The 54,413-nt window shown below is 65.6% G+C and carries 58 protein-coding genes and 2 tRNA genes (2 of these 60 running past the window's edge); 34 read left to right on the top strand and 26 right to left on the bottom strand.

Annotated features, from left to right (window positions below):
- On the top strand, window positions 1–277 hold the 3' portion of the coding sequence (locus A7Q26_RS24155; RefSeq protein WP_066865987.1) for a YggS family pyridoxal phosphate-dependent enzyme. Its footprint begins 470 nt before the window's first position; the window shows 277 of its 747 coding nt (coding positions 471–747); the start codon falls outside the window, past its left edge; its stop codon occupies window positions 275–277.
- On the opposite strand, the gene A7Q26_RS24150 is transcribed toward A7Q26_RS24155, so the two are convergent.
- Together A7Q26_RS24150 and pdeM are read right to left on the bottom strand one after the other, a co-directional pair.
- Window positions 255–3,053 (bottom strand): TonB-dependent receptor, encoded by a 2,799-nt coding sequence (locus A7Q26_RS24150; RefSeq protein WP_066865845.1) that lies wholly within the window; start codon window positions 3,051–3,053, stop codon window positions 255–257. The genes A7Q26_RS24155 and A7Q26_RS24150 overlap by 23 nt on opposite strands.
- Before the next feature lie 188 nt (window positions 3,054–3,241).
- On the bottom strand, window positions 3,242–3,901 hold the full coding sequence (pdeM, locus tag A7Q26_RS24145) for a ligase-associated DNA damage response endonuclease PdeM (protein ID WP_066865842.1): 660 nt from the start codon (window positions 3,899–3,901) through the stop codon (window positions 3,242–3,244).
- A 64-nt stretch (window positions 3,902–3,965) separates the two neighbouring features.
- Between pdeM and trhO the strand changes: the two genes are divergently transcribed.
- On the top strand, window positions 3,966–4,790 hold the full coding sequence (gene trhO / locus A7Q26_RS24140; protein WP_066865840.1) for an oxygen-dependent tRNA uridine(34) hydroxylase TrhO: 825 nt from the start codon (window positions 3,966–3,968) through the stop codon (window positions 4,788–4,790).
- Here trhO and A7Q26_RS24135 read toward each other — a convergent pair.
- From A7Q26_RS24135 to A7Q26_RS24120, 4 genes are read right to left on the bottom strand one after another with little or no spacing between them, the layout of a single operon-like run.
- Window positions 4,787–5,047 carry a hypothetical protein gene (locus tag A7Q26_RS24135; protein ID WP_066865837.1) on the bottom strand — a complete coding sequence of 87 codons (261 nt, stop codon included), beginning with the start codon at window positions 5,045–5,047 and terminating at the stop codon, window positions 4,787–4,789. The genes trhO and A7Q26_RS24135 overlap by 4 nt on opposite strands.
- Window positions 5,048–5,052: 5 nt before the next feature.
- Window positions 5,053–5,787 carry a YgjP family zinc-dependent metalloprotease gene (locus A7Q26_RS24130; protein ID WP_198163041.1) on the bottom strand — a complete coding sequence of 245 codons (735 nt, stop codon included), beginning with the start codon at window positions 5,785–5,787 and terminating at the stop codon, window positions 5,053–5,055.
- On the bottom strand, window positions 5,744–6,181 hold the full coding sequence (locus tag A7Q26_RS24125) for a YcgN family cysteine cluster protein (RefSeq protein WP_066865831.1): 438 nt from the start codon (window positions 6,179–6,181) through the stop codon (window positions 5,744–5,746). The genes A7Q26_RS24130 and A7Q26_RS24125 overlap by 44 nt, the downstream gene beginning before the upstream one ends.
- A complete protein-coding gene (locus A7Q26_RS24120) occupies window positions 6,169–6,837 on the bottom strand; it encodes an SCO family protein (RefSeq protein WP_066865828.1) in 669 nt (222 codons plus the stop codon). Before A7Q26_RS24120 ends, A7Q26_RS24125 begins: the two co-directional genes overlap by 13 nt.
- A 41-nt stretch (window positions 6,838–6,878) precedes the next feature.
- On the opposite strand from A7Q26_RS24120, the gene A7Q26_RS24115 reads away from it, so the two are divergent.
- A complete protein-coding gene (locus A7Q26_RS24115; protein ID WP_157102680.1) occupies window positions 6,879–7,493 on the top strand; it encodes an ankyrin repeat domain-containing protein in 615 nt (204 codons plus the stop codon).
- A 69-nt stretch (window positions 7,494–7,562) separates the two neighbouring features.
- On the opposite strand, the gene A7Q26_RS24110 is transcribed toward A7Q26_RS24115, so the two are convergent.
- From A7Q26_RS24110 to A7Q26_RS24060, 11 genes are all read right to left on the bottom strand, one after another.
- Complete coding sequence (locus A7Q26_RS24110) at window positions 7,563–8,057, bottom strand: MmcB family DNA repair protein (RefSeq protein WP_066865821.1); 495 nt, start codon at window positions 8,055–8,057, stop codon at window positions 7,563–7,565.
- Window positions 8,058–8,163: 106 nt separating this feature from the next.
- Entirely contained in the window at window positions 8,164–8,817 is a 654-nt protein-coding gene (locus A7Q26_RS24105; RefSeq protein WP_066865818.1) for a cell wall hydrolase, read from the bottom strand.
- Between the two features lie 177 nt (window positions 8,818–8,994).
- Window positions 8,995–9,348 (bottom strand): DUF1491 family protein, encoded by a 354-nt coding sequence (locus A7Q26_RS24100; protein WP_066865815.1) that lies wholly within the window; start codon window positions 9,346–9,348, stop codon window positions 8,995–8,997.
- A complete protein-coding gene (locus tag A7Q26_RS24095) occupies window positions 9,338–9,868 on the bottom strand; it encodes a PaaI family thioesterase (RefSeq protein ID WP_066865811.1) in 531 nt (176 codons plus the stop codon). Before A7Q26_RS24095 ends, A7Q26_RS24100 begins: the two co-directional genes overlap by 11 nt.
- Window positions 9,786–10,253, bottom strand: a complete 468-nt coding sequence (locus A7Q26_RS24090) for a PTS sugar transporter subunit IIA (RefSeq protein WP_066865984.1) — start codon at window positions 10,251–10,253, stop codon at window positions 9,786–9,788. The genes A7Q26_RS24095 and A7Q26_RS24090 overlap by 83 nt, the downstream gene beginning before the upstream one ends.
- A 128-nt stretch (window positions 10,254–10,381) precedes the next feature.
- The gene (hpf, locus tag A7Q26_RS24085) at window positions 10,382–10,975 is read right to left on the bottom strand and encodes a ribosome hibernation-promoting factor, HPF/YfiA family (RefSeq protein WP_066865808.1); all 594 of its coding nucleotides are present in this window, start codon (window positions 10,973–10,975) and stop codon (window positions 10,382–10,384) included.
- Between the two features lie 85 nt (window positions 10,976–11,060).
- On the bottom strand, window positions 11,061–11,753 hold the full coding sequence (gene dnaQ, locus A7Q26_RS24080; protein ID WP_066865805.1) for a DNA polymerase III subunit epsilon: 693 nt from the start codon (window positions 11,751–11,753) through the stop codon (window positions 11,061–11,063).
- A gap of 32 nt (window positions 11,754–11,785) precedes the next feature.
- Complete coding sequence (gene coaE / locus A7Q26_RS24075) at window positions 11,786–12,379, bottom strand: dephospho-CoA kinase (RefSeq protein WP_066865802.1); 594 nt, start codon at window positions 12,377–12,379, stop codon at window positions 11,786–11,788.
- The gene (aroE, locus tag A7Q26_RS24070; RefSeq protein WP_066865799.1) at window positions 12,376–13,218 is read right to left on the bottom strand and encodes a shikimate dehydrogenase; all 843 of its coding nucleotides are present in this window, start codon (window positions 13,216–13,218) and stop codon (window positions 12,376–12,378) included. The genes coaE and aroE overlap by 4 nt, the downstream gene beginning before the upstream one ends.
- Window positions 13,215–13,820: a Maf family protein gene (locus tag A7Q26_RS24065; RefSeq protein WP_066865796.1), complete on the bottom strand. Its 606-nt coding sequence runs from the start codon at window positions 13,818–13,820 to the stop codon at window positions 13,215–13,217. Before A7Q26_RS24065 ends, aroE begins: the two co-directional genes overlap by 4 nt.
- Complete coding sequence (locus tag A7Q26_RS24060) at window positions 13,817–14,644, bottom strand: pyruvate, water dikinase regulatory protein (protein WP_066865794.1); 828 nt, start codon at window positions 14,642–14,644, stop codon at window positions 13,817–13,819. The genes A7Q26_RS24065 and A7Q26_RS24060 overlap by 4 nt, the downstream gene beginning before the upstream one ends.
- Before the next feature lie 288 nt (window positions 14,645–14,932).
- Here A7Q26_RS24060 and hemE point away from each other — a divergent pair, with 288 nt between their 5' ends.
- Both hemE and A7Q26_RS24050 read left to right on the top strand, forming a co-directional pair.
- Window positions 14,933–15,991 carry a uroporphyrinogen decarboxylase gene (gene hemE / locus A7Q26_RS24055; protein ID WP_066865791.1) on the top strand — a complete coding sequence of 353 codons (1,059 nt, stop codon included), beginning with the start codon at window positions 14,933–14,935 and terminating at the stop codon, window positions 15,989–15,991.
- Window positions 15,991–16,431, top strand: coding sequence for a CopD family protein (locus tag A7Q26_RS24050; protein WP_066865787.1), 441 nt, complete (start codon window positions 15,991–15,993; stop codon window positions 16,429–16,431). Before hemE ends, A7Q26_RS24050 begins: the two co-directional genes overlap by 1 nt.
- A 24-nt stretch (window positions 16,432–16,455) precedes the next feature.
- Here the strand turns inward: A7Q26_RS24050 and panC are convergent, their stop codons facing one another.
- Window positions 16,456–17,301, bottom strand: coding sequence for a pantoate--beta-alanine ligase (gene panC, locus A7Q26_RS24045; protein WP_066865784.1), 846 nt, complete (start codon window positions 17,299–17,301; stop codon window positions 16,456–16,458).
- A 107-nt stretch (window positions 17,302–17,408) separates the two neighbouring features.
- On the opposite strand from panC, the gene A7Q26_RS24040 reads away from it, so the two are divergent.
- The 12 genes from A7Q26_RS24040 (at window position 17,409) to A7Q26_RS23985 (ending at window position 30,715) form a co-directional block, all read left to right on the top strand.
- Window positions 17,409–18,215, top strand: a complete 807-nt coding sequence (locus A7Q26_RS24040) for a division plane positioning ATPase MipZ (protein ID WP_066865781.1) — start codon at window positions 17,409–17,411, stop codon at window positions 18,213–18,215.
- A complete protein-coding gene (locus A7Q26_RS24035) occupies window positions 18,215–18,649 on the top strand; it encodes a J domain-containing protein (RefSeq protein WP_066865778.1) in 435 nt (144 codons plus the stop codon). The genes A7Q26_RS24040 and A7Q26_RS24035 overlap by 1 nt, the downstream gene beginning before the upstream one ends.
- The gene (pgmG, locus tag A7Q26_RS24030) at window positions 18,646–20,028 is read left to right on the top strand and encodes a phosphoglucomutase/phosphomannomutase PgmG (RefSeq protein ID WP_066865775.1); all 1,383 of its coding nucleotides are present in this window, start codon (window positions 18,646–18,648) and stop codon (window positions 20,026–20,028) included. Before A7Q26_RS24035 ends, pgmG begins: the two co-directional genes overlap by 4 nt.
- Before the next feature lie 419 nt (window positions 20,029–20,447).
- Complete coding sequence (locus A7Q26_RS24025) at window positions 20,448–21,749, top strand: OmpP1/FadL family transporter (RefSeq protein ID WP_066865772.1); 1,302 nt, start codon at window positions 20,448–20,450, stop codon at window positions 21,747–21,749.
- Window positions 21,750–21,800: 51 nt separating this feature from the next.
- Window positions 21,801–22,961: a flavodoxin-dependent (E)-4-hydroxy-3-methylbut-2-enyl-diphosphate synthase gene (ispG, locus tag A7Q26_RS24020; RefSeq protein ID WP_066865770.1), complete on the top strand. Its 1,161-nt coding sequence runs from the start codon at window positions 21,801–21,803 to the stop codon at window positions 22,959–22,961.
- Window positions 22,962–22,978: 17 nt separating this feature from the next.
- Complete coding sequence (locus tag A7Q26_RS24015) at window positions 22,979–23,896, top strand: DMT family transporter (protein ID WP_066865767.1); 918 nt, start codon at window positions 22,979–22,981, stop codon at window positions 23,894–23,896.
- Window positions 23,893–24,372 (top strand): GNAT family N-acetyltransferase, encoded by a 480-nt coding sequence (locus A7Q26_RS24010; RefSeq protein WP_066865765.1) that lies wholly within the window; start codon window positions 23,893–23,895, stop codon window positions 24,370–24,372. The genes A7Q26_RS24015 and A7Q26_RS24010 overlap by 4 nt, the downstream gene beginning before the upstream one ends.
- A 360-nt stretch (window positions 24,373–24,732) precedes the next feature.
- Window positions 24,733–27,060 carry an FtsK/SpoIIIE family DNA translocase gene (locus A7Q26_RS24005; protein WP_066865762.1) on the top strand — a complete coding sequence of 776 codons (2,328 nt, stop codon included), beginning with the start codon at window positions 24,733–24,735 and terminating at the stop codon, window positions 27,058–27,060.
- 396 nt (window positions 27,061–27,456) lie between these two features.
- The gene (locus A7Q26_RS24000; RefSeq protein ID WP_066865759.1) at window positions 27,457–28,095 is read left to right on the top strand and encodes a LolA family protein; all 639 of its coding nucleotides are present in this window, start codon (window positions 27,457–27,459) and stop codon (window positions 28,093–28,095) included.
- Window positions 28,096–28,341: 246 nt separating this feature from the next.
- Window positions 28,342–29,139 carry an exodeoxyribonuclease III gene (xth, locus tag A7Q26_RS23995; RefSeq protein ID WP_066865756.1) on the top strand — a complete coding sequence of 266 codons (798 nt, stop codon included), beginning with the start codon at window positions 28,342–28,344 and terminating at the stop codon, window positions 29,137–29,139.
- Window positions 29,139–30,200, top strand: coding sequence for a GTP cyclohydrolase II (gene ribA / locus A7Q26_RS23990; protein ID WP_066865753.1), 1,062 nt, complete (start codon window positions 29,139–29,141; stop codon window positions 30,198–30,200). The genes xth and ribA overlap by 1 nt, the downstream gene beginning before the upstream one ends.
- Window positions 30,197–30,715: a L,D-transpeptidase family protein gene (locus tag A7Q26_RS23985; protein ID WP_066865750.1), complete on the top strand. Its 519-nt coding sequence runs from the start codon at window positions 30,197–30,199 to the stop codon at window positions 30,713–30,715. The genes ribA and A7Q26_RS23985 overlap by 4 nt, the downstream gene beginning before the upstream one ends.
- Before the next feature lie 9 nt (window positions 30,716–30,724).
- On the opposite strand, the gene A7Q26_RS23980 is transcribed toward A7Q26_RS23985, so the two are convergent.
- Window positions 30,725–33,487: a [protein-PII] uridylyltransferase gene (locus A7Q26_RS23980; protein ID WP_066865747.1), complete on the bottom strand. Its 2,763-nt coding sequence runs from the start codon at window positions 33,485–33,487 to the stop codon at window positions 30,725–30,727.
- A gap of 9 nt (window positions 33,488–33,496) precedes the next feature.
- Window positions 33,497–36,148, bottom strand: coding sequence for a DNA mismatch repair protein MutS (mutS, locus tag A7Q26_RS23975; RefSeq protein WP_066865743.1), 2,652 nt, complete (start codon window positions 36,146–36,148; stop codon window positions 33,497–33,499).
- Window positions 36,149–36,286: 138 nt separating this feature from the next.
- Between mutS and A7Q26_RS23970 the strand changes: the two genes are divergently transcribed.
- The 4 genes from A7Q26_RS23970 (at window position 36,287) to A7Q26_RS23955 (ending at window position 41,501) form a co-directional block, all read left to right on the top strand.
- Complete coding sequence (locus tag A7Q26_RS23970; RefSeq protein WP_066865740.1) at window positions 36,287–38,548, top strand: NADP-dependent malic enzyme; 2,262 nt, start codon at window positions 36,287–36,289, stop codon at window positions 38,546–38,548.
- 120 nt (window positions 38,549–38,668) lie between these two features.
- Window positions 38,669–39,166, top strand: a complete 498-nt coding sequence (locus tag A7Q26_RS23965) for a flavin reductase family protein (RefSeq protein WP_066865737.1) — start codon at window positions 38,669–38,671, stop codon at window positions 39,164–39,166.
- A 146-nt stretch (window positions 39,167–39,312) separates the two neighbouring features.
- Complete coding sequence (locus tag A7Q26_RS23960; RefSeq protein WP_066865734.1) at window positions 39,313–40,293, top strand: polysaccharide deacetylase family protein; 981 nt, start codon at window positions 39,313–39,315, stop codon at window positions 40,291–40,293.
- A complete protein-coding gene (locus A7Q26_RS23955) occupies window positions 40,260–41,501 on the top strand; it encodes a carboxylate--amine ligase (RefSeq protein ID WP_443018186.1) in 1,242 nt (413 codons plus the stop codon). The genes A7Q26_RS23960 and A7Q26_RS23955 overlap by 34 nt, the downstream gene beginning before the upstream one ends.
- Here the strand turns inward: A7Q26_RS23955 and A7Q26_RS23950 are convergent.
- Together A7Q26_RS23950 and A7Q26_RS23945 are read right to left on the bottom strand one after the other, a co-directional pair.
- Window positions 41,473–42,024: an arsenate reductase/protein-tyrosine-phosphatase family protein gene (locus A7Q26_RS23950; RefSeq protein ID WP_066865728.1), complete on the bottom strand. Its 552-nt coding sequence runs from the start codon at window positions 42,022–42,024 to the stop codon at window positions 41,473–41,475. The genes A7Q26_RS23955 and A7Q26_RS23950 overlap by 29 nt on opposite strands.
- A 72-nt stretch (window positions 42,025–42,096) precedes the next feature.
- Window positions 42,097–43,026, bottom strand: coding sequence for a LysR family transcriptional regulator (locus A7Q26_RS23945; protein WP_066865725.1), 930 nt, complete (start codon window positions 43,024–43,026; stop codon window positions 42,097–42,099).
- 123 nt (window positions 43,027–43,149) lie between these two features.
- Between A7Q26_RS23945 and A7Q26_RS23940 the strand changes: the two genes are divergently transcribed.
- The 3 genes from A7Q26_RS23940 (at window position 43,150) to A7Q26_RS23930 (ending at window position 45,234) form a co-directional block, all read left to right on the top strand.
- Window positions 43,150–43,848, top strand: coding sequence for a pirin family protein (locus tag A7Q26_RS23940; RefSeq protein ID WP_066865980.1), 699 nt, complete (start codon window positions 43,150–43,152; stop codon window positions 43,846–43,848).
- Window positions 43,849–43,982: 134 nt separating this feature from the next.
- Entirely contained in the window at window positions 43,983–44,303 is a 321-nt protein-coding gene (locus A7Q26_RS23935; protein ID WP_066865722.1) for a hypothetical protein, read from the top strand.
- A gap of 34 nt (window positions 44,304–44,337) precedes the next feature.
- Window positions 44,338–45,234 carry a pirin family protein gene (locus tag A7Q26_RS23930; protein WP_066865719.1) on the top strand — a complete coding sequence of 299 codons (897 nt, stop codon included), beginning with the start codon at window positions 44,338–44,340 and terminating at the stop codon, window positions 45,232–45,234.
- A 50-nt stretch (window positions 45,235–45,284) separates the two neighbouring features.
- Here the strand turns inward: A7Q26_RS23930 and A7Q26_RS23925 are convergent, their stop codons facing one another.
- Window positions 45,285–45,794, bottom strand: a complete 510-nt coding sequence (locus A7Q26_RS23925; protein ID WP_084439291.1) for an outer membrane protein assembly factor BamE — start codon at window positions 45,792–45,794, stop codon at window positions 45,285–45,287.
- A gap of 165 nt (window positions 45,795–45,959) precedes the next feature.
- Here A7Q26_RS23925 and A7Q26_RS23920 point away from each other — a divergent pair, with 165 nt between their 5' ends.
- The 4 genes from A7Q26_RS23920 to dinB are packed head-to-tail and all read left to right on the top strand — an operon-like array spanning window position 45,960 to window position 48,809.
- Window positions 45,960–46,484, top strand: coding sequence for a ubiquinol-cytochrome C chaperone family protein (locus tag A7Q26_RS23920; RefSeq protein WP_066865713.1), 525 nt, complete (start codon window positions 45,960–45,962; stop codon window positions 46,482–46,484).
- Entirely contained in the window at window positions 46,481–47,005 is a 525-nt protein-coding gene (locus A7Q26_RS23915) for a DUF177 domain-containing protein (RefSeq protein ID WP_066865710.1), read from the top strand. The genes A7Q26_RS23920 and A7Q26_RS23915 overlap by 4 nt, the downstream gene beginning before the upstream one ends.
- 52 nt (window positions 47,006–47,057) lie before the next feature.
- Window positions 47,058–47,690, top strand: a complete 633-nt coding sequence (locus A7Q26_RS23910; RefSeq protein WP_157102679.1) for a hypothetical protein — start codon at window positions 47,058–47,060, stop codon at window positions 47,688–47,690.
- Window positions 47,691–47,729: 39 nt separating this feature from the next.
- The gene (dinB, locus tag A7Q26_RS23905) at window positions 47,730–48,809 is read left to right on the top strand and encodes a DNA polymerase IV (protein ID WP_066865704.1); all 1,080 of its coding nucleotides are present in this window, start codon (window positions 47,730–47,732) and stop codon (window positions 48,807–48,809) included.
- Window positions 48,810–48,815: 6 nt separating this feature from the next.
- On the opposite strand, the gene A7Q26_RS23900 is transcribed toward dinB, so the two are convergent.
- Window positions 48,816–49,634 carry a DUF1134 domain-containing protein gene (locus A7Q26_RS23900; protein WP_066865701.1) on the bottom strand — a complete coding sequence of 273 codons (819 nt, stop codon included), beginning with the start codon at window positions 49,632–49,634 and terminating at the stop codon, window positions 48,816–48,818.
- A 233-nt stretch (window positions 49,635–49,867) separates the two neighbouring features.
- Between A7Q26_RS23900 and A7Q26_RS23895 the strand changes: the two genes are divergently transcribed.
- A tRNA-Ser gene (locus tag A7Q26_RS23895) sits at window positions 49,868–49,959 on the top strand.
- 200 nt (window positions 49,960–50,159) lie between these two features.
- Here the strand turns inward: A7Q26_RS23895 and A7Q26_RS23890 are convergent.
- Window positions 50,160–50,246 (bottom strand) — tRNA-Leu (locus A7Q26_RS23890).
- 131 nt (window positions 50,247–50,377) lie between these two features.
- On the opposite strand from A7Q26_RS23890, the gene A7Q26_RS23885 reads away from it, so the two are divergent.
- Both A7Q26_RS23885 and A7Q26_RS23880 read left to right on the top strand, forming a co-directional pair.
- Window positions 50,378–51,145: an alpha/beta fold hydrolase gene (locus tag A7Q26_RS23885; protein ID WP_066865698.1), complete on the top strand. Its 768-nt coding sequence runs from the start codon at window positions 50,378–50,380 to the stop codon at window positions 51,143–51,145.
- The gene (locus A7Q26_RS23880; protein ID WP_066865695.1) at window positions 51,145–52,011 is read left to right on the top strand and encodes a tetratricopeptide repeat protein; all 867 of its coding nucleotides are present in this window, start codon (window positions 51,145–51,147) and stop codon (window positions 52,009–52,011) included. Before A7Q26_RS23885 ends, A7Q26_RS23880 begins: the two co-directional genes overlap by 1 nt.
- 152 nt (window positions 52,012–52,163) lie before the next feature.
- Here the strand turns inward: A7Q26_RS23880 and A7Q26_RS23875 are convergent, their stop codons facing one another.
- The gene (locus A7Q26_RS23875; RefSeq protein WP_066865692.1) at window positions 52,164–52,871 is read right to left on the bottom strand and encodes an SIMPL domain-containing protein; all 708 of its coding nucleotides are present in this window, start codon (window positions 52,869–52,871) and stop codon (window positions 52,164–52,166) included.
- Between the two features lie 102 nt (window positions 52,872–52,973).
- On the opposite strand from A7Q26_RS23875, the gene A7Q26_RS23870 reads away from it, so the two are divergent.
- The 3 genes in view from A7Q26_RS23870 to A7Q26_RS23860 are tightly spaced (at most 54 nt apart) and all read left to right on the top strand, a layout consistent with a single transcriptional unit that may run on beyond the window.
- Entirely contained in the window at window positions 52,974–53,408 is a 435-nt protein-coding gene (locus A7Q26_RS23870) for a VOC family protein (RefSeq protein WP_066865689.1), read from the top strand.
- A 5-nt stretch (window positions 53,409–53,413) separates the two neighbouring features.
- Complete coding sequence (gene gloB / locus A7Q26_RS23865) at window positions 53,414–54,136, top strand: hydroxyacylglutathione hydrolase (RefSeq protein ID WP_066865687.1); 723 nt, start codon at window positions 53,414–53,416, stop codon at window positions 54,134–54,136.
- Window positions 54,137–54,190: 54 nt separating this feature from the next.
- Window positions 54,191–54,413: the 5' portion of a hypothetical protein gene (locus tag A7Q26_RS23860; protein WP_066865685.1), read on the top strand. Its footprint extends 182 nt past the window's final position; only the first 223 of its 405 coding nucleotides appear in the window; the start codon lies at window positions 54,191–54,193; the stop codon falls past the right edge of the window.

Below are 54,413 nucleotides of genomic sequence, written 5' to 3'. Positions count from 1 at the left end.
TGCCGCGCGCGCCGCCGACATTCCGCTGCTGGGCTTGATGTGCGTCCCGCCCGCCGACATCGAGTCCGCGCCTTTCTTCGCGCTGCTGGCGAAGATGGCGCGGGAGGAAGGCCTGCCGCGCCTCTCCATGGGCATGTCGGGCGATTATGAGACGGCGATCATGCTGGGCGCGACCGACATACGCGTCGGCACGGCACTGTTCGGGGAGAGGCCCTCCCCCGCTCGCCCGGTGCCGGCGAGCGGGAGAGGAATGCTCAGAAACTCCCGCGCAGGGTAATGCCGTAGGTGCGCGGTTCGGCGAGATAGGCCGAGATGAGCTGGTTCGCCATCGGCGCGCCCGCCGCGAACTGGCCGGTAGTCGACGTCGCCGGGCTGCTCGACTGGAGCGGGCTGGAGAAAGCGACCTGGGTATAATCTTGGTTGAAGATATTCTGGCCCCAGAATTCGACTGCCCAGCGCTGGTTCGGCCCGCGAATACCGACGCGGGCGTTGACGATGGCGTAGCCGTCCTGCGCCTTTTCGGGGAACAGGTCCGACCCCGTATTATAGTCGCTGGTCATGCGGCCATCGACATAGAAGAGGGCGGACAGACCCGATGACCCGATCTCCGGCGTCCATGCGGCACTGGCCGTCGTGACGACCTTGGGCGCGTTGCTGTTGATCGAGCCGGGCAGCAGGAACAGCGCGGGGTCGAGCGGCACGCTGCCGTCGCTGCTGCCCACCAGCCGGTTGGCGAACTTGGCGCTGGCATAGGTGAAGCCGCCCGACACGCGGAAATTGCGCGCCGGAGTCGCGGTCAGTTCCAACTCGATGCCCTGGCTGATCAGCCCCGGCCCGACATCGCCGCTGTCGCAGGTGCGCGTGGCGCTCAAGGCGCTATCGCAGCCATTGATATTCTGCACGACGAAGCTGGTGCCGTTGAAGGTGTTCAATTGGAAATTCTTGAACTCCTGCCGGAAGGCGGCGATGTTCGCGCTCCATTTGGGCTGGCTGTATTTCAGGCCCACTTCGAACGCATCGACCTTCTCCGCCGCGAAGCGCAGGCTGGTGACGTCGGCGTTGGTGCGCGGCGCGAAGACGGCGGGCACGGCATTCAGGCCCGTCGATCCCAGCTGGAACCGGTCGAGATTGTAACCCCCGGCCTTATAGCCCTTCGAATAGCTGCCATAGAGCAGCAGATCGTCGATGGGCTTCCAGGACAGCACTGCCGTACCGGAAAATTCGCCATCGCTGATCTTGTCATTAAGGTCGAGCGCATTGAGCGTGGTGGAGCCGTTGCCGAGGCATCCGAGGGTCAGGATGCCCCCGGCGAGCGCCGCCGCGCTGCCCAGCGCCGCATTGGTCGCGATCCCCGGCAGCGCCGAGGACTGGAGCGCCGCGCACGTGGCGTTATTGTTGTTGAGATCTGCAGAAAAACGCTTGCTTTCATGGGTGTAGCGAAGGCCGAGCGTCAGATCGAACCGGTTCGTCACATGAATGATATTATGGGTGAAGAGCGCCCAATTCTCGCTTTTCTGGCGATAGAGCGACGCGACATCACCGGTGCCGGCGGGGATGGCGGACAGCGCGCGCAGGCCATTGCCAAGGCCGGTCGAGATTGCGCCGGCCTGCGCCGCCGCGACCGCCGCAGGCACGCCGCGCGCGATGAGGGCGGCGGTCAGCCCGCTGTTGAGATTGGCCTGGGTGCCGGTGATCAGCGCCGAGGTGGCAAGACCGCTGCCGCAGGCTGCCAGTTGCTGCGCGGTGAAATTGCTGTTGAGGCTGGAGCCCGCCATCAGGCGGCAGGCGGCAAAGCGACCATAATCCGCGCCGAAGACGATATTGTCCTGCAAGGTCAGCTTTTCATTGGCATAATAGCCGCCGACCAGCCAATCGAGCATGTCGCCGAAGGCCGATCCCTGGAGCCGCAATTCCTGGGTGAAGGTCTTGAACTGGCGATAGGTGTTGGGATCGCGATAGAGCAGGTCGGCGCGATTATAGTCATAATCGCCATAGTCGCGGGATTTATAGTCGCGATAGGCGGTGATGCTGGTCAGCTTGGCGCCCCCGAAGTCGTAATTCACCTCACCAGACAGGCCCCAGTCCCTGAGTTTGCTGACATAATCGCGACCCGGCGTGATGGACAATTCCCGGTCATAGGGATCGGCGGGGATGGTACTCCCCTGCCCCGCCAGAATGGCCGTGATGCGGTTGAACGGGGCCGTGGTATAGCCGCCGCCCGCCGCCGGGCGCCGTTCGCTCGCCTCTATATAGGCCGCCCCGCAGCAGCTTTCGTCGCGATTGGTATAATCGCCGATCAGGCGGATGGAGAGCGCGTCGTTCGGCTCGATCAACGCCTGGCCGCGCAAGAAGTAACGGTCGCGGTCGTTGGTATCGCCGATCGTCGCGCCGCTGGCGTCCACCAGCTTGTAGAAACCGTCGCGCTTCGACCACACGCCGTCCAGCGCCAGCGCGACGCCTTCGGCGACCGGCCCGGTCACGCGACCCGACAGGCGCCAATAGTCGTAATTGCCGTAGGTTATCTCGCCCTTCGCATGGAAGGTCTTTTCCGGTGCCTTGCTGATAATGTTGATGAGACCGGCCGACGCGTTGCGGCCGAACAGCGTCCCCTGCGGCCCGCGCAGCACCTCCACTCGTTCGATCTCGCCCAGTTCGTTGAGGCCCGCACCCGTCCGCGAGCGATAGACGCCGTCAATGAATACCGCGACCGAACTTTCCAGCCCCGGATTGTCACCCACCGTGCCGATGCCGCGGATACGCGCCGAGGCATTGGCTTCCGATCCGGTCGAGGAAACTAGGAGCGAGGGGGCAAGCTGGTTCAGCGTGCGGATGTCGCTGGCGCCGCTATTCTGCATCGCCTGCGCGCCCACCGCCGACACCGCGATCGGCACGTCGGACAAGGGACTGGCGCGGCGGGTCGCGGTCACGATGATGTCGGCGCCCGGCTCTTCCTCTGCTGCCTGCGGCGCGGCGCTCTGCTGCGCCATGGCCGGCGCGGTCATGGCCAGTGCAACGGCACCGACGCTCGTCAGCCAGAGACTCTTGTCTGTCATGATGGTCTGATCCTCTCCTGGCCCGCGCGTCTATCTGTCGCGTCGGGATGCGGGTGATTATGCTGCCACAGCAGGGACAAGGCAAGATACCCCAGCTTTTCCGGGCGTTGTAAACGATGAAGCGGGCGGATAATCATGCTGTGTTGCCTATCGGCCACGGCTTAATTTCCGGTTTCCGTAACGTCGCTTTACGATAAGGGAAAGCGCAGCAGCCGGTCCGCGACCGGCACCAGAGCGGCCGCTCCCGGTCCCACCGCCCGGCGAATCTCCCCATGACCCGCATCCAGTCCTCCCGTCAGCGCTCCCAGCGCGGGCAGGATCAGCTTGGTTGCCGATCCCACGAAACAGCGCCGCGACACATGCCGTCCGCGCAACGACAGGCGCAGCTTGGGGTGGAAATGACCGGAAATTTCGGGTCGGGGATCGTCCGGCTCCGCCTCATGCCTCAACCGGATTCCCTCGACCTCCGCCTCCGCCATCCGCCTTCCCCCCGGCATGGCCGTGACACCGACATCATGATTGCCGGTAATCCACGTCCAGTCCACCCTTTCCGTAAGGGAAATCAACCGATCGCGCGTTTTCCGGTCGAGCCGCGCGGCACCATCGCTGTCATGGAAACTGTCTCCCAGCGAAAAAACGGATCGGGCACCGGTCCGCGCCACCAGCGCCTCGACCATGTCCAGCGTCGCCTGACTGTCATGGGGCGGCAGAAACTGACCGAAACGGGCATACCAGCTCGCCTTCTCGAAATGAAGGTCGGCGACCAGCAAGGCGCCCTGATCCGGCCAGAAAAGCGCAGCCTCGGGCAGCGCCAGAAACTCATGACCTGCGAACGAAAGGGGAACCATGTCCCGCCTATGCGCCTGTCCGCCCCGGCTTTCAAGAGGCCGGCCGTTCGCTTATAGGCGCGCCATGTCCTACACCGTCGCCGCCCTCTATCATTTCACCCGCTTTGGCGATCCGCAGGCCATCGCAACCGATCTCAAGGCGCTGTGCGCCCATTTGCGCACCTGCGGTACGCTGATCGTGGCGGGGGAAGGGATCAACGGAACCGTCGCCGGGGATGGCGACGCCATCGCCGCGTTGGTCGCGCATATCCGCGCCCTGCCGGGCTGCGCCGAACTCGACGTCAAATATTCGCAGGCGCAGGCAGCGCCTTTCGCCCGGATGAAAGTGAAGGTGAAGGCAGAGATCGTCACGCTGGGCGCCGGCGACCTCGATCCGGCGACCCGGGCGGGCACGCATCTCGACCCGGTCGCATGGAACGCGCTGATCGCCGATCCCGAGACGGTCGTCATCGACACCCGCAACGCCTATGAGGTCGCCTGCGGCACCTTCGATGGCGCGATCGACCCGGCCACCCGCTCCTTCCGCGACTTTCCCGCCTGGTTTGACGATTTCGCCGCCGACCTGAAGGCGCAAGACCGCACGCCCAGGATCGCCATGTTCTGCACCGGTGGGATACGCTGCGAGAAATCGACCGCACTGGTAAAGGCGCGGGGTTTCGACGAGGTCTATCACCTCAAGGGTGGCATCCTGCGCTATCTGGAGGAGATGCCGGAGGCTGACAGTCGCTGGCAGGGCGATTGCTATGTCTTCGACGAGCGGGTGACGGTGGGGCATGGCCTCAAGCCCGGCGATTATGTCACCTGCCGCGCCTGTGGCTTGCCCCACCCGCGCGATGTCGCGCATGACTGTCCGGGCGACGCATCGGGCGCCTGGCCGCACCGGAACTAGGCTGGCGTCTCGACCAGTTCGGCGATCTCGAACCGGTAGCTTTTCCACCCCCGCATCCGCGCGCCGTCGGCCGCCGGCCCCTTCAGCTTCTTCGCCTCGGCGAGGGAGCGTGTATGGCCCCAGAACACCTCGGTCTTGCCATTGTCCAGTTCGGCGACGATCCGCCAATAATGGGTGAAGGGGTCGGCCGTCGGCCCGATCGTCTTCACATAGCCATCCGGCATGGTCGCCGTCAGATAGCGTTTCCGGCGCGCCATATCCCCTAACCCCGATAGCGATGCAGGCCCGCGCCATGTGCCCGCAGCCATTCGCGCGCGGGCCGGGGATCGGCACCGTAGATACGGCGGTGCGCGGCGTGGAACGCCTGGCTATGGTCCATGTGCAGCAGGTGCGCCAGTTCATGCGCCACCGTCGCCCGCCGCACCTCCGGCGGACAGAGGATCAGCCTCCAGCTATAGCGGATCGCGCCGGAAGAGGTGCAACTGCCCCAACGGCTGCGCGGATCGCCGACGCCGACCGAGGCGACGATCAGTCCATGCTCGCGCGCCAGTTCATGACTTTCGGTCTCCAGCACCGCCCTGGCGCGGGCCACCAGCCAGCGTTGGACGCGCGCGCCGACCGATTCCGTCGCCCCGCCCAGCAGCAGCCGGTCGCCTTCCAGGCGAATCGTGCGCGTCGCACCCTCGACCCAGACAATTTCGATTTCGCGCCCCTCCAGCGGGAAGGTCGCGCCATGTGCCAGCTGCGTCACGACCGGCTGCTTCGCCATCTGCGCGCGCACCCAGGCTTCATGGTCCTGCGCCCATCCCAGAGCCTTCTTGAGGTTCGCGCGCGCAGGCAGCGACAGTCGCAATTCACCGCGGGCGCTGTCGATCGTCAGCCGATAGGCCCGCGCCCGCGCGGACCGGCGCACCCGCACCGGCATCGCGGCGCCGTCGATCAGGATCGCCGCGTCAAATGTCTCGGTCGACAAGATGATGTTCCCAATCGCCCGCATCGGCTTCGGCCACCGTCCAGCCGCGGACCGACTCCCCGGCGCGGTGGACCGCCTCCCGGTCGCCGCAGACCAGATAATGCCACTCCGGCAGCGGCAAGCCTTCACCCCGCAACCGATAGGCGCAGGTACGGGGCAGCCAGCTGATCTGTTTCACCTTGGTCGGAGTCAGCCGCACGCAATCGGGAACGAATGTGCGCCGATCCTTGTAGTTGCTGCATTGTCCGCTCTGCCGGTCGAGCAGGCGGCAGGCGACATTGGTGGGATAGATATGCCCCGTATCCTCGTCCTCGGCCTTGTGCAGGCAGCATTTGCCGCAGCCGTCGCACAGCGCCTCCCATTCGGCACGGTCGAGCTTGTCGAGGGGCTTGTCCCAGAAGTTCGTCACTTGACCCATTTTTCAAGGAAGGCGAGCACCTTGTCAGGTGCGCCCTCGTCCGTATCCGGCGTGCCCGGATCATCCACTGGCACCAGCGCAACCGGCTTGCCGTCGCCATCGAACAGATAGGGCGTGCGGCTGTGGCTGACCAGATAGTCGCTTGTGCCGCCGGTCTTTTCCGGGCTGCTCTTTTCCGGATTATAGATCACCACGAAATCCCTGGCGACCTTCGCGATCTGTTCTTTCGTGCCGGTGAGGCCAATCAGGCGCGGATGGAAGGCCGCGACATAGGTCTTGAGTATCTCCGGCGTGTCGCGGTCGGGATCGACGCTGATAAGCATGGGCTGCACCTTGGCCGCCAGCGCAGGCTTGTCCTTCTCGAACCGGGCGAAGGCCTGCATGATCTTTTGCAGGTCGACCGGGCACACATCCGGGCAATAGGTGTAGCCGAAATAGACGAGGCGATACTGCCCCTTGTAATCGTCCCAACGCGCAGGCTGGCCATCCTGGTCGGTCAGGGTGAAGGGCGCGCCGATCCTGGCGCCGGCCAATTCGCCCGGCTCGCTCGATCCGCTTGATCCGTTGCCACCCGCGCCCATATTGCAGGCGGCCAGCAGGGCGAGCATTGGCAGGGCGAAGGCGGAGACGGCTTTGTTCATGGCGTGGCCAGCCATGCCCTGCTAGGACGCGATTTGCAATGCAACGGGGCGCCAAGATGAAGACGAAGTTCCTTTCCGCTTTCCTGGGTTCGATGGCGCTGGCGCTGCTGGTCCCGGGACCGGCCCAGGCCCAGTTTTCGGACAATTATAATTTCCTGAAGGCGGTCAAGGACAAGGATGGGCAGAAAGTCACCGACTTCATCCAGAAGCCCGGCTCCACCGTCATCAACAGCCGCGACGTGTCCACCGGCGAAAATGCGCTCCACATCATCGTCGCCCGCCGCGACGCGACCTGGCTGACCTTCCTGCTCGCCAAGGGCGCCAACCCCAACCTGACGGACAATGACGGCAACACCCCGTTGATGGACGCGGTGCAGGGCCGGTTCGAGGAAGGGGTGCGTACCCTGCTGAGCTACAAGGCACAGGTCGACAAGACCAATGACAGCGGCGAAACGCCGCTGATCCGCGCGGTGCAACTGCGCGACGTCGGCCTCGTCCGCCTGCTGGTGGCGCAGGGCGCCAACCCCGACAAGCGCGACACCATCGCCGGCATGTCCGCCCGCGACTATGCGGCCCGCGACAATCGCACGCCCGGCCTCAGCGAAGCGCTGGACGCCGCCAAGGGAAATGGCGTCAAGCCGACAGGACCTGTACAGGGTCCGGTATTCTGACCGCCTAAAAGCCCGATAGTACAGAGACAAGATTATCCGCCCCCGGCGCGGGAGAGGATGATCTGGTCTCTACCATCCCAGTTCCGCTGCATGATCCGGGTCGCCAAGCGCGGTCAGCCGCCGGGCCGCGCGCCGGGCGAAGCGCAGCGTCTCCGCCTTGCGCCGCGCCGCCGCCAGCGGCTCGACCGGCGCGGGCCGCACCAGTTCGGCATCATATTGGTCGGCGACGATCAGGCCCGTGCGAGCGGGCCAAAGCGCCTCACTGTCGAACAGAGTCAGGTCGAACCTCGCCGGCACCGCCCAGAAAAAGCGGTCGCAATAATCGAAATAATCGGGCCACTTCATGTCGCCCAGCAGGTCCGCGCGGCTGCACTTGATCTCGACGATGGTGAGCCGCCCGGCACCGTCGATTGCCATGATGTCGGCGCGCCGGCCATTGGGGAGCGGCACTTCCAATATCCCGCTCATGTCATGGCGGAAGAAGAGGCGCAGCGTGCCCCGCGCCACCGCCAGCGCAGTGCCGTCGGTCAGCGGAGAACAGGCATCTGCAGGAACGGTGCTCATGCCCCTTATTAGAACATTATGGGAACAAAAGAAAAGGCCGATTCGGTGATCCCGAACCGGCCCGCCATATCGTTCGCCTGCGCTCCGCCAGCGATGGGTGGCTATCTCAGCGATAGAAGACGTGATTGTCGATCGACGCCAGCCGGGCCTTGCCCCAGCCGGGCGACACGCGGCGCGCATGGAAATAGAGTGCGCCTTCGGCCAGGCTGTCCCAGCTGTCGTTGGCAGCGATCTGGGCGATGGCGACGGCCTGCCGCCAACCACGGCCTTCCGTGCGAATCGGGGGCATACCGCCGCCGCGCACGAAGCTGAACTGGCTCGGCTGATAGACGACGCCGCAAAGGCTGCTGGCGAAGCGGCCGGACTTGGCGCGGTTGATAATCACGCGCGCGACGGCCAGCTGGCCTTCCAGGCTTTCGCCCTTGGATTCGAAATAGACCGCTCCGGCCAGGCACTTCATATCGCCGTCCAGCTCCTCGGGTTCGCCTTGGGCGTCGACCAGAGCAGCGAGGCTGTTCGCCTGAAAATCGGAATCGGTGGAAAAACCATTGTCGGCCCTGGGGGCCGAAGCCAGCGGCTGCGCGATTTCGCGCGGCGCGGCGAAGACGACAGCGGGCTTAGCACCGGCGTGGTTCGTCTGGGGAAGAGAAGCAACCGAGGCGACAGATTCACCTGCGATCGACATGTCGGAAGCGGACACCGCAGCGGCGGTGGACAGGGCAAAGGCTGCTAAGATCGCAGCTTTCAGGCGGAAACTCATCGTGGCTCAAAGACATGCGGTTCTTGGCCGGGGCGTCGTCATTTAACCCATATTCACCGCGACGACCGGCCGCCCCCCGTCTGCGTGTTTACCGCGCCCGCCCCCCATTGGGCGAATTCGGCAACCTGCGCGTTGGCGTTGGGCGCCTCTGCACGGCTCATGACGATGAGTCAACGATCAGCAAATCGTTTCAGCGGCGAAGCGTTCCGCTTCTGGGACATCGAGTTCGATCAGCCACAGGTCGGGGTCCGCCCTGCGCCGTCGCGTCACATAATGTGACAGCGACTCCGAACCCTCTGCAGGAGAGGGTCCACAGCGCATCAACGCATAACCTCCGGCAAAGTTCGGCACTCGCTCAAAAAGACCAGTTTCCTGACCTTTTTCAAGTGTTTGCACCAGGATAACGCCGCTGATTTCGTCACCCTTGGCCAGCACCGTCGCGAAGCCGCCCGCGGCGGCGACGCGGCGCCGCAGCGCGCCGACGAGCATGGCGCTGGTCAGCCGGGCGGTCGGATCCGATTCAGGCGCCATATCCCGGGAGCGATGACAGCGGAAATTGCGAGCGCATGAAGGTGCCGGTGCCGCGGCCCACCTCCTCGCCGGTGGAATCGATCAGGCTCGCCTCGGCGACATAGACGCGGCGCTTGCCGCTGATCCAGCGGCCCTCGGCGCGGATTCGCCCCGGACCGATCGGCCGGGTGAAAAGCAGGTTGAAGGCGGTGGTCAGCAGGAAGCGATCGCTGACCAGGCTGTTGGCGGCGTAGAAGGCCGCATCGTCCAGCATCTTGAAATAGACGGTGCCATGCACCGCGCCTGCGGCGTGGAACTGGCTTTCGTCAACGTCAAAGTCGATGACCGACCGGCCAGGCTCGGTAATGGTCAGATCCGACCGGAACATCCGGTTGATCGGCGCGGAACGGTAAAGCTGTTCCAGCGCGCGAAAATGCGCCGCCTCGCCGCTGGGCGCCTCAGGCTGCGTCACGCGCCTCGCCGCCCGCGAGCAGTGCGTGCAGCGCTTCGGTGGAACCCGCGCCCCGCAATCGCACGACATTATTCTCATCGCGCAGATAGCGCGACACGCGCGCCAGCGTCTTGAGATGCTCCGCGCCGCTGTCGACCGGCGACAGCAGGGCGAAGACGATATCGACCGGCGCCTCGTCGACCGCGTCGAACGGCGCAGGCGGATCGAGCAGCACGACGACGCCGCACATCCTGGAAAGATCGGGGATCTTGGCATGAGGGATGGCGACGCCGCCGCCGAAACCGGTCGACCCGAGCCGTTCACGCTCGAACAGCGCGTCAGCGACGCTATCGGCGTCAAGGCCGTAGGCGCCGGCGGCAAGCGCGGCGATTTTCTGGAACAACTGCTTCTTGCCGTTCACCGACAGGCTCGTGGCAAGCGCGTCAGGCGAAACGATATCGTTGAAATGCACCATGACAAATCCGAACCAGCCGAGCCGCGCCCAGCCAGTCAATCATGCGCGTCTGCTCGGGGAATATGAAGCCCGGCCCCATAGGCCGCCTGCACCCGAAGGTCAACAGCCGCAGGGCCGGGCAGAATGGGTCAGCCCCGCGGCTCGACCCAGCCGATGGTCCCGTCATGGCGGCGATAGACCATGTTGTAGGCGGCTGTTCCGGCATTGAGGAACAGCAAGGCGTTGGTGTTGCGCAGGTCGAGCATCATCACGGCGTCCGACACGCTTGCTTCGGGAATGTCGACCCGCGTCTCGGCCACGATCAGCGGGGCGTCCGCCGGCTCCTCTTCTTCCGCCGCGGTGGCGAAAATGGTGTAGCCCGCGCCGTCGATATCATCGACGCTGTAGCCATTGGCGCGCTGCGCCTCCGCCGCGGCCGCCTGGACACTGCGATCCTTCAGGCGGCGCATATAGCGGCGCAACTGCTTCTCGATCCGGTCCGAAGCCTGGTCGAAGGCGGGATGCGCTTCCTGGGCCTCGCCCGCGCCCTTGAGGATCAGGCCGGTCATCACATGGCACACGATATCACAATGAAATGCGCCATGCGGAGCCTTGCGAAAGGTCACCTGGGCGGAAATCGTGCGGGAGAAATATTTCTCGGCCATCGCCTCCAGCCGGTCCCTGACATGCTGCTTGAGCGCGTCGCCCGTGTCGACCTGATGCCCGGAAACACGAATATCCATATGCCTTCTCCTTGTTCTTGCCGGGTCGCCGGAAAGGCGGCCCGGTTAGCGGGGAGGCAGGAAGGCCGGCAGCCTGGCCGTCGGCCTATGCCTCCTGCAACCAGAGCGGCTCCTTCAGCGTCGCGACGAACGCTGCGTGCCGTTCCAGCTCCTGCGCGCTGGCCGTGAAGACCCGCGCGGGACGAACAGGGCGAACCACGGTGGTTTCCGTCAGTTCCACCCTGATGATCTGTTTCGCTTCCTCCTGTGCAAGACCAAGGCCGATCTGACGGCCCCCGGTCAGTTCGATGTAGAGTTGCGCCAGCAGTTCGGCGTCGAGAAGGGCGCCATGCTTTACCCGGTGGCTGCGGTCGATGCCGTAGCGGGTGCAGAGCGCGTCGAGGCTATGCTTGGCGCCGGGATGTAGTTGCCGCGCGATCGCGACGGTGTCGATCATCCGATCCAGCCCGACTTCGGAATGGCCGCACAGCCTGAGTTCGTGATTGAGGAATCCGAAGTCGAAACGCGCATTGTGCGCAACCAGCGGGCTATCCTCGATGAAGTCGAGCAGTTCCCGCGCGCCCAGCCCGAACAGCGGCTTGTCGCGCAAAAACTCGCTCGACAGCCCATGCACCGCGAAGGCGGCGGCGGGCATGTCCCGTTCCGGATTATAATAAGCGTGGAAGGTCCGGCCACTCGGCACGCGGTTGATGAGTTCGATACAGCCGATTTCGACCAGTCGGTCGCCGGATGCGGGATCGAATCCCGTCGTTTCGGTATCGAAAATGACCTCGCGCATCGCCCTCTTCATTCGACTCTGTGGGCCAACCCTTATCTGCCTGTCTTCGCGCCAAGGCAAGCGACCAGACGCCTGACCTGTGCACGGGTCGCGGCAAATGTCGTACCCGTATGGATGATATAGTCGGCCCGGCGACGCTTTTCAGCATCGGGTGTTTGCAGATGGACAATCTGGCGGAATTTCGCTGCGGTCATGCCCGGCCGCGCCAGGACCCGCCGGCGCTGCTTCCAGGCCGGCGCGGTCACGACGATCACCCCGGCCAGCCGCTTCTGCCCGCCGGTCTCGAACAGCAGCGGAATGTCGAGAATGACGAACGTGCGCGACCGGTGCCGGCGCAGAAAGGCGCGCCGCGACTGCTGCACCGCCGGATGGACGATCGCCTCCAGCGCCCGGCGGGCGTGGGGATGGCCGAACACCGCCGCGCCCAGCTTCGCCCGGTCGACGCCCTGCGGCCCGGTGGTGCCGGGAAAGCGCGCCTCGATCGCGGGGAGCAGCGCGCCCCCTGGCCCCTGGAGCCGGTGCACCTCGGCATCGGCATCGAAAAGCGGGACGCCCTCGCGCCGGAACATCGCCGCCACCGCCGACTTGCCCATGCCGATCGACCCGGTGAGGCCATAGACCTTCATTCCTCGCCCGAAAGCAGCAGCGCGCGCAATTCCGCGTCCAGTTCGCGCGGCGCTTCGGCGTCGAAGAAGATGTCGAAGGCGAGCGCCGCCTGCCCGATCAGCATTTCCAGCCCATCGAGCGTCCTGAGGCCGCGCGCCTTCGCCGCCTTGAGCAGGTCCGTCTCCAGTGGCGCATAGACGATGTCATAGACGGTCGCATCATCGGCCAAGGGCGTGAGGTCCAGATGGAGCGGCGGCTGGCCCACCATGCCCAGCGAGGTCGCATTGACCAGCAGGTCGGCGGCGGGCAGCGCATCCTCCATGCCGATCGCCCGCCCCCGCACCCCGGCGCGGTCGAGCAGTGCCTGGCCCCTGGCAGGATCGCGCGCCATGATGCTGATGTCGGGCACGCCCAGGCTGGCAAGCGCGAACAGGATTGCGCGCGCCGCGCCGCCGGACCCGACGATGACGGCGCTCTGACCCTTCCACTTGTCGCGCAGCAGCGGCTGGAGGAACCCGCCCGCGTCAGTATTGGTCCCGATCAGCGGCCCGCCGGCTTCCGATGCGATCGTGTTCATCGCGCCGATCCGTTCGCGCACGCCGCCCGGATCATCGGTATAGTCCATCACCGCAATCTTGTGCGGAATGGTGACGTTGCAGCCGAGCCAGTCGGGATCGGCCCGACGCGCCAGGAAATAGGCGGCCAGCCCCTCAGGCGGCACATGGGTCTTGCGATACTCCGCCTCGATATCCAGCGCCCTGAGCCAGAAATTGTGAATCAGCGGGGATTTGCTGTGTTCGATCGGATCGCCGATCACCTCGGCATAAGGGAGGGGGGCATGGGGCAGCTTGTCGGTCATGCCGCCAAAACGCCGCGCACGCGCAGAAAGTCAAGCAAAGGCAGCAAGGGAAGCCCCTGAATCGCGAACTGGCTGCCCTCGACCTTGCTGAACAGCTGCACCCCCGGTCCCTCGATCCGGTAGCAGCCGACACACCAGCGGCACGCGTCCCATTCGGAATCGAGATAGGACGCGATGAAGGCGTCCGACAGCGGACGGACCGTCATCCGCACCCGTTCGACATGGCGCCAGATCGGCTCGCCATTGAGCGCGATCACCGCCGCGCTGTGGAGATGATGCACCCGGCCCGACAGCAGCCGGAGAATCCGCTCGGCATCGGCCCGGTCGATCGCCTTGTCGATCATCTCGCCGCGATCCTCGCCATCGCCGATGCTCAGCGTCTGGTCGCAACCCAGCACCAGCCCGCCCGGCACCCGACGCGACACCTTGAGCGCCTTCAACTCCGCCAGCGCGTCGGCCAGCGCGCGCGCATCCAGCCCGTCGGCGCGCAGCGCGTCCTTGGCCGCATCCTCGTCCACGCCCGGCGACAGCGCCTCGAAAGGCACCTGAGCGGCGGCAAGCAGCGCCCGGCGGCTTGCGCTCTGCGATGCCAGCACGATCATGGATGGGCTCCTTCGCCAAGTTCGCGGTCGTTGAACAGATTGATGATCGCCGCCGCCGCCTCCTCGATCGACCGGCGCGTCATGTCGATCACCGGCCAGCCCTGGTCGGCGAACATGCGCCGGGCGAAGGACAGTTCATCCTGCACCTTGTCGATATCGACATAGGCGGTCTCGGGCGCCTGGTTGAGCGAAAGCAGCCGGTTGCGACGGATCTGCACCAGACGCTCGGGGCTGACGGTCAGGCCCACGACCATCGGATGGCGCAGGTTGAAAAGGCTGCGTGGCGGCGGCGATTCCGGGACGAGCGGGATATTGGCGGTCTTGTAGCCGCGATTGGCGAGATAGATGGAGGTCGGCGTCTTGGACGCGCGCGATACGCCCGCCAGCACGATGTCGGCCTCCTCCCAATTTTCATGCCCCACCCCGTCATCATGGGCGATCGTGAACTGGATCGCTTCGATCCGCGCGAAATAGGCTTCGTCCAATATATGTTTGCGTCCCGGCCGGGTCCGCGTTTCCTGCCCCAATATGTTGGACAGCGCGTCCGCCACGCTGTCGAGCGCGGCGACATGGGGCAGCCCCAGCGCGCGGCACCGCGTTTCCAGCCGGCGGCGCAGCATATGATTGGTCAGCGTGAAGAGGACGAGGCCGGGATTGGCGGCGATTTCCTCCATGATCCGGTCGAGATGCACCTCCGACCGCACCATTGGCCAGAAATGGCGGATTGCCTCGACATTCTCGAACAGGCCGATCGCCGCCTTGGCGATATTCTCCAGCGTTTCGCCGGTAGAGTCGGACAGAAGATGCAGATGAATACGCGCCATGGGCACATCTCTGTGGGGAGGCTGTGGATAAAGCAAGGGATGAATCCGGGGATAAGTTTCCCTCATTTCCCCGTCCCCGCTGCCCGGATTCTTATCCACAACAGCCCAACAGCCCCGAATTTTCATCCACAACCTGTGGATAACGGGGATAGTCACGCTGACTCGTACCGCCTTGCGTGACTCTGCGGAGTCAAGTTGTTGGCAAAAGCGGGCACAGCGCATAAACCCCGCTGCCAACGGACCAACAATCACCACCATCCTTTGAATCTAAATATAAGAGAGAGTCTGATGAGCTTTGACGCCCCGGCGCGCCTCGCCGAAAAACCCCTCCTGGGCGTCCTCCAGGGTGAACGCCCAGCCGTGCCGCCCATGTGGCTGATGCGCCAGGCTGGACGATATCTGCCCGAATATCGCGCCTTGCGGGCGGAGAAAGGCGGATTCCTGGAACTCGTCTATGACAGCGAAGCTGCGGCCGAAGTGACTCTCCAGCCGCTCCGGCGTTTCGGATTCGACGGCGCCATCCTCTTTTCGGACATTTTGATCGTGCCCTATGCCATGGGGCAGGATCTCTGGTTCGAGGCCGGGGAAGGTCCGCGCCTGGCACCCATATTGGCCGAAACCGCGCTGTCGGTGCTGAAGCCGGATTTCAGCCGGTTCGAGGCGGTCTATGAGACGGTAAGACGGGTAAAGGCCGCCCTTGATCCCCATGTCACCTTCCTGGGCTTCGCCGGCAGCCCCTGGACCATCGCCACCTATATGGTCGCGGGGCAGGGCAGCAAGGATCATGGTGCCGCCCGTCGCATGGCCTACAACGAACCAGACAGTTTCGCGGCTTTGATCGACGCGATCATCGACGCCACCGTCGTCTATCTTTCCGGCCAGATTCAGGCAGGCGTGGAAGCCGTGCAGCTGTTTGACAGCTGGGCAGGCAGCCTTGCCCCGCTTCAGTTCGAACGCTGGGTGATCGAGCCGAACCGGCGGATCGTCGAGCGACTGAAGGCGCTGCATCCCGATGTTCCGGTCATCGGCTTTCCCAAGGGCGCGGGCGCCAAGCTGGCCGACTATGCCGCGCGCACCGGGGTCGATGCGATAGGCGTGGACGAGACGATCGATCCGCATTGGGCCAACCGGGCGCTGCCGCAGGGAATGCCGGTGCAGGGCAATCTCGATCCGCTGGCGCTGATCGCCGGTGGCCGCGCGGTTGAGGAAGCGGTCGACACTATCCGCGCCGCCTTCGCCGACCGCCCGCATATCTTCAATCTGGGCCATGGCATATTGCCCGACACGCCCCTATCGCATGTCGAGGCGCTGATCCGCCATGTGCGGCAACGGGGAGTTCGCGACTGATGGCCTATCTTGGTGCCGCCTATCTCTGGGTGAAGGCTGCCCATGTCATCTTCGTCATCTTCCTGATGGCCGGGCTGTTCATGATGCCGCGTTTCTTCGTCTATCATCAGGAAACCCTGCCCGGATCACCCGAGGACAAGAGGTGGATCGAGCGCGAGGGACGGCTGCTCAAGATCATCCTCAATCCCTCGCTGATCCTCGTCTGGCTGTTCGGGCTGATGCTGATGGTCGAGATCGGCGCCTGGCATTTCGGCTGGTTCCACCTGAAGCTGCTCTTCGTGCTGGGGCTGTCCGGCTATCATGGCTGGATCGCCGGCTATGTGAAGAAGCTCGCAAGGGGACAGCGCCCACTGACCGACCGGCAACTGCGGATGCTGAACGAGATTCCCGGCATCGCCGCCGCCGTCATCGTCATCGCCGTGATCGTGAAGCCCTTTTAGGCGCTGCCGTTCGAACAGGCGGCATCAGGCAGGGTCGATCGCAATATTGTCGATCAGCCGGGTGGTGCCCAGCTTGGCCGCACCGAGCAGCCGCGCCGGACGGTCGAGCGCATGGATCGGCGCCAGTGTAGCCGCATCGCACAGCGTCACATAATCGATCGGATCAAAGCCGTGTGCCGCCAGCGAGGCGATCGCCTTCGCCAGCGCCGCATCGACCGGCTCGCCCTTCTCGATCTGCCGCTTCGCCTCGCCAAGTGCGCGGGGCAGGGCGAGCGCCGCCTTGCGCTCTTCGTCGGTCAGATAGGCGTTGCGGGAAGAGAGGGCGAGGCCGTCCTCGGCCCGCTGGGTCGGCATCCCGACGATCTCCACGGCCATGTCCAGGTCCGCGACCAGGCGCCGGATCACCGCGAGCTGCTGATAATCCTTCTCGCCGAAGATGGCGATGTCGGGCCGCACCTGGTTGAACAGTTTGGCGACGACCGTCGCCACCCCGTCGAAATGGCCCGGCCGGGCCGCGCCGTCCAGACCTTCGCTGATCCCGGACACGCTGATATTGGTCGCGAAACCGGCGGGGTACATCATGTCCACGCCGGGCGCCCAGAGAATGTCGACCCCCGCCGCCGCCAGCATCTGTGCGTCCTTGGCCTCCCGCCGGGGATAGGCGTCCAGATCCTCATGCTCCCCAAACTGTTTCGGGTTGACGAAGATCGACACGACGACATGCCGTCCGCGCCGCCTGGCTTCGTCTACCAGAGCCATGTGCCCGTCATGCAACGCGCCCATGGTGGGCACCAGAACCAGCGGCTTTCCGTCGCTCTTCAGCGTTTCGACGGCGGCGCGGAGGGCGGGCAGGTCACGCAGCGTTTGCACGGAAGTTATGGCTCCGATAAGGGCGACAGGATAGGAATGTCCTGCTAGGCTCGTGCCGGCGCGACCGTCAACAAACATTGCGACAATCAACGGGGTTATCAGGGGCAATGGCGAATCCGCAGCCGCATCTCATCGTTTTCGCCAACGAAAAGGGTGGGACGGGCAAGTCGACCACCGCGGTTCATACCGCTATCGCACTGTCGGCGCTCGGCCATAGCGTGGGCATGATTGACCTCGATCCGCGCCAGCGCACCGTCACCCGCTACATGGAAAATCGCCGTGAAACCGCGCGTCGGCGCGAAATCGACCTGCCGACTCCTGCTTTTTCGGTATTCACCGGCGACAGTATAGCCGCGCTGGACGATCAGGTGATCGAACTGGCGCAGGGCAAGGATTTCCTGGTCGTCGACACGCCCGGCCGCGACGATGTCTTCGCCCGGCATCTGGCGCCCCATGCCAACACGCTGGTCACGCCGATGAACGACAGCTTCGTCGATTTCGACCTGATCGGCCAGGTCGACCCGGAAACGTTCCGCGTGCGCCGCCTGTCCTTCTATTCCGAACTCATCTTCGAAACACGCAAGGCGCGGGCGAAGGTCGATGGCGTGTCGATCGACTGGGTGGTGCTGCGCAACCGCGTCCAGCATCATGACGCCCGCAACAAGAAGCGCGTTGGCGATGCATTGATGGAATTGTCCCGCCGCGTCGGCTTCCGCGTCATTCCCGGCCTGTCGGAACGCGTCATCTTTCGCGAACTCTTCCCTTCGGGCCTGACCCTGCTCGACAAGGGCCATCTGGGCGAACTGGGCGTCAGCCATATCGCGGCGCGGCAGGAACTGCGCGAGATGGTGTCGGGGCTGGCCCTGCCCACGCGCGAGGGCGTCGACTCGGTGGACCTGCTCGGCGCCGCCTGATGGGCGTGTTCGCACTGCTGCTCGCCGGGCTTGCCGTCTGGCTGATCTGGACGGGAAGGCTGCAACGCATGACGGCAAAGGATGGCATGGCGCTCGGAGCGGCGCTGGTGGGGGCGGTCTTCGCGGCCAAGGGCAAGCCGGTGATCGGGGCTCCGCTGCTGATCGGCGCGGCGCTTTTCTTCGTCAAGCAGGGGAAAGCCAGAACAGGCGCGCGCAAGCGTCCCATTGCACCGCCCCCGCCGCACCGCGCGGAGGATGTCGCCAGGGCGCGCGCGCTGCTCGGTGTCGCGCCCGATGCGGACGCCAGGACGATCCGCGCCGCCCATCGCCGCCTGATCGCGTCGGTCCATCCCGACAAGGGCGGCACCGAGGCGCTGGCTGCCCAGATCAACGCCGCGCGTGACCTGTTGCTCGAAGAACAGAAGACCCCATGACGCATCGTTTCGACCCGACGCTGCTGCGCGATTATGATCTGCGCGGTACGGTGGGCGAGACGCTCCATGCCGCCGACGCCCGGGCGCTGGGCCGCAGTTTCGGCACGGTCATCGCGCGCGCTGGCGGCAGCCGCGTTGCTGTGGGCTATGACGGGCGGCTGAGTTCGCCGATGCTGGAATCCGCGATGGTCGAAGGGCTGACTGAAAGCGGAATCGACGTCGTCCGCATCGGCCTTGGACCCACGCCGATGCTATATCATGCCGAGGCGACCGGCGATGTCGATGGCGGCATAGAGATAACCGGCAGTCATAATCCCGCCGACCAGAATGGCTTCAAGCTGGTCAAGGACCATGCCCCCTTTTTCGGAGCCGACATCCGGCGACTGGGAGCCATGGCGGCGAGCGGCGACTGGGAATCGGGCACGGGACGGATCGAAACGGTCGCGGTGACGGACGCCTACGCCGCCCGGCTGGTGCAGGGATTTGACGGCCCGGCCTGCCGCATCGGCTGGGATGCGGGCAATGGCGCCGCAGGTCCGGTGGTGGAGAAGCTCGTGCAACTCCTGCCCGGTGAGCATCATTTGCTCTTCACCGAAGTGGACGGTCATTTTCCCCATCATCATCCCGATCCTTCCGAGGAGCGGAATCTGGCGGACCTGCGCGGGCTTGTCCTGGAGAAGCAGCTCGATTTCGGCGTGGCTTTCGATGGTGACGGCGACCGGATCGGGGTGGTGGACGGGCGGGGCAGGGTGATTGCCGGCGACCAGCTGCTGGGCCTGTTCGCGCAGGATGTCCTGAAGAACCGGCCCGGCGCGACGGTCGTCGCGGATGTGAAGACCAGCCAGCGCATATTCGACGCCATCGCCGGGCTGGGTGGCCAGCCGGACATGTGGAAGGCGGGCCACAGCCACATCAAGTCCAGAATGAAGCAGATTGGCAGCGTGCTCGGCGGCGAAACCACCGGCCATCTCTTCTTCGCTGACGATTATTATGGGTTTGACGACGGCCTTTATGCCGCCGTTCGCCTGATCCGACTGGTGGGGACACTGGGCCAAGGCGTCACGGCGCTGCGCGACGCGATGCCGGAGAGCGCCATCACGCCCGAATTGCGCCTTCCTGTGCCCGAGACGCGCAAGTTCGCGGTGGTGGAAGACGTCCTCGCCCGGCTTCGCATGATGGGTGCCGATGTTTGCGCCATCGATGGGGCACGGGTGCGGACGGCGGACGGCTGGTGGCTGCTGCGGGCGTCGAATACGCAGGCAGAACTGGTGGCGCGGGCGGAGGCGTCCGACGAGGCGGGGCTGGCCCGGTTGCTGGCGCACATCGATTCGCACCTCGCCGATTCGGGTATCGAAAGCCGCGTCACGCCGCGAAAATGACCCGACACGATCATATTCTATTAGCGCTATAATTTTTTGTGATCATCATTCCCTTACGGAATTATGGATTTTTGAGAATGATTGCAGGAAATGCAATCATGCGTGCCCGTTTCGCATTTGCGACAATCCGCGCTGCACTGCACAAGGAACGGGCCTTTCAGGCATCCTCTCCTAAAACTTCACAGCCGCCTTCCGGGCGGCTTTTTTTTTGCCTTTTTTCCGCTGCCGCTTTTCGCTTGCAGCCGTAGCGTCCGCGTCACGCTAACCATGAAAAATGCCCTGAAACCGCGGCAATGCCCGATCTTCAACACTGGAAATTAACGATATTCTTGATAAGCCGCCTGACTCATAAGCCCGGCTTGCGCGTTCGCGCGTCATCGGCCGGCATGAGAATAGCGCAACAAGCAGAGGATTTGCCCATGTCCCTTAGCCGCCGCCTTGGCTGTTTCCTTCTCGTGACCGGGGCCATGACCGCGTCGTCTCCCGCGCTGGCGGGCGGTTTCTATCTGCAGGAGCAATCCCCCATCGAAACCGGACGCGCGCTGTCCGGTGGCGCGGCGGCGGCGGATGATCCCTCGACCATTTATTTCAATCCCGCCGCCATGACCCAGTTGTCGGGCATCCAGACCTCTGTCGGCGGATCGCTGCTGATGGCGTCGGCGCACCAGACCAACCGGGGCAGCTATCGTTCCATTCCCGGATCGACGGTGCGGGTGCCGGTGACCGGCAATGACGGTGGAAACGCGTTCGAGAGCGTGATCCCGGTCCCCAGTTTCTACGCCAGCGCGCAGGTCAGCGATCGGTTGTGGCTGGGCCTGGGCGTGAATGCACCCTTCGGTCTGAAGCTGGAATATGATGACGGCTTCTTCGGTCGCTATGACTCGCTCTATACCGACCTCAAGACCTACAATATCCAGCCTTCCGCGGCGTATAAGCTGACCGACAGCCTGTCGATCGGCGGCGGCGTCGACGTGCAATATGTGAAGGCAGAACTGACCAATGCGCTGCCGCAACTGTCTCCGCTCGCCACCACCGACGGCTTTGCCAGTCTGAAGGGCGACGATTGGTCGGTCGGCTGGAACGCAGGTCTGTTCTATACCAGCGGAGACACCAATGTCGGGGTTCATTATCGCGCCGGCATAACGCATAAGCTGGCCGGCACCCAGAGCATTTCCGGCCTGACCGGGCTGCTCGCCGGGGCGAATGGGGCGTTTGCGGCGACCGCGCCGCTCAGCCTGCCCGATATCGTCACCGTCAGCATGATGCACCGCCTGACGCCCGGCCTGCGGGCGATGATCACCGGCAAATGGTATAACTGGTCCAAGTTCAAGGGGATCGCCGTGACCACCGCGTCGGGCACCACCAACAAGGAACTGGATTACCGGGACAGCTATTCGGTCAGCGTCGGCGGAGAATATGACGTCAGTCCCGCGCTGACCCTGCGGGCCGGAACGATGTTCGATCGGTCGCCGACCAACGCGCAGCATCTCACCACGCGCGTGCCCGATGGCGATCGTGTCTGGTTGAGCGGCGGCGGGACGTGGAACATGTCGGAATCGATGGCGCTGAACCTCAGCTACGCCCACACCTTCGTGGCGAAGGCGAACATCATTCGGCCGGACAGCTATTATCCATCGCCTGCGACCGTGACGGCGACGACCCTGTCCCAGACCAGCGGCAATGCGGACCAGATTGCCGCATCGCTAACCCTGCGCTTCTAACCGGCGCCAAAAATCCCTATAGGGGCTTCGTGAACACGGAGCCCCTATTTCATGTCCGACCATAATCCCGGCCTGCGCCCCTGGCGCGACATCGCGCGGCGGCAGTCGCGCCAGATCATGGTCGGCAATGTCCCGGTGGGCGGCGGCGCGCCGGTCACGGTCCAGACCATGACCAACACGCCGACATCCGACGCGAAGGCGACGATCGACCAGATCCGCCGGTGCGAGGAGGCGGGCGTCGACATCATCCGCGTGTCCTGCCCCGATGAGGAATCGACTGCGGCGCTCAGGCAGATCGTCCGCGCATCGCGCGTGCCGATCGTCGCGGACATCCATTTCCACTATAAGCGCGCGCTGGAAGCGGCCGACGCCGGTGCTGCCTGCCTGCGGATCAATCCGGGCAATATCGGCAGCGAAGCGCGAGTGAAGGAAGTGGTCGATGCGGCCAAGGCTAATGGCTGCTCGATCCGCATTGGCGTCAACGCAGGCAGCCTTGAGAAGGATCTGCTCGAAAAATATGGCGAGCCGTGCCCCGAGGCGCTGGTCGAAAGCGCGCTCGACCATATCAAGCTGCTCCAGGACCAGGATTTCCACGACTATAAGGTCGCGGTGAAGGCCAGCGACGTGTTCCTTGCCGTCGCTGCCTATATGCAACTTGCCGACGCGGTCGATTGCCCCCTCCACCTGGGCATCACCGAGGCGGGCGGCCTGATTGGCGGCACGGTGAAGAGCGCGATCGGCATCGGCAACCTGCTCTGGGCCGGGATCGGCGACACGATCCGCGTCTCCCTTTCCGCCGAGCCGGAAGAGGAAGTGCGGGTCGGCTATGAGATATTAAAGTCACTCGGCATCCGGACCCGCGGGGTCAAGGTCATCTCCTGTCCGTCCTGCGCGCGCCAGGGATTCGACGTCATCCGCACGGTGCAGGCGCTGGAGGAGAGGCTCCAGCATATCCATACGCCGCTTTCGCTGTCGGTGCTTGGCTGCGTCGTCAATGGTCCCGGCGAAGCGCGGGAAACCGACATCGGCCTGACCGGCGGCGGCAATGGCAAGCATATGGTCTATCTTTCGGGCGTCACCGACCACACGATTCACGACGCCGACATGGTCGATCATATCGTCAGGCTGGTCGAGGCCAAGGCGGCGGAGATCGAGGCCGCAAAGGCCGAAGCCGACATGACCGACGCGGGCAAGGCGCAGGCGGCGGAATAAGGCCGGACGGCCGGGACATGAGCGGGACTGGTCGCGGAATCGCGATACCCTTCGCCATATGTTGCATCGGGGTGGCGCTCTTCTCCGTCATGGATGCGGCGATGAAGGGACTGGGCCTTTCCATCGGGCTCTACAACGCGCTGTTCTGGCGCGCCGTCAGCGGGACGCTCCTTGGCCTGACGCTCATGCTGCTGACCCGCCAGCGCTGGCCGTCGCGCGCGGTGTTGCGGATCCATCTGCTGCGCGGCGTCGTCGTCGCGCTGATGGCGGCACTCTTCTTCTGGGCGATCATGCGATTGCCTTTGGCCGAAGCCATCGCCCTGTCCTTCATCGCGCCGCTCATCGCGCTCTACCTCGCCGCGCTGCTGCTGAACGAGAAGGTCGGGCGGCAGGCGATCGGCGCGTCCCTGCTCGGGCTGGTCGGCGTGGGCGTGATCCTGTCCGGCCGTCTGCATGGCGATTATGACGCCGATGCGCTGCTCGGCGCCGTCGCGGTCCTGATCTCGGCGGTCCTCTTCGCCTGGAACCTCATCATCCAGCGGCAGCAGGCGCAGGTCGCGTCGCCGATCGAAGTCGCCTTCTTCCAGCATCTCGTGATGCTGGGCGTCTTTGCGATCGGCGCCCCGCTGTTTGCGGTTTTCCCGCCGATCAAGGCTATCCCTCTGGTGCTGCTGGCGGCGGTTCTGGCCTTCACTTCGCTCGCGGCGTTGGCCTGGGCCTACGCCCGTGCGGAGGCGCAGCGGTTGATCCCGGTCGAATATAGCGCCTTCGTCTGGGCCGCGATCATCGGCTGGCTGGTCTTTGGCGAGCGGCTGACGCTGACCACACTGGCGGGCGCCTTGCTGATCGTTGCCGGCTGTCTTATCGCGGCCCGCACGAAGCGGGCGGACGTCCCTGATGGTCGGGGCGCCCATGTGGAAGCGGGAACGGTATGAGCATCATCATTCGGGACGCGGTGGCGGACGACATCGACGTCATCCAGGATTTCATCCGGGCGCTCGCTGACTATGAACGGCTGTCCCATGAGGTGAAGGCCGATCGCGAGACGCTGGCCCGCTATCTGTTCGGCCCGCGCCCGATGGCAGAGGTGCTGATCGCCGAGCATCAGGGTGCGCCGGTCGGCTTCGCCCTCTTCTTCCACAATTTCTCGACCTTCGAGGGCCGGCCCGGACTCTATCTGGAGGATCTGTTCGTCCTGCCGCAGGCGCGGGGACTGGGCGCGGGCAAGGCTTTGCTGGCGCGTCTGGCGCAGCTTGCCATCGAACGCGACTGCGCCCGGCTCGAATGGTCGGTGCTCGATTGGAACGAGCCGGCCATCGCGGTGTACCGCGCGATCGGCGCCCGACCGATGGACGAATGGACGGTACAGCGCCTGGACGGCAACGCCCTGAAGGCGCTGGCCGCGTCCTAGAACGCGCTGCGTTAAATCGGACGCAGGACGCGCGCTCTAGTTGTTTGTTGTCGCATCGTGTTTTGCGCAAAATCGGTGCCCACTTTTGCGCAGGATGCTCTAGTCCTTCAGCCAGTCCTCGGTGCTGACGAACAGCAGGCCGGCGGCGAAGGCGCCGAGCGCGAGGACGACCAGGGCGGGATAATAGGCAGCGATCATGGGATGGACTCCTTTCGCGCCGCTTGTACCGCGCCTGCCACGGCCACTTCGATACGGGTTGTTACGGACCCGTTGAGACGGGCCGAAGGGCCGCAGGCTTGACGCGGACTCACCGCCGGAGGCATTGTGCCGATCCGGAACATTTGGGGGACATGCAGTCATATGGCCGTCGGCCGCACCGTGAAACGCTCGCCGGAATGGCGTGAAATGCTCAAGCGCAGCCTGATCCGCAGCGGGGCGCTGATCGGGGCTTTCGCGCTGATGCTCGCGACGCTGTTCCTGGCGCTGGCGCTGTTGAGCTATACGCCCAGCGACCCGTCGATGAACACGGTCGCGGGCGAGCATGTCGCCAATATCATGCAGGCGCCCGGCGCATGGGTCGCCGATTTCCTCCTGTGGCTGCTGGGCGTGCCGGTGGCGCTGGTTCTGCCCTTGATGGCGATCACCGCGCGCCGCCTCTGGGGCGATCAGGACATGGCGGGATGGAAGGCGCAGTTCGGCAAATGCCTGTTCGGCATCATCCTGATCGGCATCGCGCTGGCCCTGTTCCAGAGCGAGCCGCTGGTCGGGCTGCCCGCCGGTTGGGGGGGCGTCATCGGTCTTGTCATCGCGAAGGGCATTGCCAGCCTGACCGCGCAGGCGCCAGTCGCCGCGCCCTGGATCAGGGGCATCCTGATCGTCATCACGCTGATCGCCGGCCTCTTCACCTGTTACCGCAGCCTGGCGCTGGAGAAGCCGATCATCGCGCTGCGGCGTCCCTCACTCCCCCGGCTCAGCCTGCCGCGCCCCAGCCTGGCCTTTGCCGGCGGCGCGGCGCTGCCTGACGAGGAGGAGGAGGAGGATGACGAGCCGGTGGAACGCGTCATCGCGCCGCGCAAGCAGGTGTCGAACGAGCCCAAGCCGCCCATCACCATCCAGACGCCCAAGCCCGCGCCGGTGCAGCGGTCCATGGCGCCGGTCAGCCAGGACGACCTGTTCGGCAACAGCTCGCTGCCCTCGCCCGACCTGCTCAATCCCATCCCCGCGAGCCAGGGCGGCAAGATCGACAAGGCGGCGCTGGAGCGCAACGCGCGCCTGCTGGAGAGCGTACTCGACGACTTCCATGTGAAGGGCAATATCGTCGAAGTGCGGCCCGGCCCGGTCGTCACCATGTATGAGCTGGAACCGGCGCCGGGCATCAAGGCGAGCCGGGTGATCGCGCTGGCCGACGACATCGCCCGCAACATGTCGGCGCTCTCGGCCCGCGTCGCGACGATTCCCGGCCGCACCGTCATTGGCATCGAATTGCCCAACGCCCATCGCGAGGGCGTATCCTTCCGCGAGCTCATCACGTCGGAGCAGTTCGCGCAGGAAGCGACGCTGCCGATCATCCTGGGCAAGAATATCTCGGGCGAGCCGATCATCGCCGATCTCGCCCCCATGCCCCACCTGCTGATCGCGGGCACCACCGGGTCGGGCAAGTCGGTCGGCCTCAACGCCATGATCCTGTCGCTGCTCTACCGCATGACGCCGGACCAGTTGCGACTGATCATGATCGATCCCAAGATGCTGGAACTGTCGACCTATGACGATATTCCGCATCTCCTCTCGCCGGTCGTCACCGAACCGGCCAAGGCGATCCGTGCGCTGAAATGGGCGGTGGAGCAGATGGAGGACCGCTACCGCATGATGGCGTCGATCTCGGTCCGCAATCTCGCCAATTATAACGAGAAGGTCCGCGCCGCCAAGGCGAAGGGCAAGCCGCTCGGCCGCCGCGTCCAGACCGGCTATGATCCTGAAACCGGCAAGCCCATCTACGAGGAGGAACAGCTCGATTTCCAGCCGCTGCCGCAGATCGTGGTGGTGGTGGACGAGCTGGCCGACCTGATGATGACGGCGGGCAAGGAAGTCGAATTCCTGATCCAGCGGCTGGCGCAGAAGGCCCGTGCGGCGGGCATCCACCTGATCCTCGCGACACAGCGGCCTTCGGTCGACGTTATCACCGGCGTCATCAAGGCGAACCTGCCGACCCGCATCAGCTTCTTCGTCACGTCCAAGATCGACAGCCGCACCATCCTGGGCGAACAGGGCGCCGAGCAGCTGCTTGGCAAGGGCGACATGCTCTACATGCACGGCGGCAAGGGTCTGACCCGCGTCCATGGTCCCTTCGTGTCGGACGACGAGGTGCGCGTGGTCGCCGACCATTGGCGCGCCCAGGGTCAGCCCGACTATATCTCGGCCGTCACCGAGGAGCCGGAGGAGGGCAGTTTCGCGCTCGATGGGGTCGATCTGGGCGACGACAGCCCCGACGCCCAGCTGTTCCGCAAGGCGTGCCAGCTGGTGTTCGAAAACCAGAAGGCGTCGACCAGCTGGCTCCAGCGCCAGTTGCGGGTCGGCTACAACAGCGCCGCGCGGCTGATCGAGCGCATGGAGGAAGAGGGACTGGTTGGTCCACCCAACCATGTCGGCCGCCGCGAGGTGTTGCGCGACGAAAATGGGAATCCGATCTGAACCGGCTGGAAAATCATGACGATTGCACGTCATGCAATCGTGCTTTCGTCCTTCGCATTTGCGGCTATGAACCAGTTGGGACATAGAGAGCAGGCCTTTCAGGCATCCTCTCCTAAAAACTTTCAGGCCGGTCGTTTCGATCGGCCTTTTTTTTCGCGCGGAAAGCGGCTAGGCGTGCCCCTGCTGCTGCCGCGCCGATAACATAATTGGAGCGGTGCCGCCGGACAGACCGGCATGGCGAGGCGGGAGCATGGGGGATGGAGCTTGTCCCGATTTGCAGCGGATGCTCTCCCCCATCGACCCCAAAAGCTTGCAGTTTCGGAACAGCCGGGTTCACAGCGGGTTCAAGCCTCATATCCTAGTCCCATTCTCCCAGAACAACCGGAGTTGAACGTCATGAAGCGCATCATTGCGCCCCTCGCGCTTGCCCTTGCCGCCGCGCCGCTGGTCGTACCGGCGCTGCCCGTCGCGGCGCAGCAGGGTCGATCCGACCTTGGCCAGGTCAACGCCTATATTCGCGCGGTCACGACCCTGACGGCCGATTTCAGCCAGACCGACCGCAACGGCCAGACGCTGACCGGTCAGCTGACCCTGAAGCAGCCGGGCAAGATCCGCTTCCAATATCAGAAGGGCGTGCCGCTGCTGATCGTGGGCGACGGCAAGGCGCTGACGATGATCGATTATGAGGTGCGGCAGGTGCAACGCTGGCCGATCGGCAACTCGCCGCTGGGCGCCCTGCTCGATCCCAGCAAGGATCTGTCGAAGTTCGGCAAGGTCGTGCCTACCGGCGATCCGTCGATCCTGAGCGTGCAGGCGCGCGACGCCAAGCGGCCGGAGTTCGGGACGATCACGATGATCTTCAAGCGGGACGCCGCCAGCCCGGCGGGCTTGCAGCTCTATGGCTGGGTGGCGCTCGATTCGCAGAATAACCGCACGGCGGTGCGCCTCACCAATCAGCGTTACGGTGCGCCCGTCGCCGATTCCGCATTCCGCTGGACCGATCCGCGCCCCCGCGGTCGCTCGGCCGGCGGCTGAACGAGCAAACGACGGGACGGACCGAAAAACTTTGCTGTCCGTTCATCTGCCGCTCATATCCGGGGCGCTAATCAGAAACCCACGGCGAGAGACAAAACCGGGATTTCCCCCCTGTTACCCGGTCCCCAGCTTTCGCCGCGAAGCGCTTCAAGGGCGCGATCGAGACCCCCGTTCCACGCCCCCGGAGCGGGGGTCTTACGTTGTCCGGCGCTTGCGCATCCCCGCTTGCCCTCCTAGTGCATCCGCATGGCCGATACCCTCTCCATTTGCTCCTGGAACATCAACAGCGTCCGCGCGCGGATCGACATCGTCGAACAGCTGCTCCGGGAAGAAGCGCCCGACATATTGTGCCTTCAGGAAACCAAGGTGGTGAACGAGATATTCCCCACCGACATGTTCAGGCGGCTGGGCTATGTCCACCAGGTGCTGAACGGGCAGCGTATGCATCATGGCGTCGCGATCATGAGCAAGGTGCCGATCCATGAGGACGACCGGTTCGACTGGCAGGCCAATGGCGAGGCGCGCCATGTCGGGGTGCGGCTCGAAAATGGGGTGCGGATCGAGAATGTCTATGTCCCTGCCGGCGGCGACGTTCCCGACCGGGACGTGAATCCGAAATTCGGCCAGAAGCTCGATTTCTTGGAGCGGATGATCCAGTGGTCCTCCGCGCTCGACGACAAGCCGACCATCCTGACCGGCGACTTCAACATCGCGCCGCTGGAATGCGACGTGTGGAGCCACAAGCAGCTGCTCGACGTGGTCAGCCATACGCCGATCGAATGCGAGATTCTCGGTCGGCTCCAGGCGTCGAACGACTGGGTCGACATCGGCCGCCATTTCCATCCCGCGCCGGCGCGGCTCTACACCTGGTGGAGCTATCGGGCGAAGGACTGGGCGACGTCGGATCGCGGCCGCCGCCTTGACCATATGTGGATGACGAAGGATGTCGCGGAGAAGGCGACCAGCCACCGCGTCGTGGAACCGGCGCGCAGCTGGGTGAAACCGTCCGACCATATCCCCATCATCACCGAGTTCGCCTTCTGATGAGCGGGCGGGACGCTGCCCGCGCCATCGACGCGCTGCGCCGGGGCTGGGCAGTGCGCCTGACCGCGCCCGACGGCGCGATCCGGCTGATGGCGATCGAAGGCGCCGATGCGGTGACGCTGGCGGGCTTCGATCCCGACAGCGAAGCCGACATCTTGGTCTCCGCCGCGCGCGCCGAGACGCTGAAGCTGGCCAATCAGCTTGCCGCCGCCGACCCGGACCTTCCGGTGCTGATCGAACGGACACCGTGGATCGACGCCGACGTTGCGACCGCGATCGCCGATCCGGTGCTCGACCTTGCCTCGCCGCTCAAGGGGCCGTTCCGCGCCCGTCCGCTGACCGCGCCGCAGGCCGCCAAGGCGGCGCTGCGGCTGGCGCGGCTGGCCGGTATCCTGCCGGCCTATTTCCTGCTGGAAGGCGATGGGCCGGCGGAGGCGCAGGTCAGTGCCGACGACATCGCGGCCTATGACGATGCTGTCCATCTTGCTGTCGCGACCCGCGCGCGATTGCCGGTGTCGGCCAGCGAATCGGCTGAGATCGTCGCGTTCCGTAGCCCGGACGAGCCACGCGAGCATGTCGCGCTGATCGTCGGCAAGCGCGACTCCGCTCCCCCGGTGATCCGGCTGCACAGCGAGTGCCTGACCGGCGACGTGCTGGGCAGCCTGAAATGCGATTGCGGGCCGCAATTGCATGAGGCGCTGCACCAGATCGCCGATGCGCCCTGGGGCATATTGCTCTATCTGCGTCAGGAAGGACGCGGCATCGGCCTGGTCAACAAGCTGCGCGCCTATGCCATGCAGGACCAGGGATTCGACACGGTCGACGCCAATGTCCGTCTGGGCTTCGCCATCGATGCGCGCGATTTTTCGGTGGCGGCGCGGATGCTGGACCTGCTGGGGGTGGGCGAGGTGCGGTTGCTAACCAATAATCCGAACAAGGTGGCGGGGCTGGAAGCGGCCGGAATCAAGGTAGCCGAACGTCTCCCGATCATCCTCCCGTCCAACCCGCATAATGAGCGCTATCTTGCCACCAAGCGGGACCGCACCGGGCATCAGCTATGAGCCGACCGGCGGCGAATATCATCCGCGTCGAATGCGGTGCGGGCCGCCTGACCTTTGCTGATCTGACGATGTCCTGCACCATCGGGCGCGGGGGAGCCTGCCGGGCGGCGGACAAGCGCGAGGGCGATGGCTGCACCCCGATCGGGACATGGCCGATCCGCGGCGTGCTGCTGCGTCCGGGCAAGGCCGAGGGGAGGGGGATCGTGCTCCCCTGGCGCTGGGTCCGGGCGACGGACGGCTGGTCGGATGATGTTGCCGACCCCGCCTATAACCGCCCCGTCCGCCTGCCCCGTCCCTTCTCGGCCGAAAGCCTGATCCGCAGCGACGATGCCTATGACGTCATCATCGTCCTGGGCCATAATGACGCCCCGCCCGTGCCGGGACAGGGCAGCGCCATCTTCTTCCACCTGTCCGAAGGGCGCCCGACCGCAGGTTGCGTGGCGGTGGAGCGGACCGACATGCTGCGCCTGCTGCCGCTGCTCGCGCCGGGCGATCTGATGGAGATCATGCCCTGACGGGGCGGCTCACGCCATTTCCAGCGCCTCACCCACTTCGCCGCCGGCCGCTTCGAGCAGGCGCCGCTCCAGCGTCTGCAACCGGCCCTTGCTCTCGATCTTCCCGCCCAGCAGGTCGGTGACGTAGAAGGTGTCGACCGCCCGTTCGCCATAGGTGGCGACATGGGCGCTATGGACCGTGACCTTCGACTGGAACAGGGCGTTGGCCAGGCTGAACAGCAGCGCCGGCCGGTCGCGGGCATTCACCTCGACCACGGTGAAGCGATTGGACGCCTTGTTGTCGATCAGCACATTCGGCTCGATGCGGAAGGCTTCGGCGCGGGTGCGGGGCAGGGGACGCGCCGCGAGCTTGGTGATGAGGCGATGCCGGTTCGACAGCGAATCCTCGATCGCGTTGCGGATGCGGGCCAGCTGTTCGGGACTGTGGAAGGCGCCGCCCAGCGGGTCCTGCACCAGGAAGTTGTCGATCGCCACGCCGTCGCGCGTCGTATGGATGCGCGCGTCGATGATGTTGCCGCCTGCCAGATGAATGGCCCCCGCGATCCGGTAGAACAGGCCCGGATGGTCCGCCGCATAGACGGTGACGAGGGTCGCGCCGCGCTGCGGGTAATAATGGGCCGCGATCGACAGCGGGGATTCGCCCGATGCCAGGATATGCTGGGCGTTATGGACCAGAATATCCTCCGGCTCGGCGATCCAGTAGGATTCGGGCAGGCGCTTGCTGAACGCCGCGAACGCGGCATCGTCCATGCCCAGCGCCTGACGCAGCCCTTCCTGCTTGGCGGTGACCCGTTCGCCGCGGCCCTTCTGCTTATGGCCCAGGCGCAGCACTTCCTCGGCCGCGTCATAGAGATCGCCCAGCAATTGACGTTTCCAGCTGTTCCAGACGCCCGGACCCACGGCGCGAATATCGACCACGGTCAGGCAGAGCAGCAGGCGCAATCGTTCCGGGCTTTGCACCACGTCGACGAAGTCGAGGATCGTCTTGTAGTCGGCCAGGTCGCGCTTGAATGCGGTCGCCGACATCAGCAGGTGATAGCGGACCAGCCAGGCTACGGTCTCCGTCTCTGCCGGGGTCATGCCCAGGCGCGGGCAGAGATGTTCGGCCACTTCCGCCCCCAATATGCTGTGGTCGCCGCCCCGCCCCTTGGCAATGTCGTGCAGCAGTACCGCGACATAGAGGACGCGGCGGGACAATATCTTGCCCATCAGGTCGGTGGCCAGCGGATGGTCGTCCGGCAGGTCGCCCTTCTCGATCCGCGCCAGCAGCCCCACCGCGCGAATGGTATGCTCATCGACGGTATAGTGATGGTACATGTCGAACTGCATCTGCGCGACGACGCGGCGGAAGTCGGGGACGAAACGGCCGAACACGGTCGATTCGTTCATCCAGCGCAGCACCGTTTCGGGATCGCGCGGTGAGGTCAGCACCTCCATGAAGGCGGCGTTGGCGCGGGGATCCTTGCGGATCTTGGCGGTGATCAGCCCGGCATCGCGGCTGGCCGCGCGCATGGCGCTGGGGTGAATCTGCAAGCCATGCTTGTCCGCCACGGCGAAGATGTCCAGCAGCCGCACCGGATCGGCCTGAAAGAAATCGTCGCTCGGCAGCGCCAGCCGTCCCCGTTCCAGCACGAATCCGTCCAGCTTCTTGGGGCGGCGGAAGATGGACGGGATATAGCGCCGTCCCTTCGGCCCCATCTGGTCGTCCAAATGCGCCAGAAACACGGCGGTGAGGTCCCCGACCGTCTTCGCGTTGAGGAAATAATAGCGCATGAAGCGCTCTACGCCCGACCGGCCGGCGCGCGCGGTGAAGCGCATCCGCGTCGCCGTTTCCAGCTGGAGGTCGAAGGTCAGCCGGTCCTCGGCCCGGCCGGTGATGGTGTGGAGATGGCATCGCACCGCCCACAGGAAATCCTCGGCCTTCTGGAACTGGCGCAATTCGGTCTGCGTCAGCAGACCGACATCGACCAGTTCGGCGACCGATCGCACCCGGTTCACATATTTGCCGATCCAGAACAATGTGTGCAGGTCGCGCAGGCCGCCCTTGCCTTCCTTCACATTGGGTTCGACGACATAGCGGCTGTCGCCCATGCGCTTGTGGCGCTCGTCGCGTTCTTCCAGCTTCTCGGTCACGAAGGCGCGGGCATTGCCCTGCATCACCTCGGCATCGAAGCGCGTGGAGGTTTCCTCGTAAAGGGCGCGGTCGCCCCAGATATAGCGCGCCTCCAGCAGCGCGGTGCGGACGGTCAGGTCGCTTTTCGCCATCCGCATCGTCTCGTCGACCGAGCGGCTGCTATGACCCACCTTCAGCCCCAGATCCCAGAGCGAATAGAGCATGGATTCAATCACCTGCTCGGTCCAGCCGGTGGGCTTCCACGGGGTGATGAAGCCGATGTCGACATCGCTGTGCGGCGCCATTTCGCCCCGGCCATAGCCGCCCACTGCGATCAGCACGATCCGCTCGCCGGTGCTGCGGTTTCCGGCAGGATAGAGATGATGCGTCGTCGCATCGTAGAGCAGGCGAAGAATCTGGTCGATCAGGAACGCGAAGGCGGTCACGGATTCGCGCCCGCGCGTGGGCTTGGCCTCCAGTCGCTTGGCGACTTCGTGCCGGCCATGGTCGAGCGCGGCCTTCAATTCCCTGACGATCAGGCCGCGCAGCCGGACAGGATCGCCCCGGTGCTCCTGCGCCAGGGCGTTGATCGTATCGGAAATTGCACGCCTGTCGATGATTGCGCGGCGCGCTCCCAGGGCGGGGAACTGCATGACCATCTTTGCTATCTAGTCCCGTGCCGCATCGGCGGCCAGTTGTTTCAGTCGATATATGTGATCGAGCGCTTCACGCGGGGACAGGGCGTCGGCGTCGATCGCCTCGATCGCGGCGCGCAGCGGATTGGTCTTGTCCTCTTCCTCCTGCGCGGCGACCGCTGCAAATAGCGGCAGATCGTCCAGCCCGGCGGCGATCCCGCCGGTCCTCGCCTTGCCCGCTTCCAGCCGCCCCAGCACATCCTTGGCCCGTTTCAGGACCGCAGGCGGCAGTCCCGCCAGTCGCGCCACGGCCAGGCCATAGCTGCGATCGGCCGGCCCCTGCGCCAGTTCATGCAGCAGGATGAGGTCGCCCTTCCATTCGCGGGCGCGGACATGGTGCAGCGAGAGGGAGGATAGGGTCTCGGCGAGGCGGGTCAGTTCATGATAATGGGTCGCGAACAGGCAGCGGCAGCGATTGACCTCATGCACAGCCTCCACCACCGCCCAGGCCAGCGCCAGCCCGTCATAGGTGGAAGTGCCGCGCCCGACTTCGTCGAGGATGACGAAGCTGCGCTCGGTCGCCTGCGCGAGAATGGCGGCGGTCTCGACCATCTCCACCATGAAGGTGGAGCGGCCCCTGGCCAGATTGTCGGACGCGCCGACGCGGCTGAACAGGCGGTCGACCAAGGTTAGCGTCGCTGATTGGGCGGGCACATAGCCGCCCGCCTGCGCCAGGATGACGATCAGCGCATTCTGGCGCAGGAAGGTCGACTTGCCGCCCATGTTCGGGCCGGTGACGAGCCAGAGCCGGTCGGTGTCGGACAGGCGGCAGTCATTGGCGACGAAGGGCTGGCCCTCGCGGCGCAGCGCATCCTCCACCACCGGATGCCGCCCGCCGACAATGTCCAGGCACTGGCCCGCGCCGTCGGCGGGCACGAAATGCGGCCGCTGCCAGCCGCCCTCGGCCGCGCGTTCAGCCAGCGCGGCGGCGACGTCGAGCCGGGCGAGGGCATCGGCGGCGCGGGCGATATCGGCCTTGCGATCGAGCACTGCGCCGATCAGCTCCTCCAGATGGGCGGCTTCGGCGACCAGCGCATGGGCGCCGGCCTGCGCGACGCGCCCTGCTTCCTCATGCAGGTCGATCGAGTTGAAGCGCACCACCCCGGCCAACGTCTGGCGATGGGTGAAGCCGCTGTCGGGGGCCATGAGAGCATCGGCAGCGCGCGCCGGCACCTCGACATGATAGCCCAGCACGCCATTGTGGCGGATCTTGAGCGAGGCAATGCCCGTCTGCTCGCGATATTTCGCTTCCAGCGCGGCAATGGCGCGGCGGCCGTCACCCGCCATGCGGCGCAATTCGTCGAGCGCCGGATCATAGCCGTCGGCGATATAGCCGCCATTGCCTGTTTCGGTCGGAGGCGCGGGCACGAGCGCGCGCGACAGCCCATCCACCAACTCGCCATGGCCGTCGAGGGCGGGCAAGAGTTGCAACAGCAATTGCGGCATGTCCGGCAAGCGCCCCAATCGCTCGCGCAGCAGCCGCGCTTCGCCAAGGCCGTCGCGCAGCTGGCCCAGATCGCGCGGACTGCCACGGCCGACGGCGACGCGACCCAGCGCACGGCCGATGTCGGGCAGGGCGCGCAACGCCACGCGGAGCTGGTCGCGCAGGATGGAATCGTCATGGAACAGCCGGACGAGGCCCAGCCGCGCCTCGATCATGGAAAGGTCCATCAGCGGCGCCGACAGATCCTGCCCCAGCAGGCGGGCGCCCGCGCCCGTGACGGTGCGGTCGATCGCGCCCAGCAGACTGCCCGCGCGCGATCCGGCCATGGTCGCGACGATCTCCAGGCTCTCTCGCGTCGCCGCATCGATCGCCACATGGCCGCCGCTGGTCTTGCGCAGTGGCGGGGCGAGGAAGGGCAGCGTGCCTTTGCCCGCATGGTCGAGATAGGCGATGAGACCGCCCATCGCGGCCAGCTCTGCGCGGCCGAACTGGCCGAACCCGTCCAGCGTCGCGACCCCGAACAGGCGCTTCAGAGCGTCCTCCGCGCGGCTGCTGGAGAAAGCGGCACGATCGAACGGATGCGCTTCCGCCAGGTCGATCGCCGATCCGTCGGCGACCACCGTCTCGCTCGGCCGCAGCCGGGCCAGTTCGGCCGGCAGGTCGGCCAGGGGGCAGGTCATCGTTTCGAACCGGCCGGTGGAAATGTCGGCGGCGGCAATGCCGATCTCGCCCGCCGCTTCGCCCCCCACCTGCGCCAGCGCCACCAGCATATTGTCACGCCGGCTGTCGAGCAGCGTCTCCTCGGTCAGCGTGCCGGCGGTGACGTAGCGGACGATCGCCCGCGCCACGAGCGTCTTGCCGCCCCGTGCCTTCGCCTGCGCGGGCGTTTCGGTCTGTTCGGCGATGGCGACGCGATGCCCGCCCTTGATGAGGCGCGCCAGATAGCCCTCGGCGCTATGCACCGGGACGCCGCACATCGGGATCGGCGCGCCGCCATGCTCGCCCCGGCTGGTGAGCGCGATGTCGAGCGTCGCGGCGGCCATTTTTGCGTCGTCGAAGAACAGCTCGAAGAAATCGCCCATGCGGTAGAAGAGCAGGCAGTCCTGCGCTTCGGCCTTCAGCGCCAGATATTGCGCCATCATTGGTGTGGGCTGCGTGCTGCTATCGGTCGGACTGGCCATGGGGCAAGCGGATAGCCTGAACCCCGCGCCGAAACCAGCGCTTCGGAAAGAGGTAGGAAAATTGCGCTTCTCGCACTTGCCCACAGGATAATCTTGCCGCTAGGGCCGGCTTGTTGTTCCAAAATATGGGTGGTCCCGATGTCCGATCGATCGAATGTGGAATTTTCCGAGCGCGAGGCGCTGTTCTTCCACTCGACGGGCAGGCCCGGCAAGATCGAGATCATCGCTTCGAAGCCGATGGCGACGCAGCGCGACCTGAGCCTGGCCTACTCTCCGGGCGTCGCGGTGCCGGTGCGGGCGATCGCGGAGGATCCGGCGACCGCCTATGATTATACCGCCAAGGGCAATCTGGTCGCGGTCATCTCAAACGGAACGGCCATCCTGGGCCTGGGCAATCTCGGCGCGCTGGCGTCCAAGCCGGTGATGGAGGGCAAGGCGGTGCTGTTCAAGCGCTTCGCCGATGTCGACAGCATCGACATCGAACTCAAGACCGAGGATGTCGATCGCTTCATCGATGCGGTCGAACTGATGGAGCCGAGCTTTGGCGGTATCAACCTTGAGGACATCAAGGCACCCGAATGCTTCATCATCGAACAGACGCTGAAGGAGCGGATGAACATCCCGGTCTTCCATGACGACCAGCATGGCACCGCGATCATCGCGGCGGCGGGCGTCATCAATGCGGCCATGCTGACCGGCCGTGACATGAAGGACATGAAGGTCGTCGTGAACGGCGCCGGTGCGGCCTCCATTTCCTGCACCGAACTGATCAAGGCGCTGGGCGTGCCGCACGATAATGTCATCATGTGCGACAGCAAGGGCGTCATCTACCAGGGTCGCACCGAGGGCATGAATCAGTGGAAGTCGGCCCATGCGGTCCGGACGGACGCCCGCACGCTCGCCGAAGCGGTCAAGGGCGCAGACGTGTTCCTGGGCCTGTCTGTGGCGGGGGCGATGTCGCAGGACATGGTGAAGTCCATGGCCGACAAGCCGATCATCTTCGCGATGGCCAATCCCGACCCGGAAATCCTGCCGCCCGACGCCAAGGCGGTACGGCCGGACGCGATCGTCGCCACCGGCCGGTCGGATTTCCCGAACCAGGTCAACAATGTGCTGGGCTTCCCCTTCATCTTCCGCGGTGCGCTCGACGTGCGCGCGACCGGCATCAACGAGCCGATGAAACTGGCCGCCGCCAAGGCGATCGCGGACCTGGCGCGCGAGCAGGTGCCGGAGGAAGTGGCCAAGGCCTATGGCCGTTCGCACAGCTTCGGCCCGGACTACATCATCCCCGCGCCGTTCGACCCGCGCCTGATGGAACTGGTGCCCGCCGCCGTCGCCCAGGCGGCGATGGAGACGGGTGTGGCCCAGAAGCCGATCGAGGATATGGCGGCCTATCGCCAATCCCTCAAGGCGCGTCTCAACCCCACTACGACCGTCCTCACCACCGCCTATGAAGTCGCCCGCGCCAATCCCAAGCGCGTGGTTTTCGCCGAGGCCGAGGAAGAGGTGGTGCTCCGCGCCGCCATCCAGTTCCGCGAGCATGGCTATGGAATCCCGGTGCTGGTCGGCCGCGCCCATGTTCTGGACAAGCTCAAGGAACTGGGCGTCCAGGATCCGGAAAGCTTCGAACTGCACAACAGCGTCAATTCGCCCCTGGTGCCCGAGATGGTCGACCTGCTCTACAAGCGCCTCCAGCGCCGTGGCCATCTGCGCCGCGACTGCGAGCGGATGGTCAACCGTGATCGCAACATCTTTGGCACCCTTTTGGTCAAGATGGGGGTTGCCGACGCCATGATCTCCGGCGTGACCCGTCCCTATGCGCAGACGCTGCGCGAGGTGAAGCGGGTGATGGACCCGGCGGCGGGCCGCACCCCCTTCGGCATCCATGTCATGGTAGCAAAGGACAAGACGGTGTTCCTGGCGGACACGACGGTGCATGAACGCCCTTCCGCCAGCGAACTGGCGGACATTGCCGAGGGCACGGTCGCAGTCGCCCGCCGCATGGGGCATGATCCGCGGGTCGCCTTCCTCTCCTATTCCAATTTCGGCAATCCGCCGGGCAGCTTCCTTGACAATGTGCGCGACGCGGCGAAGGTACTGGACGAACGGGGCGTCGACTTCGAATATGAAGGCGAAATGACCCCCGATGCGGCACTCAATCCCGCCGTCATGAAGAATTATCCGTTCAGCCGCCTGTCCGGGCCGGCCAATGTGCTGGTCATGCCGGGGCTGCAATCGGCCAATATCTCGGCCAAGCTGCTGCGTGAACTGGGCGGTACGTCGATGATCGGACCGATATTGGTGGGCATGGAGAAATCGGTGCAGATCGCCACCATGTCCTCCAATGCGTCCGAACTGCTGACGCTGGCGGTACTGGCGGCGGGGGGGGTCGCGCTCTGATTTCCCGCGGATCGGCCGACGCCCGGATAGGGTTTGTCGATCCGCCATGCTTTTTCGCTTGCAACGCGCCTGTGCTGCAGGAGAGGGAAGGGCGATGATCCGCCGAGGAGCAAGCAGGGCATGAGCGTGGCAACCAGTTTCGATAGTGCGACGTTCCGGCGCGTGCTGGGGCATTATCCGACCGGAGTCTGTGTCGTGACCGCCGTCGAGGCGGACGGTGGGCCCGTCGGCATGGTCGTCGGTTCCTTCACGTCCGTATCACTCGACCCGCCGCTGGTCGCCTTCTTTCCGGCCAAGACATCCAGTAGCTGGCCGCGCATCCAGAAGGTCGGCAAATTCTGCGTCAACGTCCTGGCCAGCGATCAGCAGCCCCTCTGCCGCCAGATCGCCGGGCCGGGGCAGGACAAGTTCGCCGGAGTCGCCCATCGCGTGTCGGCCCACGGATCGCCGATCCTGGATGACGTCGTCGCCTGGATCGACTGTACGCTCGATGCGGTGCACGAAGCGGGCGATCATTATATTGCCCTGGGTCGCGTGGTGGCGCTGGAAGTGGAGCGACCGGATCGGCCGCTGCTGTTCTTTCAGGGCAATTACGGGGAATTTTCGCTGCTGGGTTGAAGGAAAGCGGCTCGTTGCGGCGTCTCGATGCGAAGGAGGGCGACTTGCTTTCCGCATTGTGGCTCGCTCGACATATGGAGGACATATTACGGCTCCTTAACGCCCATTGCCTATGTCGGACCAACCGCACCTCACCGGATCGCTGAATGACCGCGCTGCTCATCACTGTCGACACGGAGCTCTCCTCGTCCCTGCATCAGCGGGGCGTCGGCCTTGAGGAGAATGTGCGCCGGTCCATCTGGGCAGAGGCGCAGGGCCAGGCGGTCGGCATCGGCTGGCAGATGGACATGCTCGATCGTCACGGCCTCAAGGGCGTCTTCTTCCTCGATCCCATGCCGGCGCTGGTATTCGGGACCGATTTCCTCAAGCCCATCGTCGACCGCATCGTCGGGCGGGGGCATGAGGTGCAGTTGCATATTCATACCGAATGGCTCGCATGGGCGCGCGAATCTCCGGTCGGCGGCACGCAGGGACGCAACATCGGCGATTTCCCGCTGGACGACCAGATCAGGCTCCTGGGCCTGGCCAAGCAGTTGCTGGAGCAGGCCGGAGCGCCGGCGATCACGGCCTTCCGCGCAGGCAATTTCGGCGCCAATGACGACACGCTCCGGGCGCTCGCGGCTATCGGTATCCGCTGGGACAGCAGCGTCAATCCTGCCTATCTCGGCCGGGAATGTCGCGTCATGGCCGATCCGGCGCAGATTGGGGCGGCGCATATGCACGGCGTGATCGAGCTGCCGGTATCGGGCATCGCCGATCTGCCGGGTGGTTTCCGTCCTGCCCAGATCTGCGCGATGTCGGCGGCGGAAATGCGGGCTGGCCTGTGTCACGCGGCAGCCGAGGGACATGGTGCCTTCGTCGTCGTGACCCATAGTTTCGAGATGCTTTCGCGTGATCGGCGGCGGCCTAATGGTGCGGTAAAGGCCCGGTTCGAGGCGCTCTGCCGGACGGCCGCGCGCACTCCGCGACTGCATGGCGCGGGCTTTCACGATCTGTCCCCCGCCATTGCCGAGGCTGACCATCGTCCGCTGACGCGCGTCGCGCCGAGCCGCCTGCGGACGGGCGCGCGGCTGGCGCAGCAGGCCTGGGCGACATGGCGCTACGAACATCGGCTGGTTCCTGCGTGACAGCCCGGCCCGTCGCCCTGGTCATCGGGCTGGAAAATGCGATCAGCCTGACGATCGTTCGGGAACTTGGCGGACATGGCGTGCCCGTCCATGGGGTGGCGCGCGATCCCATGGCGGTGGCGGCGGTATCGCGCCACTGCGCGGGCGTCGTGCGGCGGCCGGAGGGACCGGCGGCCGACTGGCTGCCCGACCTGATCGCACGGACCGGCGCGGCGGCCGTCTTCGCCATTTCGGAAAATGACCTGCTCGATCTTGGCGACTTGCCGGCGCGCATCGGCAATTGCCATATCCTCGTCCCCCGGCCCGACCGGCTGGAACAGGTGCTCGACAAGCGCCGCACGCTGGCGGTCGCCGGGCAGGCGGGCCTGCGCGTGCCGCAGACATGGCAACCGCAGGCGGGCGAGGATTTCACCGCGCGCGCCGCCGACATGCATTATCCGTTGGTGGCGAAATGGGCCAATCCGCCGGAAATCATGCCGGTGCTGGCGGACGCCGGTCTGGAGTGGCTCAAGACCGAATATGTCCGCACGCCCGATCAGCTGGTCGCGCTTCTGCGTCGCCATGAGTCGATCCGGCGGTGGCCGCTGATCCAGCAATATTGCCGAGGTGTCGGCCTGGGCCAGATGCTCTACATGCAGGATGGCCGCGCGACCTTGCGGTTCCAGCATCGCCGCCTGCATGAATGGCCGCCCGAAGGCGGCGTTTCGACCTTGTGCCGGGCGGAACCGGCGGAGGCGCATGGTGCGCAGATGGACTTGTCCGAAACGCTGCTGCGCGCGCTGGGCTGGGACGGACCGGCGATGGTGGAATATCGTTATGATGCCGCCACGGGGGATTATTGGCTGATGGAGGTCAATGGCCGATACTGGGGCAGCCTGCCGCTTGCCTGGCACTGTGGCGCGCATTTCGCCTGGGAAGCCTATCGGCGCACCGTACTGGGGCAGACGGACCCGGCGCCCCGGCCGCGCGACGACCTGCGCGCGCGCTACATGGTGCCGGAAACCAAGCGGTTGGCGCGGGTGCTGCTGGCCCCCGGCAAGATCGGCGATCCCTTTTTCCGCAGGCGTCCGATCGCCGACCTGATCGGCTATATGCTCGCCTTTTTCGACCTGCGCGCGCGCTACTATGTCTTCACCCCCGGCGATGTCCGGCCGTGGCTGCGCGACATGGGGCAGATGGTCAGGAAAGCCTTGCGCCGGGGAAGCTGATCGCCAGCCGTTCGACGGCCACGCCGATCCGGCGCAGGCATCGCGCCATATAGCGATCGTCCAGCCCATAGGGATCGTGCAGATGCGGCAGCATGGGCCACGTCCAGCGCCCCAGCAGCTGGCGGGGCAGATCCCGCAGGCGCGGATCGGCGGCCAGGCGATGCAATTGCCGCACTTCCATCGCCAGCAGCAGGTCGCCCGGCTCCGGCACATAGTCGGACAGGTCGATGGCGCGATGGTCCGAAAGATCATGACCCAGATCCTGGGCCGCGGCGATAGCGGGGGGATGGGCGGCCCGCCCGGTCGTGGTCGACAGGCCGAAAGATGCGGCCCGCAGCCCCGCGCGCCGCGCCGCGACATCGGCGAAGGCGCTGCGACAGATATTCCCCTGGCAGACGAACACCAGCCGCGTCACCCGGCGCGGATCGGGCCGGCGACTGGCGGACAGGCCCAGCAGCAGTTGCGGATAGGACAGGGCGAGGCGCGCCAGCCCCCGCAGCGTGCCGAAATGCCGGCGGATCATGGGGCGGAAGCGAAGCGAGTGGACATCAGGCGCTGATACCGCGTGAAGGTTGCCGATCCCTTGCCGCCGCCATCAGACATCGCCCATGCCATCCAGTTCCCGATCGTCCCGGCCCAGCGTCACGAACTGGTCGAGCAGCCAGGAGGCGGCAGGACCGGGCGGCGTATCGCGCCGCCAGATGCCGGAAAAGCGATAGGTGCCGCCGATATGGTCGGGCATGGCGAGCCGCACCAGCGTGCCCGCCACCAGGTCCGGCTCGATCATCGGCAGCGGCATATTGCCCCAGCCGATGCCCTCGCGCAGCAGCGCATGTTTCGCGCCCAGATCGGCCAGGCGCCAGGTCTTCGGGCTGGAAACCGAATAATCCTGACCTTCGGTGAAGCGCGACCGGTCGGTCAGCACCAGCTGGATATGGTCGCGCCCCGCGCCGGACGGGATGCTGTCCATCCGACCCAGCGGATGGTCGGGTGCGGCGACGGGCACCATCGGCACCGATCCGGCCGCCATGCTCTCTATGCCTTCTACCCCGGCCGACAGCGGACCGGACAGGCCGATCACCGCGCCCTTGTCCAGCACCATGGCGACGATCGCGCCCAGCGCCTCGGCATGGAGGCGCAGCTGCACCGTCGGAAATTGCTTCGCGAAGGCGCGCAGCACCTTCCCCAGTCGTTCGGCCGGCAGCATGACATCGACCGCCAGATTGACCTCCGCCTCCAGCCCGTCGAGCAAGCCCTTCACCTTGGCCCGCAGCCCGTCGATTCCGTGCGAGATGGCGCGGACTTCCGCCAGCAGCGCGCGCCCGGCCACCGTCAGCAGCGGTTTCTTGGTCCCCTCCCGCTCGAACAGGGTAAGGCCCAGCTGCGCTTCCAGATTGGCGATGCCATAGCTGATGACCGACACGGCGCGATTGAGCTTGCGCCCTGCCCCGGCGAAGCTGCCCGTTTCGACGATCGCCAAAAAGATGCGCAACTGGTCGAAGGTGGGCGTGCCGGGATTGTTCACTTTTCCATTTCCTCGAACAGTTCGACAGATTTTATCGCTCTGACCGAGAAAGACGGCAAGGTCTAGATGATCTCCAACAGGGACGCCCAATTCCATCGGTGGCGTCCCGCAGGAGACATGGACATGATCGAACTTCGCCCCTTCGACAGCCTCGGTGGCGCCAACCATGGCTGGCTGGACGCCAAGCATCACTTCTCGTTCGCGGGCTATCATGACCCGAAGCGGATGCACTGGGGCAATTTGCGCGTCTGGAACGACGACACCATCGCGCCCCAGACCGGCTTCCCGCCACACCCGCATCGCGACATGGAGATCATCACTTATGTCCGCGAAGGCGCGATCACCCATCAGGACAGCCTGGGCAACAAGGGCCGCACCGAAGCGGGCGACGTCCAGGTGATGAGCGCGGGCACGGGCATCCGCCATTCGGAATATAATCTGGAGGATGTGACGACCAAGATCTTCCAGATCTGGATCATCCCGACACGCGACGGCGAAGCGCCCAGCTGGGGCGCCCGCCCCTTCCCCAAGGGCGAACGCTCCGGTCATTTCGTGACGCTGGCGTCGGGCTACGACAATGACAATGACGCGCTGCCGATCCGCACTGATGCGCGGGTGGTCGCCGCGACGCTCAAGGCCGGCGAAACCGCCGAATATCCGATCGGCCGTGATCGCAAAGCCTATCTGGTGCCCGCGACTGGCGCGATCCGGATCGACGATATCCGCATCAATGCCCGTGACGGCGCCGCGATCAGCGATCTCGACGTGATCCGCGTCACCGCGATCGAGGATAGTGAGATCGTGCTGGTCGACGCGGCGTGATGACCGGGAAAGGGCGTGGCACCACCACGCCCTTTTCAACTTCATAGAATAGATTGACCGATTTTATCCATCTGATCCGCAAAGCCCCGACCGGCTAGAAGGATGGCATCAGGACGAAGAAGGAGGCCCTGCCCATGCTGACCATTGCTACCCCGCGCCTCAGCCCTGCCGAATGGCAGGACGTGCAGGCGACCCTTGCTGCCGTCGCAGATTGCGGTTGCGGCCAGCCTGCGGCCGCCGGGTCGCTGCGCTCACGCATTTCCCATGCCGTCGACGTGCTGATCGGCCCCAGGAAGAATGCTCCGGCCACCCCGCCCGCCCATCTGGCGCCGGTGCGCGATTTCCTCTGCGAAACCGGGCGGACTCGCAGGATCGCCGAGCGTCATGTCCCGACCCTCTCCGCGCAGGGCTATTCCCGCGCCCAGATCGAAGCGCTGGCGCTGCTGGGCGCCTGACCCCTCCATTCCCCTTTCCGAAAGGTCCAGTCCCATGTCCATCCGCACTTCCGAGGTCGACGGCGTCGACATGATCATCCTCCCGCCGGTCCGTGATCTGGGCGACGGATTTTCCGTGCGCCGGGCGCTGCCGTCCGCGCATCGCCGCATGGTCGGCCCCTTCATCTTCTTCGACCAGATGGGCGAGGCGGTCTTCGACAGCGGCGAGGGGCTGGATGTCCGCCCACACCCCCATATCGGCCTCGCCACCGTCACCTATCTGCTGGAGGGCGAGATTCTTCATCGCGATTCGGTGGGGTCGATCCAGCCGATCCGGCCGGGGGAGGTGAACTGGATGACGGCGGGCAGGGGCATCGTCCATTCCGAACGCACCTCCGAAGAGAATCGCGCCAGGGGCGGCAAGCTGTTCGGCCTCCAGACCTGGGTCGCGCTGCCGACGCAATATGAGGAGACCGATCCCGGCTTTGCCCACCACAAGGCGCACGAGATTCCGACGATCGAGGATGCGGGCGCGCGCCTCACCCTGATCGCAGGCAGTTCCGACGGGCTGGTGTCGCCGGTGAAGACCTATTCCGACATGGTCTATGCCGACATCGCGCTTCAGGATGGCGCGCTCTATCAGTTAAAGGCGGAGCATATCGAACGCGCCATCTATGTCGTGGCGGGCGAGGTCGAGGTGATCGGCCAGACCGGCGGCTTCGCGAGCGGCGAACTGGTCGTGTTCAAGCCGGGCGCGGAGATCGTGCTGCGAGCGAGGGGAGGTACGCGGCTGATGCTGCTGGGCGGCGAGCCGCTGCCCGAGAAGCGCAACATCTACTGGAACTTCGTTTCGTCGTCGGCCGACCGGATCGAGCAGGCCAAGGCCGACTGGCAGGCCCGGCGTTTCGCGCCGGTCCCGGAAGAAAGCGAGTTCATCCCGCTCCCGACGTGAACGCACGAAAGGAAAGGCCCGGTCTCTGTCGAGGCCGGGCGTTAGGATCTTTAGCTGCCGTTAGGGCCGCCGCCGGGGCCGCCGCCCTGGCCACCCATGCCGCCGGCGCCGACCGCGCCGATATTGCCGAAAATCTCGTCGAACAGGCTGCGGTTGCGGCCCAGCGTCGGGGTCTTGTCGCCCATCGGCGAAATGTTCGCTACCTGCTCCAGGCCCATGCGGTCGACCGCCACGACATTGCCGGCCGGATCGAAGCGCACGCGCAGCACCGTCTGGTCGACCGGCTTGGGATTGGAGAAAGCGAGCGCGCGCATGTTGCGCGAGACATAATACCAGTCCTGCTCGCCGAATTGCGACACGAAGCTGGGGCGACCCAGCGTGCCTTCCACGGAGGCGCGATTGTCGATGCCCGGCTGGACCGAATCCACCAGCAGCTTGTCCACCTGATAGCCCTGATGGCTGCGGATGCGGGTGCAGGCCGAGGTGCCGAGCAGCAGCGCGCTGAGGCCGACGGCGATCAATACGCGCCCGCGGCGGGAATGGCGGCTGAACTGAGGCATGGACGTCTCCTGCGGGGGCATGTCCCGCGAACCCGATAAAACTGATGCCGCCATTGCATTGGGCGACGCAGCGATCAATATGGAAATGCGCAAGCCCCGACAAGGGGCGCAAAACATCGGACGGCGCGCCGCCGGCCGATCCGTCTCGAAAAGCCGTTCCGTTCCATGTCCAGCACCTCCTCCTTCCTCCATCGCTTCTTCGGTCGGACTGACCCCCGCGAGGGATTGCGGCCGCTCTATCATGCCGTCGTGGGCGAAGGGCGGCGGCCGCACTGGTATCTGGAGGGCGCGGTGCCGGACACGCTTGACGGCCGGTTCGACATGATCGTCGCCATATTGGCGCAGGCGCTGATCCGGCTGGAACAACAGGGCGCGGCGCAGGAAAGCGTCTGGCTGACCGAATTGTTCGTTGAAGACATGGACGGGCAGTTGCGGCAGGAAGGGATTGGCGACGTCGTGGTCGGCAAGCATGTCGGGCGCATGATGAGCGCGCTTGGCGGGCGGATCAGCGCCTATCGCGATGCTTTGACCGGCGACGCGGATCTGGCCGACGCGCTGCGCCGCAACCTGTACCGCGGCGCGGATGTGGCCGATGCGGCCGTCGCTCATGTTGAGGCCGGTCTGCGCGCGCGCTGGACGCGGCTGGGGTGCCTGACGCGTGACGCCCTGCTGGCAGGAGATCTTGGATGAGCATGACGCCCGAATTTTCCCGGCCCGTAAAGGCCGACCAGGTCAAGCGGTTGACCGGGGACACCCATATCGCGGCCGACGCGGCCGAGCGCGAGGCGCTGGCCCGCCGCTTCGGCCTGTCCGCGCTCGACCGGCTGGAGGCGGACTATACGCTGACCGAGGAGAATGGCGCGATCATGGCGCGGGGGCGGGTGCGCGCCGCGCTGGCCCAGCCCTGCGTCGCGACCGGCGTGCCGGTGCCCGAGACGATCGACACGGATTTCGTGCTGCGCTTCGTGGTGGAAGGCGAAGGCACGCCCGAAGCCGAGGAACTGGAACTGGACGCCGAGGATTGCGACACGATCGGCTATGATGGGCAGGTCGTCGACATGGGCGAGGCGGTGGCCGAAACGATGGCGCTGGCGATGATCCCGTTTCCGCGGGCACCGGACGCCGACGCCTATCTGAAGGAGGCAGGCGTGCTGAGCGAGGAACAGGCCAGCCCGTTCGCCGCGCTTCTGGGCCTCAAGGACAGGAAATAGGGAACCCGGTCGTCGGCCCCTGCGTCCTGACGCGATGCGGCGATGGATGTGGATGGCGGTGACGATGATGGGTGCCTGCGACGGCGGGTCGCCGGGCGCACCTGTTCCTACGGTATCGGACGGCATGGAGGCCGATCGGCCGAAGGACAATGCCTCCCCACCCCTAGGTGCCCCACGGGCCGGGTCGCCAGCCGCGTCGTCGCACGGACCCGAGCCGTTGGTGGGCGAAGAGATCGCCCGCGCCCAATGGTCCAGATCCAGGGACAGGCGCGGGTGTGCGCCGCTTGCGCTCGCGTCGGACGCGGGCGCGCAGGGTGTAGCGCGCGCCGCCGATTTCAGCGGCGGCTGGGGCGTCGCGTTCGACTTGCCCGCGCTGCGCAGCGCCTATGGCTTTGCCGGACCGAGCCTGCTGCCGCAGGATGAGGCGCCGGCGGCGGCGCAACGCGCGCGACTGGCGACGCAATGGCCGCATCTGCGGGACATTGACGGCCTGCCCGCGCCCGCCTTCGCTGGCTATGGCCTGTCGGGCGCGGAGCCGTATCCGGCCGACAATCCCGAGGGCAGGGGACTGCATTCGGTGGCCTATCTGCGGGTCGGCGGCCAGGTTTGCACCTATAATGTCTGGAGCCGCATCAGCCGCGCGCATCTGGAAGCGCTGCTCGACAATCTGCGCCTGCTGCGCTGACGTTTCCCTTTCGTTCTTCCTTATGGCATAGCGAGCACCATGGACTCGGGCGCGCGCAAGATCATCCATATCGACATGGACGCCTTCTACGCGTCGGTCGAGCAGCGCGACGATGCGGGCTTGCGCGGATTGCCGATCGCGGTCGGCGGCGGCGGGCCGCGCGGCGTGGTGGCGACGTGCAGCTATGAGGCGCGCAGGTTCGGCGTGCGATCCGCCATGCCGGGCGCGCGGGCGCGGCGGCTTTGCCCCGACCTGGTCTTCGTCAAGCCGCGGTTCGAGGTCTATCGCGCCGTGTCGGCGCAGGTGCGGGAGATTTTCAGCCGGTTCACCGACATCATCCAGCCCCTGTCGCTCGATGAAGCCTATCTGGACGTGACCGTGAACAAGCCTGGCATGGGTTCGGCAACCCAGGTCGCGCAGGCGATCAGGCGGATGATCCGCGAGGAAACGGGCCTTACCGCCTCGGCTGGCGTATCCTACAACAAGCTGATCGCCAAGCTGGCGTCGGACCAGAACAAGCCCGACGGCATCTGCGTGGTGCGGCCCGGAGAGGGCGCGGCCTTCATCGCCGCCATGCCGGTGCGGCGCATCCATGGCGTGGGGCCGGTGACGGCGAAGCGGATGCAGGCGCTGGGGATCGAGACCGGCGCGGATCTGCGGGCGCGCGACCTTCATTTCCTGCAAGCCCATTTCGGCAATATGGCCGACTATTATTATCGCGCGGCACGGGGGGAGGATGATCGTCCGGTGCGCGAACGGGAAGGGCGCAAGTCGGTGAGCGTGGAGGACACATTCTTCGACGACCTTGTCGAGGAGGCGGCGCTGGTGGCGGAGATCGAGCGCATCGCGGTCAGCCTGTGGACCCGCATCGAGAGGGCGCAGGTCTGGGGCCGGACGGTGGTGCTGAAGGTGAAGTTCGCCGATTTCCGCATCATCACCCGGTCGCGCAGCTTTTCAGCGCCGGTGCGGTCGCCGGACCTGCTGCGTCAGGCGGGACGCGAACTGCTGCTGGCGCAGTTGCCGCTGCGCATGGGAGCGCGGCTGCTGGGGCTGGGGGTGCATAATCTGGAATCGGAAGAGGCAGGCGAACAGGGCGAGCAACTCGCCCTGTCGCTATGAGCCTTATCAGAAGGGCAGCCAGTTCCGCTTTTCGGTGAACTTCATGTAACCGGCATTGACGCCCAGGCGATAGCCGACGCCCAGACGGATCGGAATCAGCACGACATTGCCCCAGCGCAGATAGCTGGCGGTAAAGCCGCCGACCAGATAGGCGGTCCCCTCTGCTGCGGGGAAGCGGTGGTACAGTTCCTGCGTATCGTAGAGATTATAGACCAGAACGAAGGTATTGGCCGCGTTGCCGCCCACGTCGAACCCGATCGACGGGCCGGTCCAATAGACTTCGCGCTTGCCCTCGATCTTGTGGTTGAGCGTGCCCGAGCCGTAGCGCAGGCCCACGACGAAGGCACCCGATGCTTCACGCCCGGCAATATAGGCGTTGGGGCGGCCCTGATCCTTCAGGATTTTCTCGATGATGCCGGCCAGGCCTTCCGCGCCCTTGCCGAACACGCCCTCGGCGGCGCCGATCAGGTCGTCTTCCTGGTAGGATTGGCCAGGGGAAATGGTCGAGGGTGGCGAATCCGCCGTCACGGGCGCGCCGGTCGCGGTCGTGCCGCTGGACGGCGGCGCCGCGACCGGGGGCGGCGGATCGTAGCTGGTGCCGCTGTCGTTAGCGCCATCATCGACGCTGGGATCGACGCCGGGATCGGTCGGCGCGCTGGTCGCCGGTGGCGGTGGAGCGAGGTCGGCGTCGATCGCCGTGTTGGGATCGATCGTGCGGACCTGTGCGGAAATCGCGACCGGAGTCAGCGCCAATCCCGCCAGCGCCGCGATCAACGTCGTTGCGCGTGCGATGCGGACGCTCACGCGCCCCTTGATGCCGATCATGCCCGATACTCCCCGGATGCCCGCTCTTGAGACCATATTCCAGATTATCGGCTGTAAAGCTGAGCCGACAATGAACGAACGGCGACCCGAGTCGATTCCGGGCCGGACCGAAATCCCTTGGTCCCCCCATAGCGAAAAAATCCCTGCACAGGACCGTTGCCATGCAGCAAAGCCCTCGCTATAGCCGCGCCCTAGCCACTGCCCCTCTCCCCAAGAGACGGGCAAATCCGTGCGGAGACGTGGGTGAGTGGCTGAAACCAGCGGTTTGCTAAACCGTCGTAGCCTTAAGGGGCTACCGAGGGTTCGAATCCCTCCGTCTCCGCCAACCTTTTTCCTGAAGATGAGCAACGACTTCGCCGCAAGGCGGGGCATCGTGCAGGTTGCGCGACAGGCGGATCCTTATTCTGACAGACAGGGTTGTGCTGCGCGCGATGGCGTCGAACCCGAGAAGCCGACATTTGTGCGAGATAACAAAAAAGCGGCCGTTGCCAGCCGCTTTTGAGTATTTTCAGGCTTGCTGAAAAATGGTGCCCAGAAGAGGACTCGAACCTCCACGACCTTGCGATCGCCAGCACCTGAAGCTGGTGCGTCTACCAATTCCGCCATCTGGGCACGGGGTAGGAGGGCGCCTCTAACGGGTGCCTCCGGGGCTGTCAACGCGTTGGCTGCATTATTTTTTGGGTTTCGGCAAAAAGCCGGTCTAAGGGCAGGCGCGCCGTCTGAACCAGGATATGACAACGCCCATGACCATCGCCGATCCCGCGCCGCCCGCCTTCTTCACCCGGCCCGACGGTCTGCGCCTGGCCTATCGCCATAGCGCGGGGGTGGGGCCGACCCTGGTCTTCCTGCCGGGCTATATGTCCGACATGGAGGGCGGGAAGGCCGTGGCGCTGCATGGCTGGGCGGATCGGCAGGGACGGGCGATTCTGCGGCTCGACTATGGCGGCAATGGCGCGAGCGACGGGCGCTTTGCCGACGGCACGCTGGCGAGCTGGCGCGACGACGTGCTGCTGCTGCTCGACGCGCTGGTGAAGGGACCGGTCGTGCTGGTCGGATCGTCGATGGGGGGCTGGCTGGCGCTTCTGGTCGCGCTGGCGCGGCCGGAGCGGGTGGCGGGCATCGTCGGCATCGCCGCCGCGCCGGATTTCACGGAATGGGGCTTTACCGATGCGGACAAGGCACTGCTGCGGACGGAAGGACGGATCGAGGAGCCGACGCCCTATGGCGACCATCCCTATGTGACGACGCTCGCTTTCTGGGAATCGGGGCAGGGGCTGCGCCTGCTGGAGGATGAAATCGCGATCGACTGCCCGGTGCGGCTGCTGCACGGGCAGGCGGACCCGGACGTGCCGTGGGAGATCGCGCTGCGGACCGCCGGGCGGCTGCGTTCATCCGATGTGCAGACGCTGCTGATTAAGGACGGCGACCATCGTCTTTCCCGCGACGGCGACATCGCCCTGCTGGTCCGCACCGTCGCCAGCCTGTTGGCCCAAACCGTGGATAATGTCTGATGCCCTTCTTACTGCCGCTCCTGCTCCAGGCCTATGACCCCGAGATCGAGGCGGTGATGAACCGCAGCCGCAAGCAGAAGCAGGAGGAGCGCGCCGCAGCGGCGGCGGCGCCGGTCGCACCGGCAGGAGGGAATGCGGTCGCCCGCGACGACGGCAGGATTCCGGTGCCGGCCAAATTCGCCGCACCGTTCCAGACCTGCCTCGACCAGGCGATCGAATCGCCCGATGCCGGCGTCGCCTTCGCCCAGAAGTGGCGGATGGAGGGCGGGAGCTTCTACGCCCGGCACTGCATGGGGTTCGCCTATGCCCGCGCGGAACGCTGGACGCCGGCCATCGTCGCCTTCGAACAGGCGGCCGAGGAGGCGGAACGCGGCGGCGAGATGGTGCAGGGCGCGCGGCTGTGGGCGCAGGCGGGCAATGCGGCGCTGGCCGCCGGGGACGTGGCCAAGGCGCGCACCAGTTTCGACGCGGCGCTGGCGCGCGGCCTGCCCGACGGGCTGGAAAAGGGCGAGGTGCATCTGGACCGGGCGCGGGCGCTGGTGGCGCTGGGCGATATGAAGGCGGCGCGGGAGTCGCTGGACGTGGCGCTGGCGCAGGCGCCCGCCGACCCGCTGGGTTGGCTGCTGTCGGCGACGCTGGCGCGGCGATCGGGCGAACTGCGCCTGGCGCAGGCGCATATTGCGCGGGCCGTGCAATTGTCCCCCGATGACGCCTCGGTCGCGCTGGAGGAGGGCAATGTCGCGATCCTGACCGATCATGCCGACGTGGCGCGATCGGCCTGGCAACGGGCAGTCAGGATCGCGCCGGAATCGCCCGCGGGCAAGGCGGCGGCGGACAATCTGACCCGATTGCCGGCGGGGGGCTGAGCGCGCGCTTCGTCGCTCTTATCCCGACAACGATCTGGACAGTTGCGTGCGCTGGTTGGTTGTGTCGATATTTAATAGATTGTTATATAAGGATTTAATCTGAGTCCTGTTGGGCATTTCAAGGGAAAAATGGCGCAACAGGCGCCGCATTCCTATTTCAGGTAGAAGTCGACGGTCGTGACGACGCGCACCTTCTTGTAGGGCGTGTCGCTGGCACCGTCGCCGCCTTCACCGTCGCGCGCGTCGATCGAGAAATAGCCCTGGGTCGCGCTCTTGATGCCGCCCACGCCGGCGCCCGAATCCTTGGCGAACTGTTCGGCGGCGGCGCGGGCGTCCTTCGTCGCGGCGGCGACCATCGCGGGCTTCACATCGTTGAGCCTGGTGAAACTGTAGCGCATCCCCGATCCTTCCTGGAGCGTCACGCCGCGCCGCACGAGATCGAATTGCTGCGCCACGGCCTTTTGCGCGCGCGGGATGTCGGTCGTGCGCAGCAGCATCCGCTGGGTGATGGTGATCGTGCTGACGCCATTGTTCAGCCACTGGTTGACGCCCGCGCCCACCGGCTTCAGTTCGTCGGGCTTGAAGCCGAGGGTGCGGAAATAGGATTGCAGTTCCCGGGTGTTGGCGTCGATTTCGGCGCGGACGGTGGGCAGGTCGAAGCCGGTCGCCGAATAGCTGATCGACCAGGTGGCGAGATCGGCGGTGACATCCTTTTCGGCGAGGCCACGGACGGTGACCGAGCGGTCCGCCGCCCTGGCGCGGGTGAGGCCGTCGCCCAGCAGATAGCCGCCCGCGACCATGCCGACCGCCAGCAGCGCGGCGCTGCCCAGCAAAACCTTGTCCCGCATCTCCATCGCCATGCTGCTTTCCTCTTCCGTCCGGTGGGGCGCGATCCTATCTTAGGGCCATATCTGTCATTCCTGAGATGAACCGTTGCTTTACGGCGACGAACGGAGGCCGTCTTGCCCAAATATCTGCACAGCATGATCCGCGTGACCGACGTGGACAAGAGCATCGGCTTTTTCGAACTGCTGGGCCTTAATGAAGTCCGGCGCTTCGACAGCGAACAGGGCCGTTTCACCCTGGTCTATCTCGCCGCGCCGGGCGACGAGGATGCGCAGGTCGAGCTGACCTACAACTGGCCGCCGGAGGATGGCAGCCCGGCCGAAACCTATGATGGCGGCCGCAATTTCGGGCATATCGCCTATCAGGTCGAGAATATCTACGAGACCTGCCAGCGGCTGATGGACGCGGGCGTGACGATCAACCGGCCGCCGCGCGACGGGCATATGGCCTTCGTGCGGACGCCCGACAATATCTCGATCGAGCTGTTGCAGGACGGGCGGCTGGAGCCGGCCGAACCCTGGGTGTCGATGCCCAATATCGGCAGCTGGTGAGCGCCATGCTGGAGGTCGTCCGCATCCCCGTCCTCAGCGACAATTATGTCTGGCTGTTGCATGACCCGGCCAGCGCCGAGACGGTGGCGGTCGACCCGGCGGTGGCCGATCCGGTGCTGGCGGCGGCCGCCGCGCGGGGATGGAGCATCGGCCAGATCTGGAACACCCACTGGCATGGCGATCATGTCGGCGGCAATGCGGCGATCAAGGCCGCGACAGGGTGCATCATCACCGGCCCGGCGGCGGAGGCCGGGAAGATCGGTACGCTGGACCGGACGGTGGAAGAGGGCGATTGCGTCCGCATCGGCGATCATGCCGCGACAGTGATCGAGGTGCCCGCGCATACGGCGGGGCATATCGCCTATCATCTGGCGGGGGATCGCATCATTTTCGTGGGCGATACCTTGTTCGCCATGGGATGTGGCCGGCTGTTCGAGGGGACGGCGGCGCAGATGTTCGCCAACATGGCGCGGCTGGCGGCGCTGCCCGACGAGACGGCGGTCTATTGCGCGCATGAATATACGCTCTCCAACGGCCGCTTCGCGCTGACGGTGGAGCCGGACAATGCAGCGATCGCCGCGCGGGTCGCGGCGGTGGAGGCGGCGCGCGTGCGCGGCGAGCCGACCGTGCCGACCAGCATCGGGGAGGAGCGGGCGACCAACATCTTCATGCGCGCGCGCAGCGTCGAGCAACTGGCCGAACGACGCGCGGCCAAGGATGCGGCCTGACGGTTTTTGCCTTATGATGCCGTCCTGTGGGTGGCTATGATCGGGAGAGTCGCGATGCGCGCGTGGATGGGAATGGCGCCGCTGCTGTTGGCGGCCTGCACCGGCAGCTATGAACCCCGGCCGCTGACGGACAAGCAGGCGGCCGAGCTGGACAAGGCGCTAGCAGGCAAGGTGCCGGGCGAGAAGCAGAGCTGCATCAACCGCGAGCCGCAGACCAACCTGACGGTCATCAGCAACAATGTGCTCCTCTATCGGGTGAGCAGGAAGCTGGTCTACA

Origin of the sequence: Sphingobium sp. TCM1 (assembly GCF_001650725.1) — a bacterium.
Taxonomy (GTDB): domain Bacteria; phylum Pseudomonadota; class Alphaproteobacteria; order Sphingomonadales; family Sphingomonadaceae; genus Sphingobium.
This window is presented reverse-complemented; position numbering and strand designations above follow the sequence as displayed.

Coding starts and splice junctions, on each gene's coding strand:
- A7Q26_RS24150 (WP_066865845.1), bottom strand. CDS start 3,053: ATGACAGACAAGAGTCTCTGGCTGACGAGCGTCGGTGCCGTTGCACTG.
- pdeM (WP_066865842.1), bottom strand. CDS start 3,901: ATGGTTCCCCTTTCGTTCGCAGGTCATGAGTTTCTGGCGCTGCCCGAG.
- trhO (WP_066865840.1), top strand. CDS start 3,966: ATGTCCTACACCGTCGCCGCCCTCTATCATTTCACCCGCTTTGGCGAT.
- A7Q26_RS24135 (WP_066865837.1), bottom strand. CDS start 5,047: ATGGCGCGCCGGAAACGCTATCTGACGGCGACCATGCCGGATGGCTAT.
- A7Q26_RS24130 (WP_198163041.1), bottom strand. CDS start 5,787: ATGCGGGCGATTGGGAACATCATCTTGTCGACCGAGACATTTGACGCG.
- A7Q26_RS24125 (WP_066865831.1), bottom strand. CDS start 6,181: ATGGGTCAAGTGACGAACTTCTGGGACAAGCCCCTCGACAAGCTCGAC.
- A7Q26_RS24120 (WP_066865828.1), bottom strand. CDS start 6,837: ATGGCTGGCCACGCCATGAACAAAGCCGTCTCCGCCTTCGCCCTGCCA.
- A7Q26_RS24115 (WP_157102680.1), top strand. CDS start 6,879: ATGAAGACGAAGTTCCTTTCCGCTTTCCTGGGTTCGATGGCGCTGGCG.
- A7Q26_RS24110 (WP_066865821.1), bottom strand. CDS start 8,057: ATGAGCACCGTTCCTGCAGATGCCTGTTCTCCGCTGACCGACGGCACT.
- A7Q26_RS24105 (WP_066865818.1), bottom strand. CDS start 8,817: ATGAGTTTCCGCCTGAAAGCTGCGATCTTAGCAGCCTTTGCCCTGTCC.
- A7Q26_RS24100 (WP_066865815.1), bottom strand. CDS start 9,348: ATGGCGCCTGAATCGGATCCGACCGCCCGGCTGACCAGCGCCATGCTC.
- A7Q26_RS24095 (WP_066865811.1), bottom strand. CDS start 9,868: ATGTCGTGCGATTGCGGGGCGCGGGTTCCACCGAAGCGCTGCACGCAC.
- A7Q26_RS24090 (WP_066865984.1), bottom strand. CDS start 10,253: ATGGTGCATTTCAACGATATCGTTTCGCCTGACGCGCTTGCCACGAGC.
- hpf (WP_066865808.1), bottom strand. CDS start 10,975: ATGGATATTCGTGTTTCCGGGCATCAGGTCGACACGGGCGACGCGCTC.
- dnaQ (WP_066865805.1), bottom strand. CDS start 11,753: ATGCGCGAGGTCATTTTCGATACCGAAACGACGGGATTCGATCCCGCA.
- coaE (WP_066865802.1), bottom strand. CDS start 12,379: ATGAAGGTCTATGGCCTCACCGGGTCGATCGGCATGGGCAAGTCGGCG.
- aroE (WP_066865799.1), bottom strand. CDS start 13,218: ATGACCGACAAGCTGCCCCATGCCCCCCTCCCTTATGCCGAGGTGATC.
- A7Q26_RS24065 (WP_066865796.1), bottom strand. CDS start 13,820: ATGATCGTGCTGGCATCGCAGAGCGCAAGCCGCCGGGCGCTGCTTGCC.
- A7Q26_RS24060 (WP_066865794.1), bottom strand. CDS start 14,644: ATGGCGCGTATTCATCTGCATCTTCTGTCCGACTCTACCGGCGAAACG.
- hemE (WP_066865791.1), top strand. CDS start 14,933: ATGAGCTTTGACGCCCCGGCGCGCCTCGCCGAAAAACCCCTCCTGGGC.
- A7Q26_RS24050 (WP_066865787.1), top strand. CDS start 15,991: ATGGCCTATCTTGGTGCCGCCTATCTCTGGGTGAAGGCTGCCCATGTC.
- A7Q26_RS24040 (WP_066865781.1), top strand. CDS start 17,409: ATGGCGAATCCGCAGCCGCATCTCATCGTTTTCGCCAACGAAAAGGGT.
- A7Q26_RS24035 (WP_066865778.1), top strand. CDS start 18,215: ATGGGCGTGTTCGCACTGCTGCTCGCCGGGCTTGCCGTCTGGCTGATC.
- pgmG (WP_066865775.1), top strand. CDS start 18,646: ATGACGCATCGTTTCGACCCGACGCTGCTGCGCGATTATGATCTGCGC.
- A7Q26_RS24025 (WP_066865772.1), top strand. CDS start 20,448: ATGTCCCTTAGCCGCCGCCTTGGCTGTTTCCTTCTCGTGACCGGGGCC.
- ispG (WP_066865770.1), top strand. CDS start 21,801: ATGTCCGACCATAATCCCGGCCTGCGCCCCTGGCGCGACATCGCGCGG.
- A7Q26_RS24015 (WP_066865767.1), top strand. CDS start 22,979: ATGAGCGGGACTGGTCGCGGAATCGCGATACCCTTCGCCATATGTTGC.
- A7Q26_RS24010 (WP_066865765.1), top strand. CDS start 23,893: ATGAGCATCATCATTCGGGACGCGGTGGCGGACGACATCGACGTCATC.
- A7Q26_RS24005 (WP_066865762.1), top strand. CDS start 24,733: ATGGCCGTCGGCCGCACCGTGAAACGCTCGCCGGAATGGCGTGAAATG.
- A7Q26_RS24000 (WP_066865759.1), top strand. CDS start 27,457: ATGAAGCGCATCATTGCGCCCCTCGCGCTTGCCCTTGCCGCCGCGCCG.
- xth (WP_066865756.1), top strand. CDS start 28,342: ATGGCCGATACCCTCTCCATTTGCTCCTGGAACATCAACAGCGTCCGC.
- ribA (WP_066865753.1), top strand. CDS start 29,139: ATGAGCGGGCGGGACGCTGCCCGCGCCATCGACGCGCTGCGCCGGGGC.
- A7Q26_RS23985 (WP_066865750.1), top strand. CDS start 30,197: ATGAGCCGACCGGCGGCGAATATCATCCGCGTCGAATGCGGTGCGGGC.
- A7Q26_RS23980 (WP_066865747.1), bottom strand. CDS start 33,487: ATGGTCATGCAGTTCCCCGCCCTGGGAGCGCGCCGCGCAATCATCGAC.
- mutS (WP_066865743.1), bottom strand. CDS start 36,148: ATGGCCAGTCCGACCGATAGCAGCACGCAGCCCACACCAATGATGGCG.
- A7Q26_RS23970 (WP_066865740.1), top strand. CDS start 36,287: ATGTCCGATCGATCGAATGTGGAATTTTCCGAGCGCGAGGCGCTGTTC.
- A7Q26_RS23965 (WP_066865737.1), top strand. CDS start 38,669: ATGAGCGTGGCAACCAGTTTCGATAGTGCGACGTTCCGGCGCGTGCTG.
- A7Q26_RS23960 (WP_066865734.1), top strand. CDS start 39,313: ATGACCGCGCTGCTCATCACTGTCGACACGGAGCTCTCCTCGTCCCTG.
- A7Q26_RS23955 (WP_443018186.1), top strand. CDS start 40,260: ATGGCGCTACGAACATCGGCTGGTTCCTGCGTGACAGCCCGGCCCGTC.
- A7Q26_RS23950 (WP_066865728.1), bottom strand. CDS start 42,024: ATGATCCGCCGGCATTTCGGCACGCTGCGGGGGCTGGCGCGCCTCGCC.
- A7Q26_RS23940 (WP_066865980.1), top strand. CDS start 43,150: ATGATCGAACTTCGCCCCTTCGACAGCCTCGGTGGCGCCAACCATGGC.
- A7Q26_RS23935 (WP_066865722.1), top strand. CDS start 43,983: ATGCTGACCATTGCTACCCCGCGCCTCAGCCCTGCCGAATGGCAGGAC.
- A7Q26_RS23930 (WP_066865719.1), top strand. CDS start 44,338: ATGTCCATCCGCACTTCCGAGGTCGACGGCGTCGACATGATCATCCTC.
- A7Q26_RS23925 (WP_084439291.1), bottom strand. CDS start 45,794: ATGCCTCAGTTCAGCCGCCATTCCCGCCGCGGGCGCGTATTGATCGCC.
- A7Q26_RS23920 (WP_066865713.1), top strand. CDS start 45,960: ATGTCCAGCACCTCCTCCTTCCTCCATCGCTTCTTCGGTCGGACTGAC.
- A7Q26_RS23915 (WP_066865710.1), top strand. CDS start 46,481: ATGAGCATGACGCCCGAATTTTCCCGGCCCGTAAAGGCCGACCAGGTC.
- A7Q26_RS23910 (WP_157102679.1), top strand. CDS start 47,058: ATGGCGGTGACGATGATGGGTGCCTGCGACGGCGGGTCGCCGGGCGCA.
- dinB (WP_066865704.1), top strand. CDS start 47,730: ATGGACTCGGGCGCGCGCAAGATCATCCATATCGACATGGACGCCTTC.
- A7Q26_RS23900 (WP_066865701.1), bottom strand. CDS start 49,634: ATGATCGGCATCAAGGGGCGCGTGAGCGTCCGCATCGCACGCGCAACG.
- A7Q26_RS23885 (WP_066865698.1), top strand. CDS start 50,378: ATGACCATCGCCGATCCCGCGCCGCCCGCCTTCTTCACCCGGCCCGAC.
- A7Q26_RS23880 (WP_066865695.1), top strand. CDS start 51,145: ATGCCCTTCTTACTGCCGCTCCTGCTCCAGGCCTATGACCCCGAGATC.
- A7Q26_RS23875 (WP_066865692.1), bottom strand. CDS start 52,871: ATGGCGATGGAGATGCGGGACAAGGTTTTGCTGGGCAGCGCCGCGCTG.
- gloB (WP_066865687.1), top strand. CDS start 53,414: ATGCTGGAGGTCGTCCGCATCCCCGTCCTCAGCGACAATTATGTCTGG.